Origin of the sequence: Streptomyces sp. NPDC060000, from assembly GCF_042737375.1 — a bacterium.
Lineage (GTDB): Bacteria > Actinomycetota > Actinomycetes > Streptomycetales > Streptomycetaceae > Streptomyces.
The window spans coordinates 1-55803 of record NZ_JBHWUU010000045.1; the positions used below are offsets into that span (position 1 = coordinate 1).

54 protein-coding genes and 3 pseudogenes (1 of these 57 only partly in view) are annotated in these 55803 nt (G+C 70.8%); 25 read left to right on the plus strand and 32 right to left on the minus strand.

Features of this window, described 5'->3' with window-relative positions; all coding sequences use genetic code 11:
- Window positions 1-126: 126 nt before the first annotated feature.
- The 24 genes from ACFWBB_RS23135 to ACFWBB_RS23250 form a co-directional block, all read right to left on the minus strand.
- The gene (locus tag ACFWBB_RS23135; RefSeq protein ID WP_385275763.1) at window positions 127-1200 is read right to left on the minus strand and encodes a beta-ketoacyl synthase N-terminal-like domain-containing protein; all 1074 of its coding nucleotides are present in this window, start codon (window positions 1198-1200) and stop codon (window positions 127-129) included.
- Window positions 1201-1205: 5 nt separating this feature from the next.
- On the minus strand, window positions 1206-2462 hold the full coding sequence (locus tag ACFWBB_RS23140) for a beta-ketoacyl-[acyl-carrier-protein] synthase family protein (protein WP_385275559.1): 1257 nt from the start codon (window positions 2460-2462) through the stop codon (window positions 1206-1208).
- A gap of 50 nt (window positions 2463-2512) precedes the next feature.
- On the minus strand, window positions 2513-2794 hold the full coding sequence (locus tag ACFWBB_RS23145; protein ID WP_385275562.1) for a phosphopantetheine-binding protein: 282 nt from the start codon (window positions 2792-2794) through the stop codon (window positions 2513-2515).
- Window positions 2795-2911: 117 nt separating this feature from the next.
- Window positions 2912-4456 carry an acyl-CoA carboxylase subunit beta gene (locus ACFWBB_RS23150; protein ID WP_385275766.1) on the minus strand — a complete coding sequence of 515 codons (1545 nt, stop codon included), beginning with the start codon at window positions 4454-4456 and terminating at the stop codon, window positions 2912-2914.
- Between the two features lie 77 nt (window positions 4457-4533).
- Complete coding sequence (locus ACFWBB_RS23155) at window positions 4534-5346, minus strand: hypothetical protein (protein ID WP_385275565.1); 813 nt, start codon at window positions 5344-5346, stop codon at window positions 4534-4536.
- 2 nt (window positions 5347-5348) lie between these two features.
- Complete coding sequence (locus tag ACFWBB_RS23160; RefSeq protein ID WP_385275568.1) at window positions 5349-6362, minus strand: 3-oxoacyl-[acyl-carrier-protein] synthase III C-terminal domain-containing protein; 1014 nt, start codon at window positions 6360-6362, stop codon at window positions 5349-5351.
- On the minus strand, window positions 6356-7762 hold the full coding sequence (locus ACFWBB_RS23165; protein ID WP_385275571.1) for an NDP-hexose 2,3-dehydratase family protein: 1407 nt from the start codon (window positions 7760-7762) through the stop codon (window positions 6356-6358). Before ACFWBB_RS23165 ends, ACFWBB_RS23160 begins: the two co-directional genes overlap by 7 nt.
- Window positions 7763-7768: 6 nt before the next feature.
- Window positions 7769-8557 (minus strand): NAD-dependent epimerase/dehydratase family protein, encoded by a 789-nt coding sequence (locus ACFWBB_RS23170; protein ID WP_385275574.1) that lies wholly within the window; start codon window positions 8555-8557, stop codon window positions 7769-7771.
- On the minus strand, window positions 8554-9537 hold the full coding sequence (gene rfbB / locus ACFWBB_RS23175) for a dTDP-glucose 4,6-dehydratase (protein ID WP_385275577.1): 984 nt from the start codon (window positions 9535-9537) through the stop codon (window positions 8554-8556). Before rfbB ends, ACFWBB_RS23170 begins: the two co-directional genes overlap by 4 nt.
- Entirely contained in the window at window positions 9534-10577 is a 1044-nt protein-coding gene (locus ACFWBB_RS23180) for a Gfo/Idh/MocA family protein (RefSeq protein WP_385275580.1), read from the minus strand. Before ACFWBB_RS23180 ends, rfbB begins: the two co-directional genes overlap by 4 nt.
- Window positions 10574-11641, minus strand: coding sequence for a glucose-1-phosphate thymidylyltransferase (locus ACFWBB_RS23185; protein ID WP_385275583.1), 1068 nt, complete (start codon window positions 11639-11641; stop codon window positions 10574-10576). Before ACFWBB_RS23185 ends, ACFWBB_RS23180 begins: the two co-directional genes overlap by 4 nt.
- 46 nt (window positions 11642-11687) lie before the next feature.
- Window positions 11688-12833 (minus strand): glycosyltransferase, encoded by a 1146-nt coding sequence (locus tag ACFWBB_RS23190; protein WP_385275586.1) that lies wholly within the window; start codon window positions 12831-12833, stop codon window positions 11688-11690.
- Window positions 12830-13294, minus strand: a complete 465-nt coding sequence (locus ACFWBB_RS23195) for an acyl-CoA carboxylase subunit epsilon (RefSeq protein WP_385275589.1) — start codon at window positions 13292-13294, stop codon at window positions 12830-12832. Before ACFWBB_RS23195 ends, ACFWBB_RS23190 begins: the two co-directional genes overlap by 4 nt.
- A gap of 42 nt (window positions 13295-13336) precedes the next feature.
- On the minus strand, window positions 13337-13912 hold the full coding sequence (locus ACFWBB_RS23200; protein WP_385275592.1) for an NADPH-dependent FMN reductase: 576 nt from the start codon (window positions 13910-13912) through the stop codon (window positions 13337-13339).
- Between the two features lie 118 nt (window positions 13913-14030).
- Window positions 14031-15485, minus strand: a complete 1455-nt coding sequence (locus ACFWBB_RS23205) for an MFS transporter (protein ID WP_385275595.1) — start codon at window positions 15483-15485, stop codon at window positions 14031-14033.
- A gap of 70 nt (window positions 15486-15555) precedes the next feature.
- Window positions 15556-16317: an SDR family oxidoreductase gene (locus ACFWBB_RS23210; protein ID WP_385275598.1), complete on the minus strand. Its 762-nt coding sequence runs from the start codon at window positions 16315-16317 to the stop codon at window positions 15556-15558.
- Window positions 16314-17825 carry an FAD-dependent monooxygenase gene (locus ACFWBB_RS23215; protein ID WP_385275601.1) on the minus strand — a complete coding sequence of 504 codons (1512 nt, stop codon included), beginning with the start codon at window positions 17823-17825 and terminating at the stop codon, window positions 16314-16316. Before ACFWBB_RS23215 ends, ACFWBB_RS23210 begins: the two co-directional genes overlap by 4 nt.
- Window positions 17826-17827: 2 nt before the next feature.
- The gene (locus ACFWBB_RS23220) at window positions 17828-18772 is read right to left on the minus strand and encodes an aromatase/cyclase (protein WP_385275604.1); all 945 of its coding nucleotides are present in this window, start codon (window positions 18770-18772) and stop codon (window positions 17828-17830) included.
- 80 nt (window positions 18773-18852) lie between these two features.
- Window positions 18853-19638 (minus strand): 3-oxoacyl-ACP reductase FabG, encoded by a 786-nt coding sequence (gene fabG / locus ACFWBB_RS23225; RefSeq protein ID WP_385275607.1) that lies wholly within the window; start codon window positions 19636-19638, stop codon window positions 18853-18855.
- Between the two features lie 71 nt (window positions 19639-19709).
- The gene (locus tag ACFWBB_RS23230) at window positions 19710-19979 is read right to left on the minus strand and encodes a phosphopantetheine-binding protein (protein WP_385275610.1); all 270 of its coding nucleotides are present in this window, start codon (window positions 19977-19979) and stop codon (window positions 19710-19712) included.
- 84 nt (window positions 19980-20063) lie between these two features.
- Window positions 20064-21278: a ketosynthase chain-length factor gene (locus ACFWBB_RS23235; protein WP_385275613.1), complete on the minus strand. Its 1215-nt coding sequence runs from the start codon at window positions 21276-21278 to the stop codon at window positions 20064-20066.
- 32 nt (window positions 21279-21310) lie between these two features.
- On the minus strand, window positions 21311-22612 hold the full coding sequence (locus ACFWBB_RS23240) for a beta-ketoacyl-[acyl-carrier-protein] synthase family protein (RefSeq protein WP_385275616.1): 1302 nt from the start codon (window positions 22610-22612) through the stop codon (window positions 21311-21313).
- Window positions 22609-22938 carry a TcmI family type II polyketide cyclase gene (locus tag ACFWBB_RS23245; RefSeq protein ID WP_385275619.1) on the minus strand — a complete coding sequence of 110 codons (330 nt, stop codon included), beginning with the start codon at window positions 22936-22938 and terminating at the stop codon, window positions 22609-22611. The genes ACFWBB_RS23240 and ACFWBB_RS23245 overlap by 4 nt, the downstream gene beginning before the upstream one ends.
- Before the next feature lie 80 nt (window positions 22939-23018).
- Window positions 23019-24473 carry an FAD-dependent monooxygenase gene (locus tag ACFWBB_RS23250; protein ID WP_385275622.1) on the minus strand — a complete coding sequence of 485 codons (1455 nt, stop codon included), beginning with the start codon at window positions 24471-24473 and terminating at the stop codon, window positions 23019-23021.
- 780 nt (window positions 24474-25253) lie between these two features.
- On the opposite strand from ACFWBB_RS23250, the gene ACFWBB_RS23255 reads away from it, so the two are divergent.
- The 14 genes from ACFWBB_RS23255 (at window position 25254) to ACFWBB_RS23320 (ending at window position 39485) form a co-directional block, all read left to right on the plus strand.
- Window positions 25254-25760: a hypothetical protein gene (locus tag ACFWBB_RS23255; protein WP_385275625.1), complete on the plus strand. Its 507-nt coding sequence runs from the start codon at window positions 25254-25256 to the stop codon at window positions 25758-25760.
- Between the two features lie 86 nt (window positions 25761-25846).
- Window positions 25847-27088, plus strand: a complete 1242-nt coding sequence (locus ACFWBB_RS23260; protein ID WP_385275628.1) for an MAB_1171c family putative transporter — start codon at window positions 25847-25849, stop codon at window positions 27086-27088.
- 261 nt (window positions 27089-27349) lie between these two features.
- Window positions 27350-27838 (plus strand): hypothetical protein, encoded by a 489-nt coding sequence (locus tag ACFWBB_RS23265; RefSeq protein ID WP_385275631.1) that lies wholly within the window; start codon window positions 27350-27352, stop codon window positions 27836-27838.
- 375 nt (window positions 27839-28213) lie between these two features.
- Window positions 28214-28993 (plus strand): enoyl-ACP reductase FabI, encoded by a 780-nt coding sequence (gene fabI, locus ACFWBB_RS23270; RefSeq protein WP_385275634.1) that lies wholly within the window; start codon window positions 28214-28216, stop codon window positions 28991-28993.
- Between the two features lie 125 nt (window positions 28994-29118).
- Entirely contained in the window at window positions 29119-30546 is a 1428-nt protein-coding gene (locus ACFWBB_RS23275; protein WP_385275637.1) for a DHA2 family efflux MFS transporter permease subunit, read from the plus strand.
- Window positions 30547-30681: 135 nt separating this feature from the next.
- Window positions 30682-31209, plus strand: a complete 528-nt coding sequence (locus ACFWBB_RS23280) for a YceI family protein (protein ID WP_385275640.1) — start codon at window positions 30682-30684, stop codon at window positions 31207-31209.
- Window positions 31210-31460: 251 nt separating this feature from the next.
- On the plus strand, window positions 31461-32330 hold the full coding sequence (locus tag ACFWBB_RS23285) for an NAD(P)H-binding protein (protein WP_385275643.1): 870 nt from the start codon (window positions 31461-31463) through the stop codon (window positions 32328-32330).
- Window positions 32317-32967: an antibiotic biosynthesis monooxygenase family protein gene (locus ACFWBB_RS23290; protein ID WP_385275646.1), complete on the plus strand. Its 651-nt coding sequence runs from the start codon at window positions 32317-32319 to the stop codon at window positions 32965-32967. Before ACFWBB_RS23285 ends, ACFWBB_RS23290 begins: the two co-directional genes overlap by 14 nt.
- A 93-nt stretch (window positions 32968-33060) precedes the next feature.
- A complete protein-coding gene (locus ACFWBB_RS23295) occupies window positions 33061-33861 on the plus strand; it encodes a class I SAM-dependent methyltransferase (RefSeq protein ID WP_385275649.1) in 801 nt (266 codons plus the stop codon).
- A gap of 442 nt (window positions 33862-34303) precedes the next feature.
- Window positions 34304-34882 (plus strand): hypothetical protein, encoded by a 579-nt coding sequence (locus ACFWBB_RS23300; protein WP_385275652.1) that lies wholly within the window; start codon window positions 34304-34306, stop codon window positions 34880-34882.
- The gene (locus tag ACFWBB_RS23305; protein ID WP_385275655.1) at window positions 34869-36581 is read left to right on the plus strand and encodes a GH3 auxin-responsive promoter family protein; all 1713 of its coding nucleotides are present in this window, start codon (window positions 34869-34871) and stop codon (window positions 36579-36581) included. The genes ACFWBB_RS23300 and ACFWBB_RS23305 overlap by 14 nt, the downstream gene beginning before the upstream one ends.
- A complete protein-coding gene (locus tag ACFWBB_RS23310) occupies window positions 36578-37474 on the plus strand; it encodes a class I SAM-dependent methyltransferase (RefSeq protein WP_385275658.1) in 897 nt (298 codons plus the stop codon). Before ACFWBB_RS23305 ends, ACFWBB_RS23310 begins: the two co-directional genes overlap by 4 nt.
- Window positions 37471-38700 carry a hypothetical protein gene (locus ACFWBB_RS23315; protein WP_385275661.1) on the plus strand — a complete coding sequence of 410 codons (1230 nt, stop codon included), beginning with the start codon at window positions 37471-37473 and terminating at the stop codon, window positions 38698-38700. Before ACFWBB_RS23310 ends, ACFWBB_RS23315 begins: the two co-directional genes overlap by 4 nt.
- Complete coding sequence (locus tag ACFWBB_RS23320; protein ID WP_385275664.1) at window positions 38700-39485, plus strand: DUF6182 family protein; 786 nt, start codon at window positions 38700-38702, stop codon at window positions 39483-39485. The genes ACFWBB_RS23315 and ACFWBB_RS23320 overlap by 1 nt, the downstream gene beginning before the upstream one ends.
- Before the next feature lie 73 nt (window positions 39486-39558).
- On the opposite strand, the gene ACFWBB_RS23325 is transcribed toward ACFWBB_RS23320, so the two are convergent.
- Both ACFWBB_RS23325 and ACFWBB_RS23330 read right to left on the minus strand, forming a co-directional pair.
- Window positions 39559-39714: a hypothetical protein gene (locus tag ACFWBB_RS23325; RefSeq protein WP_385275667.1), complete on the minus strand. Its 156-nt coding sequence runs from the start codon at window positions 39712-39714 to the stop codon at window positions 39559-39561.
- 2 nt (window positions 39715-39716) lie between these two features.
- On the minus strand, window positions 39717-40220 hold the full coding sequence (locus ACFWBB_RS23330) for a hypothetical protein (protein WP_385275670.1): 504 nt from the start codon (window positions 40218-40220) through the stop codon (window positions 39717-39719).
- A gap of 458 nt (window positions 40221-40678) precedes the next feature.
- Between ACFWBB_RS23330 and ACFWBB_RS23335 the strand changes: the two genes are divergently transcribed.
- Window positions 40679-41872 (plus strand): PP2C family protein-serine/threonine phosphatase, encoded by a 1194-nt coding sequence (locus ACFWBB_RS23335; protein ID WP_385275673.1) that lies wholly within the window; start codon window positions 40679-40681, stop codon window positions 41870-41872.
- A gap of 363 nt (window positions 41873-42235) precedes the next feature.
- Window positions 42236-42370: a hypothetical protein gene (locus ACFWBB_RS23340; protein ID WP_385275772.1), complete on the plus strand. Its 135-nt coding sequence runs from the start codon at window positions 42236-42238 to the stop codon at window positions 42368-42370.
- A gap of 278 nt (window positions 42371-42648) precedes the next feature.
- Here the strand turns inward: ACFWBB_RS23340 and ACFWBB_RS23345 are convergent, their stop codons facing one another.
- A complete protein-coding gene (locus tag ACFWBB_RS23345) occupies window positions 42649-43416 on the minus strand; it encodes an intradiol ring-cleavage dioxygenase (RefSeq protein WP_385275676.1) in 768 nt (255 codons plus the stop codon).
- Window positions 43417-43545: 129 nt separating this feature from the next.
- Between ACFWBB_RS23345 and ACFWBB_RS23350 the strand changes: the two are divergent.
- The 3 genes and pseudogenes from ACFWBB_RS23350 to ACFWBB_RS23360 all read left to right on the plus strand — a co-directional run.
- Window positions 43546-44670: pseudogene (locus ACFWBB_RS23350) on the plus strand (hypothetical protein).
- Between the two features lie 55 nt (window positions 44671-44725).
- The gene (locus tag ACFWBB_RS23355; RefSeq protein WP_385275679.1) at window positions 44726-45016 is read left to right on the plus strand and encodes a hypothetical protein; all 291 of its coding nucleotides are present in this window, start codon (window positions 44726-44728) and stop codon (window positions 45014-45016) included.
- Between the two features lie 234 nt (window positions 45017-45250).
- Window positions 45251-45766 (plus strand): annotated as a pseudogene (locus ACFWBB_RS23360) (helix-turn-helix domain-containing protein); the annotation flags it as partial.
- Between the two features lie 174 nt (window positions 45767-45940).
- On the opposite strand, the gene ACFWBB_RS23365 reads toward ACFWBB_RS23360, so the two are convergent.
- The 3 genes from ACFWBB_RS23365 to ACFWBB_RS23375 form a co-directional block, all read right to left on the minus strand.
- Complete coding sequence (locus ACFWBB_RS23365) at window positions 45941-46783, minus strand: phosphotransferase family protein (protein WP_385275682.1); 843 nt, start codon at window positions 46781-46783, stop codon at window positions 45941-45943.
- A gap of 212 nt (window positions 46784-46995) precedes the next feature.
- The gene (locus ACFWBB_RS23370; RefSeq protein WP_385275685.1) at window positions 46996-47685 is read right to left on the minus strand and encodes a hypothetical protein; all 690 of its coding nucleotides are present in this window, start codon (window positions 47683-47685) and stop codon (window positions 46996-46998) included.
- A 370-nt stretch (window positions 47686-48055) separates the two neighbouring features.
- Complete coding sequence (locus tag ACFWBB_RS23375) at window positions 48056-48412, minus strand: hypothetical protein (RefSeq protein WP_385275688.1); 357 nt, start codon at window positions 48410-48412, stop codon at window positions 48056-48058.
- 465 nt (window positions 48413-48877) lie between these two features.
- Between ACFWBB_RS23375 and ACFWBB_RS23380 the strand changes: the two genes are divergently transcribed.
- Entirely contained in the window at window positions 48878-49729 is an 852-nt protein-coding gene (locus ACFWBB_RS23380; protein ID WP_385275691.1) for a YihY/virulence factor BrkB family protein, read from the plus strand.
- A gap of 138 nt (window positions 49730-49867) precedes the next feature.
- On the opposite strand, the gene ACFWBB_RS23385 is transcribed toward ACFWBB_RS23380, so the two are convergent.
- A complete protein-coding gene (locus ACFWBB_RS23385; RefSeq protein WP_385275694.1) occupies window positions 49868-50383 on the minus strand; it encodes a MarR family winged helix-turn-helix transcriptional regulator in 516 nt (171 codons plus the stop codon).
- A 113-nt stretch (window positions 50384-50496) separates the two neighbouring features.
- Between ACFWBB_RS23385 and ACFWBB_RS23390 the strand changes: the two genes are divergently transcribed.
- On the plus strand, window positions 50497-51861 hold the full coding sequence (locus tag ACFWBB_RS23390; RefSeq protein WP_385275697.1) for a pyridoxal phosphate-dependent decarboxylase family protein: 1365 nt from the start codon (window positions 50497-50499) through the stop codon (window positions 51859-51861).
- A gap of 216 nt (window positions 51862-52077) precedes the next feature.
- Window positions 52078-52227: pseudogene (locus tag ACFWBB_RS23395) on the plus strand (AraC family transcriptional regulator); the annotation flags it as partial.
- A 57-nt stretch (window positions 52228-52284) separates the two neighbouring features.
- On the opposite strand, the gene ACFWBB_RS23400 reads toward ACFWBB_RS23395, so the two are convergent.
- Complete coding sequence (locus tag ACFWBB_RS23400) at window positions 52285-53631, minus strand: jacalin-like lectin (protein WP_385275700.1); 1347 nt, start codon at window positions 53629-53631, stop codon at window positions 52285-52287.
- Between the two features lie 471 nt (window positions 53632-54102).
- Between ACFWBB_RS23400 and ACFWBB_RS23405 the strand changes: the two genes are divergently transcribed.
- The 3 genes in view from ACFWBB_RS23405 to ACFWBB_RS23415 are tightly spaced (at most 37 nt apart) and all read left to right on the plus strand, a layout consistent with a single transcriptional unit that may run on beyond the window.
- Window positions 54103-54729 (plus strand): DsbA family protein, encoded by a 627-nt coding sequence (locus ACFWBB_RS23405; protein ID WP_385275703.1) that lies wholly within the window; start codon window positions 54103-54105, stop codon window positions 54727-54729.
- A 37-nt stretch (window positions 54730-54766) separates the two neighbouring features.
- Window positions 54767-55573, plus strand: a complete 807-nt coding sequence (locus ACFWBB_RS23410; protein WP_385275706.1) for an MBL fold metallo-hydrolase — start codon at window positions 54767-54769, stop codon at window positions 55571-55573.
- A 1-nt stretch (window position 55574) separates the two neighbouring features.
- Window positions 55575-55803, plus strand: partial view of a nuclear transport factor 2 family protein gene (locus ACFWBB_RS23415; RefSeq protein WP_385275709.1) — the 5' portion only. Its footprint extends 182 nt past the window's final position; 229 of the gene's 411 nt are visible here — the first part of the coding sequence; it begins with the start codon at window positions 55575-55577; its stop codon lies off the right edge, out of view.

Consider the following 55803-nt stretch of genomic DNA (forward strand, 5'->3'; position numbering starts at 1 on the left):
ACCCCGGGCCCGCCGCCCCCCGGGCGGGCCGGGGTCGCGGGGGGCCGGGGGCGGAACCCGCGGGCGGGGTCCCGCCCGCGTCCGTGGGCAGGGCGCATCGCCTCCCCGCCGGTGCGCGCTCCGGCGTCAGGGCCCGGCGACGCGCAGCAGGGCGGCGGCGGCCATGCCGCTCGGGTCGACCGAGGTGATCACCGCGGTCCGTCCCGCCGACGCCGGGTCGTGCTCGGCCAGGCTGAGGACCGAGGCGATCTGGAACGCCGAGGACGCCGAGTGCGTCTCGCCGATCAGGTCCGCCACCGGTGGGATCAGCGTGTCGTCGCCGAACACCTCGGTCAGCAGGGCCCGTTCGGCCCGGCCGGCCGCCTCGGCGGCACCGGAGGGCGACACCGCCCAGACCTGGTCCGGCTTCTCGTCCACCGAGGAGAGGACCCCCTCGACGCAGTGCCCCACGGCCGCGCCCCAGTCGCCGTCCACGGCCATCCGGGTCCGCACGGAGAGCACCGACGCGAGCGGCCGGGTGCCGGGCGCCGGCTCCATCCCCAGCAGGAAGATGGCGCAGCCCTCGCCGAGCACGGTGTCGCCCTCGTCCTCCAACCGTCCGTGGTGCTCCACGAAGGACCGGGCCGGGGAGAACTCCTCGGCGGCCCCGCAGAGCACCTGCCGGGCCCGTCCGGTCAGCAGCAGCCGACGGGCGTAGGTCAGCCCGACGATGCCCGTCGGCCGGCCGGCGCCGATCGTGCTGTTCGGGCCGCGCAGGCCGTACCAGATGGCACAGCGCCCGGCCGCGCCGTTCATCACCGCGTACGGGATCGTCGCGGGCTCCACGTGGTAGGGCCGAGCGCCGGTCAGGGAGCTGTGGGTGATCTCCATCGAGCTCTGCATGCTGCCCGCCGTGGTGCCCAGCACCAGCGCGACGTCGTCGGCGCCGCCCTCCGGATGGTCGACCTCGTCGAGAACGTGGCCGACCGTCGTGATCGTCAGGCCGGTCACCCGGTTCATCATCCGGGTGCCCTTGCGGCCCAGGCTCTCCCGCACGTCGAAGCCGGGGACCACACAGCCGTGCGTCTCGGGCACCTGCCACTCGTCGGGGTCCAGCGGCCCGCTCGTCGCCCGCCGTCCGGCGACCCCGGCGGAGAACGCCGGCCGCCCGACACCGAACGGCGAGGTCGCCGACCATGTGCTGATCACCGGATAGGGCATGCCGGTCACCGTGCCTCCCTGTCGTAACGGCCGAGTACGACCACGGAGTTGTTGCCGCCGAAGGCCAGACCGTTGTTCTGCACGATCCGCAGGTCGGCCGGGACCGACTCGTTGGGAACGCAGTCGATCTCGCACTCCGGGTCGGTCTCGACATGGTTGATCGTCGGCGGGATGAAGCCGTGGGTGATCGCCAGCGAGCAGGCGATGGTGGCCAGCGCGCTCGCCGCGCCCATGGCGTGGCCCAGCATCGACTTCAGCGAGATGGTGCGGGGCGGCAGATTGTCGTAGACCTCGCGGATCGCGCGCGACTCGGTCGTGTCGTTGGCCCTGGTGCCGGTGCCGTGCGCCGAGATCAGGTCGACCTCCTCGGGGGCCACTCCCGCGTTCTCCAGCGCCGAGGTCATGCACCGGGCGACGCTGGACTGGTCGGGGACGGCCGGGTGGTGCGCGTCGCAGCTCAGTCCGTACCCGAGGACCTCGGCGTAGACGCGGGCGTCACGGGCGAGCGCCGACTCCAGGCTCTCCAGCATCACCACCCCGGCACCCTCGCTGTTGAGGAGCCCCCGCCGGTTTTTGTCGAACGGCCGGCACACATCGGGGGCGACCGTGCCCAGCCGGTAGAACGAGACGAAGTTCTTCAGACAGATGGCGTCCGCCCCGCCGCACAGGGCGAAGTCGGCGTCGCCGACCCGGATCGCGTCGAAGCCGTTGCCCACCGAGTAGTTGCCGGCCGAGCAGGCGGTCCCCAGGGTGAGCGCCTCGACGTCCGTCAGGGAGAACTCCCGGGCCACCGCGGCGGACAGCCCCTGCACACCGAGCCGCCGCGCCAGCGCACCGTTCACCGCCGACGGATCGCCCGCGACCCGCTGGGCCACCAGGGTGTCGGCGTCGCGGGACTCCCCGTCGGTGGTGCCGATGGAGATCTGGCCGCGCAGCCCGCGCAGGTCCTCGTCGGTGAGGCCGGCGTCCTCCACCGCCATACGGGCGGCCGCCACGGAGAACTGGGTGGCCCGTCCCAGCTTCTCCACCGCAGTGTGGTGGATCCATTTCTCCGGCTCGAACGCGGCCACCTCGCAGCCGTTGGCGTATTCGAAACCGGTGGTGTCGAAGGCCGTTATCGGTGCGACGCGGCTGCGCCCGACACGCAGTCCCTCCGTGAACTCAGCGACACCCGTGCCGATGCTGGAGAAAACACCGAGCCCGGTGATGACGACGCGTTGGGACGCCGGCCTGCGGTCAGCTCGGGAAAGAGCTGAATTCATGAGTACCCCTCAAGGGTCGATTCCGGTTCCTCTGTATTCCCTGGCGGGCGCTATTTGGCCTTCGCCTTCGTCCCCTCGTTCGCCTTCTCCTTCGCCTCGGCAAGCACCTCGTAGATGCTCTCGAGGTTCACCATGCGCTTCATCTCGACCTGCTCGATGGAGACTTGGAGGGCGACCTCGATGGCGGCCAGGATCTCGATGGAGCGCAGGGAGTCGGCGTCGTGCTCCTCGGCCAGCAGGCTGGTCTCCGTGACCTCCTCGGGTTCCACCTCCAGGATGTCGCAGACGATGTTCTTCACGTACTTCCGGGTCGCTTCGTCGATGACGGTCACGATGCCTCCAGTGAGGAAAGGAAATGAATTCGCCGTACCAGCTTTCCGGGTCGGCGGCGGGCGGGCAAGGCACCCTTTTCTAAGATTGCGCGAAATCCGAAGGGCGGAGTGTCCTGTTCACTGCGGCGGATTTCCGTGCTTGCGGGACGGCAGTTCGGCGTGCTTGTCGGCCAGCATCGTCAGCGAGCGGATCAGCACCTCACGGGTGGCCGCCGGCTCGATGACGTCGTCCACCAGCCCGCGTTCGGCCGCGTAGTAGGGGTGCATCAGCTCGGCCCTGTACTCCTTGACCATCTCGGCCCGTACGGCGTCGGGGTCTTCCGCCTCCGCGATCTGCCGGCGGAAGATGACGTTGGCTGCGCCCTCCGCGCCCATCACGGCGATCTCGTTGCTCGGCCAGGCGAAGGTGAGGTCGGCGCCGATGGACCGGGAGTCCATGACGATGTACGCCCCGCCGTACGCCTTGCGCAGGATGAGGGAGATGCGCGGCACGGTGGCGTTGCAGTAGGCGTACAGGAGCTTGGCGCCGCGCCGGATGATGCCGTTGTGCTCCTGGTCCACGCCGGGCAGGAAACCCGGCACGTCCAGCAGCGTGACCAGCGGGATGTTGAACGCGTCGCACATCTGGACGAAACGGGCGCCCTTCTCCGACGTGTCGATGTCCAGCACCCCGGCCATGGACTGGGGCTGGTTGGCCACGATCCCCACCACCTGGCCGCCCATCCGGGCCAGCGCGCAGATGAGGTTGCCCGCCCAGCGCTCGTGCACCTCGAAGTACTCGCCGTCGTCGACGATCTCCTCGATGACCCGGCGCATGTCGTAGGGCGTGCCGCCGTCGAGCGGCACCAGGTCCGCCAGCGACTCGCAGCGCCGGTCCGGCGGGTCGTCGGCGGGGACGGACGCCGGGTGCTCGCGGTTGTTCTGCGGCAGCATCGACAGCAGATAGCGCACGTCCTCCAGGCAGGACTGCTCGTCCGCGTGCGCGAAGTGCGCCACGCCCGAGGTCGAGCTGTGCACGTCGGCACCGCCCAGCCCGTTCTGCGTGATCTCCTCGCCGGTCACCGCCTTCACCACGTCGGGCCCGGTGATGAACATCTGCGAGGTCTCACGGACCATGAACACGAAGTCCGTCAGCGCCGGACTGTAGGCCGCGCCGCCCGCGCAGGGGCCGAGCATCACGCTGATCTGCGGGATCACCCCGGAGGCCCGGGTGTTGCGCTGGAAGATCCCGCCGTAACCGGCGAGCGCACTGACCCCCTCCTGGATCCGCGCGCCGGCGCCGTCGTTGAGGGACACCAGGGGCGCGCCCGCCGCGAGGGCCATGTCCATGATCTTGTGGATCTTCGCGGCGTGCGCCTCGCCGAGCGCGCCGCCGAAGATGCGGAAGTCGTGGGCGTAGACGAAGACCGTCCGGCCGTTCACCGTGCCCCAGCCCGTCACCACCCCGTCGGTGTACGGCCTCTTGGTCTCCAGCCCGAACCCGGTCGAGCGGTGCCGGCGAAAGGCCTCCACCTCCGTGAAGGAGCCCTCGTCGAGCAGCAGGTCGATCCGCTCGCGCACGGTCAGCTTGCCCTTGGCCCGCTGGGCCGCCGTCGCCCGTTCCCCGGGCCCGTCCAGGACCGACTGCCTCAACGCGGTCAGCTCCGCGACCCGGTTGTGCATCGTGGCGGGTTCCGCCACGGTCTCCGCGATGCCCTCCGGTCCCTCGGTGACGACCTGCCGCTGCGTCGGCGGCGCGCTCATCGGCCCCGCTCCAGGACGGCCACGTGGGCGGTGCCCGACCGGGGGTCGGTGTCGCACAGCACCAGGGTGTCGTACTCCTCGCGCCAGAGCGTCCAGTGCTCGGCCAGCGCCGTCCAGACGCTGGTGCAGTAGCTGCCGGGAGGCACGCGGTGGCATGCGACGCCCGCGGGCATGGCGTCGGGGTCGGTCCAGGGGCCCGTCACCACCAACGGACGGGAAGCCGTTGCCGTCAGTTCGGCGAGCCGCGGTCCGAGCAGTGCGGCGTCGCGCAGCCGGGCGACCGAGGAGACCTCGCCGAAGCCGGTCCCGCTGTCGAACAGCAGCAGGACGCCCGAGTCGCGCAGCGGGACGCCGTCGTGCACCACGGGGTCGTGGGCCGGCAGCGTGGTCTGCTCCAGCACCGCCAGCAGGAACGTGGAGGAACCGCCCGTCTTCTCGTGCGCCGCCCCGATGCGCAGCGCGGTGAAGGCCGCGCCGAGACCCTGTTCGGTGACCGAGAAGCACTGGTCGGCCCGGCCTCCGGTCAGCAGCCCCAGGTAGGCCGAGACCGATCGGACCGGGTTGAGGTCGGGCAGCGCCGCGGCCAGCACGACCAGATCGGGTCGGGCGGTGCCGGCCGGGAGCCGCTCGACGAGCAGGTCCGCCATCCGGGTGTGGTCGGCCTGGGCGCCCGCCCGCAGCAGGTCCTCGTCCAGCTTGCCGCCGAAGAGTTCTACGAGGTCGCGGTTGTAGCGCAGGACGGTCTCGTTCACCTGGTAAGGGGCGCCGGGCGGGGTGACCACAGCGCCGGCGTGAAGTCGCAGAGGCACGGTTACCGGCCCTTCGTTTCTGTGGTGACGCCCGTGCCGACGACGGCCCGGGGTCGGCCCGGCGCGTCCTGGGCCGTGGCGGTGAAGACCATGGCGGTGAAGGTCGAGCCGATGCCCGTGGCCAGGAACATGTAGCTGCGGCCCGGCACGAGACGGCCCTCGTCCCGCAGCGTGACGTAGTTGACCATCAGGTCCGCCGTCAGGCAGTGGCTGTAGCGGGGGATGTTCTCCAGGTAGAGCTTGTCCGGCGGCCAGCCCAGGTCCTGGACTATCTGCCCCCAGAACGTCCGGTTGGGATGCGTGGGGATCACGACGTCGATGTCGTCGAACGAGCACCCGGCCGCCTCGACGGCCTCACGGATCAGGTCGGCCATGACGCCGGGGCGTTCCGCGCCCGCCACCCGGTGCTGCTCCGGCGTCATCTCGACGCCGGCGGCGTACTCGCCGAAGGTGCGCACCGCGAAGGAGCGGACCGGATCGCCGGGCCCGTTCCACGACAGCAGACAGGCGCCCGCCGCCTCGCCGATGACACAGGAGTTGAAGATGATCTGGAGGTCCCGGGTGAAGATCTTCTCGCCGGTCAGGACCAGCGCCCTCGCCTCCGGATCGCCGTCGGCCTGGAGCAGCCGCCCGGCGACGTCGATGGCCGAGACCGTGCCGGCGCAGTTCTGCTGGGTCAGCGCGAAGGCCGTGGCGTGCTCCAGGCCCAGCATTGCGAGCATCTCCTGCACCGGGTCCACCGTGGACGGACCCGTGTGCGGCACGGCGTGCGGATACACGACGTACCGCACCGAGCCGAGGTCGACGTCCGCGAGCACCTTCCGCGCGGGCGGCAGCACCAGGTCGTACAGGCTCAACTCGGGGTCGTAGCGCAGCTTGTCGAGGCCGTGGATGCCGCGGAACAGATGGATCTGGGCCGGACTCAGGCCGAAGGCCTCGCCCCGCTCCTCCACGGTGGTCGTGCGTTCCGGCAGGAAGATCTCGACGGCGTCCAGAGTGAGTGTGCCGCTCAGCATGACGGCTCCTTTCCGGTGTCCATGGCGTACAGGCAGGCCAGCAGCGTGCGTGCCTGGACGTTGATGTAGTGGGCGTGCCGGACCAGCCAGGTCAGCTGGCCCGCCGTCACCCAGCGGAAACCCTCCGGCTCCACCAGCGGGGCCTCGTCGTCCGTCGCCTCCACCACCAGGTAGCGGCTCTCGGCGTTGAGGAAACGGCCGCCCTCCTCCGAGTGCACGGCGGCGTAGCGGATCCGCTCAGGCCCCGCGCAGAGCACCGTGTCCAGGAAGCGCGGTCGTCGCTCGGGCGGCAGATGGGCGACGTTGCCCGGCCCGCACTGCACGGTCGGCCCCAGTTCCACGGTGTCCAGGAACCCGCCCTCCACCCGGGCGTGCACCAGGTAGTGCGGCATTCCGCCGATGCGCCGGGTCAGGAACGCGGTGACTCCCCGGCCGCGCGGCTCGAACAGCGGCTGCGTCCACGAGGTGACCTCGCGGCTGCCCGCCCGCACCGACACGGCCACCACGTCGAAGTACCGCTCGTGCTCGTGCCGGATGCGAGACTCCTCCCGCACCCAGCCCTCCACCCGCGCCAGCGGCATCAGCTCGGTCGTCACGTCGTGCCGCGACCGCTCCCCGGTGATCCAGGACAGCAGTTCGGTGTCGGAGTGCAGCGCCTCCGGCGCGGCGGCCGGGAGGGGCAGGCAGGACAGGACGGTCCGGGAGTCCATGTTGACCAGGTTGTCCCGGCGCAGCAGGGCGTGGATCTGCCCCAGCGTCAGCCAGCGGAAGTCGTCGTGCGGCTCCACCGCGCCGTCCGTCTCCACGATCAGGTTGCGGTTGGCCTTGCGGTAGAACCAGGAGCCGTGCTCCGACTGGAGCGTGTCCGCGACGACCCGCTCGGGCCGCAGGAAGTGCTCCAGGTACCGCACGGGCGCTCCCCGGTGCACCCGTGTGTAGTTGCTGCGGGTGGCCTGCACGGTGGGGGAGAGCTGGAGCAGGTTGGGATTGCCCGGCTCCATCTTGGCCTGCATGAGGAAGTGCAGGACCCCGTCGAACTCCTTGGCGAGGATGCCGAGGATGCCCACCTCGGGCTGCTCGATCACGGGCTGCTGCCAGTCGGTAGCGGGCTCGCCGCCGACGTGCGCGCTGAGCCCCCGGACCGTGAAGAACCGTCCGCTGCGGTGCCCGAGGTCGCCCGTGCCCGGATCGAACGACCAGGCGTCGAGCCGGGCGAAGGGGATGCGCTCCACCTCGAAGCGGTGCGCGCGGTCGCGGTCGGCCAGCCAGCCGGGGACGTCCTCCAGGCGGAGGTCCGCGCCCTCCGTGGTGGCGGCGGACCGGGCGAGCCGGCCGGGCAGCCGGGCGTTGTCTCTGGGGCGCGGTGAGACGAGCACGGGGCTCGCTGCGTGCCGGGTCATGGGTTGCTACCTCTCCGTTCGATGGGGCGCCTGGGCCACGGAAGTCGCGTAACCGTCCAGCACTCCGCGGTAGTAGTGCGGTCCGAACCTCAGGGCGGCCACCTCGGGGACGAGGGAGCGCAGCCGGTCGACGCCGACCGTGCACCCCGACCCGGTGTCCCGGAACTCCCGTCGGCAGACCAGCCCGAGCCGCTGTTCCAGGTGGTCGACGACCGCCGAGACCGGCACGGCCGTCCCCGAGGCGACGTTGACGACCGTGTTCCGCACGTCGAGCGCCAGCAGCCGGTCGACGACGGTCACCACGTCGGCCACGCCGATGAGGTCCCGGGTGGCGCGCAGCTGGACCTGCACCAGGCCCTCCCGCAGTTGCCGTACCAGCGTCGGCAGCAGCTGATGCGGCGGCTGCCCCGGCCCGACGACATGGCTCAGCCGCAGCACCAGGTGGTCGGCCCCGGACGCCCGCAGCCGCCGCTCCAGGGCGAGCTTGTGCCGTGCGTACGGGGTGCCCGGTACGACCGGCATGTCCTCCCGGCCCGGCCCCGCGGTGGTGCCGTACATGCCGGTGGAGGCCGTGGAGAAGAACACCAGGCGCCGGCCGAGGGTGCGGCACGCGTCGATCGTCTCGTCCAGGAGCTCCGCCTCCCGGGCGAACTCCTCCGGTGCCGTCGTGCTGGCCAGGGAGACCCCGGCGGCCAGGATCACCGTGTCGGCGTGCCGCTCGGCGACCGGGGCCAGGTGGCGGGCGAGGAAGCCCCGCCCCACCACGGTGCCGGCCGTCGCCCGGCCCGCGCTCATGAGGCCGACCTCGCCCGGTCCTTGACGGCCTTCCACCAGTCCGGGTTGTCGCGGTACCAGGCGGCGGTGGCGGCGAGGCCCACGTCGATGCCGATGCGCGGCACGAAGCCCAGCTCGTCGCGGATCTTCCCGGCGTCGAGCGAGTAGCGCAGGTCGTGGCCCTTGCGGTCGGCGACCCGCTGGATCATCGACCGGTCGCCGCCGCACAGTTCGAGCAGCCGCTCGGTGAGCGCCAGGTTCGTCAGCTCGGTGCCGCCGCCGATGTTGTAGACCTCCCCGGCTCCGCCGCCCGTGAGCACCGTGTGCAGCGCCCGGCAGTGGTCGTCCACGTGCAGCCACTCGCGCACGTTGGTGCCGTCCCCGTACAGCGGGACCGGGTGGCCCTCCATGAGGTTGGTGACGAACAGCGGGACGACCTTCTCCGGGTGCTGGCGCGGGCCGTAGTTGTTGGAGCAGCGGGTCACGGACACATGCAGTCCATGGGTGCGCCAGGCGGCGCGGGCCATCAGATCGGAGGCCGCTTTCGAAGCGGCGTAGGGCGAGTTGGGCAGCAGCGGGCTCTCCTCGGTCCAGGAGCCCTCGGCTATGGAGCCGTACACCTCGTCCGTGGACACGTGCACCATCCGCGGGACGTCCGTGGCGCGGCACGCGTCGAGCAGGCTCTGGGTGCCGGACACGTTCGTCCGGACGAACTCCGCTGCCGACAGCAGCGACCGGTCGACGTGCGACTCCGCGGCGAAGTGCACCACCGCGTCGTGACCGGGCAGCACCTCGAGCAGCAGCGGCAGGTCGCAGATGTCGCCCTCGACGAAGTCGAGGCGGTCGTGGGCGGCGGGCAGGCTGATGCGGTTGCCCGCGTACGTCAGCTTGTCGACCACCGTGACCCGGACGCCCGCGGTCCCTGGGTACACGCCCTCCAGCAGGCGGCGGACGTAGGCCGAGCCGATGAAGCCCGCCCCGCCCGTGACGAGGATCCTCATGAGTACTCCGTTCCGGAAAGCGATGGACGGGCGTGCGCGAGACCGAGATCCGCGCCGCGCCGCACGTCGGCCAGCAGGTCGGCCTGGAGCAGCGCGGCTTCCTCGGCCCGGCCGGCCGGCCGGGGCAGCGGGCCGGTGCCGGCCGCGCGCACGGCCCGGGCGAACTCCCGCACGGTGTTGGCCACTTGGTCGTCGGGTTCGAGCACGACCTCCCGGGTCCCGGTCGCGCCCGTGACACGCAGCACCGGGCGCCGGTCGGCCGGCGGGGTGAAGGCGTGGTCCACCGTGATGCGGCCCGCGCTGCCCCAGAGTTCGTACGACGAGCGGTAGGCGTGGTCCATCCCGAAGTCCAGGTGGGCGCCGACACCGTCCGGAGTGCGCAGCAGCGCGCTGCCGGCAGTGTCCACCTCCCGTCCGTGGCGGTCCCGGGTCAGTACCGCCCCCGCGACGCGCAGTCCGGCCCCGAGGAAGTGGACGGCGGCCCGTACCGGGTACACGCCGACGTCCCACAGCGCTCCGCCGCCCAGCTCCGGGACCAGCCGGATGTCGCCGTCGGGGCGGCGCGGCACTGCGAACGCCGCGTGGAAGGACCGCAGTTCACCGATCACGCCGTCGTCCACCAGACGGCGTACGGCCGCGTGCTGCGCGTGGTGGACGAACATCACGTTCTCCCGCAGCACCAGTCCGCGCCGACGCGCGAGGGCGAACAGGGCGCGGCTGCGCTCGGGGTCGGTGGTCAGCGGCTTCTCGGCGAGCACGTGCTTGCCCGCGCGCAGGGCCGCCTCCACCCACTCGGCGTGCAGCGCCACGGGCAGCGGGACGTACACCGCCTCGACGTCCGGCAGCGTGACCAGCTCCGCGTAGTCGGCCACCGCCCGGCACCCGTACGGCATCGCGGTCCGCGCCGCCGTGTCCTCGTCGCGGCTGGCGACGGCGGCGATCTCCGTGTCCCCGAGCGCCGCCATGGCGGGCAGCATCCGGCGGCGCGCGATGTCCGCGCAGCCCAGGACGCCGATGCGGACGGGACACCGCACGCTCACCCCGCCACCTGGACCCGGCTGTGGTCACCGATCACCAGCCGACGGCGGTTGTCGTCGTCCGTCACCGGACCGACCACCGCGAAGCGACCGATGACCGATCCGTGCAGCCGGCCGGCCCGGTGGATCTCCGCGCCGTCGAGCACGATCGAGTAGTCGAGGTGCGAGCCGGTCAGGGCGCAGCCCCGGCCCGCCGAGGTGTGCGGACCGATCACGCAGTCCTCCACCCGGGTGCCCGCCCCGATGACCGCAGGACCCTCGATTCTGGACCGCACCACCGTGGCGCCCGGCTCCACGACGACGGCCCCGCTCAGTTCGCTGGCCTCGTCCACCTCGCCGTCGATCCGCCGGACCAGGCCGTCGAGGAGCTTGCGGTTGCACTCCAGGACGTCGTCGATGCGGCCGGTGTCCTTCCAGTAGCCGTGGTACCGGCCGGCCCGCACCTCGGCGCCGTCGGTCACCAGCCACTGGATGGCGTCGGTGATCTCCAGCTCGCCACGCTCACTGGGTTCGATCGCGGCGATCGCCCGGTGGATGTCCGGGGTGAAGAAGTACACGCCGGTCAGGGCGAGGTCGCTGCGCGCCTCGCGGGGCTTCTCCACCAGCCGGCGCACCGTACCCTCCGGGTCCATCTCGACCACCCCGAAGGCGGACGGATCGGCCACCTTGTGCACGACCACGTGCGCGGCGGGACGGACGCGGGCGAACTCCTCGGCCGCCTCGGCCACGCCCTCGACGAGCATGCAGTCGCCCAGGTACATCACGAAGTCGTCCTCGCCCAGGAAGTCCCGGGCGACGGACACGCAGTGGGCGAGCCCGAGCGGCTTGTCCTGCCGCAGATAGGTCAGGCGGGCGCCCAGCCGCGAGCCGTCGCCGAGCACCGCGGTGATCTCGGGTTCCCAGTCGCCGACGACGATGCCGATGTCGGTGACGCCGATCGCGACGATGTTGTCCAGGACGTGTTCGAGGACCGGTTTGTTGGCGACCGGGATGAGCTGCTTGGGCATGGAGTGGCTGAACGGCCGCAGGCGGGTGCCCGCCCCGCCCGACAGCACCAGGGCTTTCATCGGAAAATGCCTCCTCGTACGGCCGCGGATCGGCCGTCCGTCGCGGTCACAACTTCTCAAGCACGCCGACGAGTTCGGCCGGCGGCGGCATCTCGGAGATCTCCCGGGCCAGGGCTTCGGCCCGCTCGGTGTAGGAAGGCCGGGTGAGCAGCGCGCGACAGGACTCCGCGACACGTGCCCGGTCGGCCTCGCCGGGGTGCAGGGCGATGCCCGCGCCGTAGGCGGCCAGCCGCCGTGTCGGTGGGCCGAGGATGCCCCACTGCGGCAGCATCAACTGCGGAACGCCCGCGTACATCGCGGTGAGGGTGGTGACCCCGCCGGCGTGCCCCACCAGCAGGTCGCAGGTGCGCAGTACGACGTCCAGCGGGACCCAGCCCGCGCGCACGCCCGGCATCTCGGCCCGCAGGTCGGCTGCCACGCTCTCCGGTGCGGCGATCACCACCTCCGCGTCCAGTGCCGTCACATCGAGCGCCAGGTCGCGCAGGAACTCGTAGGCCTCGCGCAGGTACGCGGTGCCGTCGTCGTTGGCGACCCGGCTGCCGGCCGTGACGCACACCCGGGGCCGCTCGCCCCGCGTGTACATCCACGGCTCCAGCGCGCGCTGCGTGTTGGCCGGCCGGCAGGCCATCGGATGGGCGGGCGTCGCGTCCGGGGGCCGCAGGCTGGGCGGGCAGACATCGATGAACAGATCCGGCGTGGGCAGCCCGGACAGACCCAGCCGCTTCAGCTCCGGCCGGAGTTCCTCCTCGCCGCCGGGATCGATACGGGTCGCCTCGACCGCGTCCCAGGCATGGCGCACGTACGGTACGCCCAACTGCCGGGCGAGCAGGCCGGCGGCGTACATCATGGTGCCGCCGACCACCAGGTCCGGGCGCCAGTCGTGCGCGAGATCGGTCAGGGGGCCCAGGGTGGCGGCCGCCATCCGTCCGAACCAGCGTCCGGTGAAGGCCGGCTGGTCCTCGGGGTCGGTCGGCGGGGTCACGGGCGCGCCGTCCCGGTCCCGGTAGATGAAGTCACGGATCGGAGAGGACGTCATGGAGACGGCGGGGAGGCCGACCCCGGCGACCACCGGCACGATGTCGCCGACGGCGGCCATGACGACCTCGTGCCCGGCCCCGCGGGCCGCGGTCGCGAGCGGGGCCAGCGCGAACACGGTGGCCGCGCTCCCTCCGGCGACGAAGAGGATCTTCACAGCGCGCCCCGTTCCGCGCGCCGGGGACGCCGGTTCGACTGCCAGCTGTGGGCGGTGCGGTAGCCGAGCCCGCGGTCGTGCCGGCGCCAGCGCGGGGCCGACCGCAGCGGGGCGTGCTCGAGGGGACCGGCGGCGTCGGCCCGTGCCAGCAGCACGGCGATCACGGCCGCCAGTTCCTCGGCGGTGGGCCGGCCCCGGTGCACGCGTACCAGTTCGGTGACGGGGTGCGGCCCCTGGTCGCGGGGCGCGGGGCCGGCCGGGGCCGGGCCCGCGGCCTCTGCCGGGTCCGGTGCCGCGGCCCCGGAGCCGGCTCGCGTCCCGGTGTGCTGGCCGTCGTCGGCGGGGCCCCCGAGGCCGGGCACGACGACCACGACGTCCACGACGTCACGGACGCGGACCGTCGCGTCGGCACTCTGTTCGGACGGGGCTGGGAAATGCTGGAGCAGGCCGGTTGCCGGCACGGTGTCCCCCTTGGCGTAGGCGTGGCGGTGGGGTGGCTGCGGTCAGATGCTGTAGGGGTGGGCCTGCCGGCCGGTGCGGAGGGTGCGTGCCCACCACACGAGCTGGTCGAGCATGGTTTTGGCGGCGGCGTCGCAGCCCGCGGGCTCCACCGGGAACTGGCCCTGCTCGCCCAGCTGCTCCCAGACGTTGTGGAAGCTGACGGTGTCGCGCACGCCGACCGTGTGCGTCTCGGCGAACACCTGACGCAGCTGCTCCACCGCCCGCAGGCCGCCGGCCATGCCGCCGTACGACACGAAGCCCACCGGCTTCGCCTGCCACTCGGTGCGGAAGCAGTCGATCGCGGTCTTCAGGGGAGCGGGGAAGCTGTGGTTGTACTCGGGCGTCACCACCACGAAGGCGTCCGCCCGGGCCAGTCGCGGCGCGACCGCGGTCACCTGCGGTGAGGAGGCGTCGAGGTCGCTCGGAAGACCGGCCTCGGCCAGGTCGATCAGGTCGACGTTCAGGTCGTCGTGGCCGCCGGCCCGGTCGGCCAGCCAGGCCGCCACGAGGGGCCCGATCCGCCCCGAACGGGTGCTTCCCACGATGACGGCCAGATTCAGCGCAACGATGTCCGACACGGTATTCCTCTCGAACGGTGGGGGTACTGGCTCGGCTGCGTACGTGCCGCGCGGCGGCGATGCGGTAACGGAACCCGATGCCACAAGTGGCTTACAGGGCACAGTTGGTGATGGACCGTCAGTCGTCCCGGCGCGCCGGGACGACTGTCCGGTTCGCCCCACGGCGGGGCGCTCTCGCGGCCACGGCGACCGCGAACCCGGCCACCGCGACCGAGGTCACGAGGACGAGCGCGGTGCGCCGTGCCCCGTCCGCCCCCGCGGCGAGCAGGGACGCGACCAGCGCGGTCGTCAGGGCGCCCGCCACCTGCACCGAGGTCTGGTACAGGGCGCCGGCCGAGCCGCGATCGGCGTGCCGCACGCCGGACATGGCCTGGGTGTTGAGCGCCGCGAACTGCAGGACGAAGCCCAGCCCCACCAGCAGCAGGGCCGGAAGCGTCGAGGACGCGTAGGAGGGGTGGTCACCGGCCGCCAGGCACCACAGATATCCGGCGGGCGGCGCCCAGGCGCCCAGCGCGATGAGCGGGGCCGGTCCGAACCGGCCCACCAGCCGCCCGGACATCCCCGTCGCCACCGCCGCCGCCAGCGGCAGACTCGCCGGCAGCAGCCCCAGACCGGTGGCGAGCGGTGACCAGCCCAGGCCGGACTGGAGGTCGAAGGTCACGACGAACAGGAAGCCCAGATAGGAACCGTTGAGCGCCGCGGCCCCCAGCGCCGACCACAGCAGCGGCCGGTCGGCGATGAGCGCGGTGCGCAGCAGCGGCCGTGGTGCGGTCCGCTCGATCCGCACGAACGCCGCGCCCAGCGCCAGGGCCGGCAGCAGCCCGGTCAGCGTCAGCGGATCCGCCCACCCCGCGCCGGGCCCCCGGGTCAGCGCCCAGGCCAGCGCGAGAAGGGCACCGACGAAGGTGACGGCACCCGGCACGTCGTAACGAAGCACGGCCGATCGCACTGGTGGTTGTGGCTCGGGTTCCTCGCCGGGGGCACGGCCGGGGATCAGCCGCAGCCCGAACAGGAACAGTACGAGGGCGACCGGCCCCGGGAACAGGAACGTCCAGCGCCAGCTCACCTCGGTCAGCAGCCCCGACAGAACCAGCCCGGCCGAGAACCCGCCCGCTCCGAACAGCGAGTAGACGGACACCGCCCGGTTGCGCGCAGGACCCGCGGGAAAGGCGTCCGCGATGATCGCCAGCCCGGTGGGCGCGGTGAGCGCGGCGCAGCAGCCCTTCACGAACCGTCCGGCGATCAGCAGCGGCCCGCTCGTCGCCAGCGCGCCCAGCACGGACGCGACGGCGAACACCAGCAGCGCCGCCAGATACACCCGGCGCCGGCCCAGCACGGCGACCAGCCGCCCCGACGGGAGCAGCAGGCCGCCGAAGCCGAGGGCGAAGCCGCTCACCACCCAGCCCAGGGCGGTGAGCGACAGGCCGAGGTCGGCGCCGATCGACGGCAGGGCGACAACGGCCACCGACACCTCCAGGGCGTCCAGGAGCATGTTGCCGGACAGCACGAACAGCAGGCCGCGTGGGAAGACGGTCCCGGTGGAGTCGGCCGTGGCGGCCCTGTCGGTGGTCATGCGCGTGCTCGCCCTCTCGTCGTCGCCGCGCCGGCCGGACCGAACCGGCCGGGCGCCCGGTGTACCGCCGTCAGCCGCCGAGCAGGGTGCCGCCGCTGGCGTCGAGGAAGGAGCCGGTGATCCAGCGGGCGTCGTCGGAGGCCAGGAACGCCACCACGTCGGCGACGTCCTGGGTCTCGCCGACCCGGTTGAACGCCGACAGCGCCGCCATCTGCTCGACCACCTCGGGGATGTCGAAGACCGGGGTGCCGTTGTTCGTGATGCCGGGAGCCACCGAGTTCACGGTGATGCCGCGGCCGGCCAGGTGCTTGGCGAAGTGCAGGCTGAGCTGCTCGATCGCGCCCTTGGTCATGGCGTAGGCGACTTCCTGCGGATTGGCGAAGCGGGTCAGCCCGGAGGAGATGTTGATGATGCGTCCGCCGTCCCGGAGGACTCCCAGCGCGCGCTGCACGATGAAGAACGGAGCCTTGGCGTTGACCGCGACCAGCCGGTCGAAGATCTCCGGGGTCACCTCCTCCGGCGGCACCCCGCCCATCACGCCCGCGTTGTTCACCAGGATGTCGAGCCCACTCGCGCCGTGCTCCCCGAAACCGGCCTCCAGGCCCGCGAAGAGCGCGTCGACGTCGCCGGGCACGCCGAGTTCGGCCTGGACGGAGAAGGCCCGCCCGCCCGCCTCGGCGATACCGGCGACGACCTTCCCGGCCGCTACGTCGTCGCTGTTGTAGTGCACGGCGACCAGCGCGCCGTCGCGCGCCAGGCGCTCTGCGGTCGCCCTGCCGATTCCTCGGCTCGAACCCGTGACGAGGGCGGTCTTGCCGGCGAGCCTGCTCATGAAAGTCCTCCAGAGATGGGGTGTTCGTTGTCGGGCAACCCGAGCCAGCGGTGCAGCGCGGTCTCGGGACTCGTTCCGTCGGAGTCGGTCCAGACGATGTGTCCGTCCGGCCGCACGAGCACGGCACCGGCGTCGGACAGGCCACCGTCGTCCGGTACGGCGGCGGCCACGGTGCGCACCCGGTCCCGCCAGGGCGCGGCCACGGCGGTCAGCCGGTCGGCCCGGGCGCGGTCGCCGGAGAGGTCCAGCAGCAACCCCCGGCCGGTGCGCAGCAGTTGGGTGGTGCTCACGGTCCCGCCCGCACCGCGGTCCAGGACAGTGGGAGGGAGCCGCCGGCCCAGCAGCGGATGTGCGCCGGGGCCGACGTCGTAGCGGATGTCCAGGCCGCTGATGGTGGCCGCCAGATGACGGCGGGCGTCGTCGCCGCGCACCAGTTCGCCGACGACCGCGCGCAGCGGTTCGACCTCTCGGCCGGACAGCAGCAACAGCGCCTGGGCCCGGATCCCGGACAGCACCCGGCGGCCCACCGTGTGGCGTTCGTCGTGGTAGCTGTCCAGCAGCCCCGGCGCCCCCTTGCGGGACACCTGGACGGCCAGTTTCCAGCCCAGATTGACGGCGTCCTGGAGCCCCAGGTTGAGGGCCTGGCCGCCGATCGGCATCTGCGCGTGGGCGGCGTCCCCGCTCAGCAGGACCCGCCCGTCGCGGTAGCGCGCGGCCTGCCGGGACACGTCACCGAAGGCGTTGATCCACAGTGGCGTGCCCCCGCTGACGTCCTCTCCGGTGACCCGCTTCCACACCGTCGCCAGCTCGGCGAATTCGGGGGCCGAGGCGCGGGGCGCGGCGACGCGCCCGAACTCGTGCACCATGATCCGCGTCACGCCGTCGCCACGCCGGGCCGCGATGGCCAGCCCGCCCTCCAGCCGCTCGAACCGGCGGTCGGGGACGTCGATGCCCGCCACGTCCGCCCGGATCAGCTCGCGGACGGCGTCGGTACCGGGGAAGTCCAGGCCCGCCAGAGCGCGCACCGTACTGTGCTCACCGTCGCAGCCGACCACGCACAGGGCGCGGATCCGCACCGGGCCCGCCGGCCCCACGGCCTCGACCTCGGCGAAGTCGTCGGTCACGGTCAGCGCGGTCACCTCGTGCCCCCGCCGGACGTCGGCGCCGAGCCGGTGCGCCCAGGAGCCGAGCAGGGCCTCCGTACGGTCCTGCGGCACCTTCCACTGGCCCGGGTGGCTGCCGGGCAGGGTGAGGTCCAGCGGGATCCCGCCGAAGTGGCCTCGGGTGTCGTTCGGCACCGGGCCCAGCTCGTCGAGCAGGCCTCGGCTGTCGAACAGTTCCATCGTGCGGGCGTGCAGGGTGGAGGCGCGCGACTCCGTGGTGGGCGCGGGCAGCTTCTCCAGGACGATCACGTCCGCGCCGCCCAGCCGCAGTTCCGCGGCGAGCATGAGCCCGACCGGGCCCGCACCGACCACGATCACCTGGGTGCGTTCGTACTCCTCGGTCATGGTCAGGCCCGCTGCTCGGCGTAGTCCTTGGCATGGTTCAGGGTCGCCCGGCTGTTGGTGCTCAGCGCGGAGCGCACGTACTCCCTGGCGTCCGCGACCGTCGCCCCGGCCCCGAGGATCCGCGCGATGTTGTCCGTGTTGAGGACGACCGTGTGCTGCGAGGTGGCGGCGACGCCCCCGTCCTGTTCGGTGAACGTCCACAGGCCGGTGTGCAGGGTCATCAGCGCGGGCAGCGTGACCTGCTTGTAGGCGATCCTCTGGTGCGGGAAGGTCACCCGGTACGACTTGGTGGTGTGCGTCGAACCGTCCTTGGCCCGGGTGTCCATCTCCAGGACCTGCAGACCCGGCGTGTCCTCGGTGAAGCGGACCGACGCCACGTGCGGCAGCCGCTCCACCCACAGGCCGGCCTCGTTGATGAAGTCGTAGGCGTCCTTGCCGGATCCGGCGATGAGCACGGTGTCCTCGAAGGAGAACGTCGACTCATCGGACGCGTGCGCGCGTTCGATGTTCGACTTCAGCGCCGCCAGTTCGGATCGGGAGTTGCGGTCGACGGCCTCGTCGATCCACCGCAGTCCCTCGGGGTCGTCGTTCACCGCCCGGTAGTCGTGCAGCAGCCGCACCCGCGAGGAGGTGCCCGACAGCGGCTCGATGATCCAGGCCCCGCCCATCGCCGCGACCGGCGGGGTGGAGACCTCCTGGCGGAAGGTGATGCGCGACCCGTCCGGGTCCAGGGTGCGGCGTGACGTCCAGTTCTTCGCCTCGCCGTTGGCCGTCGCCCAGATCTCGATGCGTTCCTCGCGCTCACCCCGCTCGACGTGGTCGACGTAGATGGTCGGCGGAAAGATCCGCGGCCAGTTCTCCACCTCGGCGATCAGTCGGTAGACGGCGTCCGCCGGGGCGTCGATCGTGATGTCGTGCTCGACCTCGCGCAGGCCCTTCTGCGACATGTGCTCACTCCTTGCTGGTCGATGCCGGTGGTGTCCCGTGCGATGCCGGGCGTCTCTCGTCCGCTGCCGGCCGGGGAGGATCAGAAGTTGCCGAGCCCGCCGCAGACGTTCAGGGCCTGCGCGGTGATGGAGGCGGCGGTGTCCGTGGCCAGATAGCCGACGAGTCCGGCGACCTCGTCCGGTGTGGAGTAGCGGCCGAGCGGGATCTTGGCCTGGAACTTCTCCAGAATCGCGTCCTCGCTGGTGTCGTAGGCCGCCGCGTATCCCTGCCGGACCCGCTGCGCCATGGGTGTCTCGACATAACCGGGGCAGACCGCGTTGACGGTGATGCCGGTCGGCGCCAGCTCGTTGCCCAGCGCCTTGGTGAAGCCGACCACGCCGTGCTTGGACGCCGAGTAGGGGGCGCCCAGGACCACGCCCTGCTTGCCCGCGGTGGAGGCGATGTTGATGATCCGGCCACGGGACTTCTCCCGCATGCCGCCGGTCGTCAGCACTTCCCGGGTGACCAGGAAGACACTGTTGAGGTTGGTGTCGATGACGTCGAACCACACGTCGTCCGCGATGTCCGCGGTCACTCCGCCGCCGCTGCGGCCGGCGTTGTTGACCAGGACGTCCACCGGGCCGAACCGTTCGACGACCGTGCGCACGAGCGCGCCGATCTCGTCCCGCGACCGCACGTCGCAGGCCGCGCCGTCCGCGGTCAGCCCCTCCTCCCGCAGCTGCTTGACCGTCGAGTCGACCTTCTGCGCGTCCCGCGCGCAGATGAACACCCGGTGCCCGGCCCGGCCCAGGGTCCGCGCGGCCGCCAGACCGATGCCGCTGGTGCCGCCCGTGATCAGAGCGACCCGCTCGCCTTGCTGTGACATGTGCTCCCCTTGTCGTGAATCGGTGGTGATGCGGTCCGGGCCCGGCGGGTCCGTGGCGGTGGCGCCCGCGCTCAGCGCGTGCTGGGGGTCACGAGCTGGTCGTTGACGAGTCGCAGCAGGGTGCGCGGGGTGTCCGTGATGGTCAGCGCGTCGTCGTCGATGCTGACCTCGAACTCGCGCTCGATGCTGCCGCAGGTCTCCAGCAGCGCCAGCGACTCGTAGCCGAGGCTGTCGAAGGCGATGTCGAGGATGTCTCCGTCGAAGTCGACGCCTTCGGGCACGCCCGCGGACGTGTGCAGGATCCGTTTGAGGTCGTCGATGGTGAATGCGTGGGTGCTCATTGGCTGGTCACTCCCTGTCGTGTGGGGTCGTGAGGGGTCGTGAGGGGCGCGCCCGGGCCGGCCGGGGGCGCGCGGTGTCCGCGGTCAGTCGGCCCGCCGGACGACGACCGCCGAGTTGAATCCGCCCTGCCCGCGTGCCACCACGAGCGCGGTGTGCACGTCCGAGGACCGGGGCCGGTCGGTCACCAGGTCCAGTTCGTAACCCTGGTCCGGCGACACGTTCACCGTCGGCGGGATCGTGCGGTCCCGGATGGACAGCAGCGCCGCGACGACGTCGAGGGGCGCCGCTCCGGAGTGCAGCCGGCCGGTCATCGTCTTCGGGGCCGTCACCGGCACCCCACGCGGCCCGAACACCGCGTTCAGGGCCTCCGCCTCCGCCCGGTCGAGTTCCGGTACGGCCGCCGCGTCCGCGAACACCACGTCGATCTCCTCCGGAGCCAACCGGGCGTCGTCCAGGGCGAGTTCGATCGCCCGGCGCAGCCCCGGCGGACGCCCGCTCCCCGGCGCGGGGTCGAACGTCGCCGCATAGCCGGCGAGTTCGCCGTAGACCCGGGCCCCGCGCCGACGGGCCGCCTCGGCGTCCTCCAGGACGAGGATCGCGCCGCCCTCGCCCGGCACGTGACCGCCGGCCGCCGCGTCGAACGGCAGGTAGGCGCGAGCCGGGTCGTCGCAGGTGCTCAGCCGACCGCCCGCCAGCTGGGCGACCCAGCCCCACGAGCAGATCGAGGCGTCCACCCCGCCGGAGACGATGACGCTGGAGCCCTTGCGGATCTGACGCCGCGCCTGGGCGAGGGCGTCCAGACCGCCCGCCTGGTCGCTGACGACGACCCCGCTGGGACCGCGCATGCCGTTCCGGATGGAGATCTGGCCGGTGTTGACCGCGTAGAACCAGGCGAACGACTGGTAGGCGCTGACGTGCGCGCCGCCCTTGCTCCACAGGTTACGGAGCTCGCGTTCGCCGAACTCGAATCCGCCGGACGAGCTCGCGGTGATGACACCCGCGTCGAACTCCGGCAGTTTCTCCGGCTCGATTCCGGCGTCCGCCAGTGCCCAGTCCGCCGCCAGCAGCGCCAGCCGGGTCATACGGTCGGTCTGCGCGATCAGCCGGCTCGGCAGGTGTTCCTCCGCCACGAAGCCCGGCACCTCACCCGCGATCCGGGACGGGTAGCCGTCCGCGGTGAAGCGGGTGACCGGTCCGATGCCGCTGCGGCCCGCGCGGGTCGCGTCCCAGTACTCCTTCGCACCCAGCCCGTTGGGGGCCGTGACGCCCACCCCGGTGATCACCGCTGCCTGTGTCACGCCGTGTTCCTCTCTGCCCTTGCAGTGGGCTGTCAGCCGCGATCGGCCGTGGTCAGGACCATGGCGCTCTGAAATCCGCCGAATCCGCTGCCGACGGTCAGCACCGTGTCGGTGCGCCATTCGCGGGCGGTCAGCGGCACGTAGTCCAGGTCGCACTCGGGGTCCGGGGTGTGCAGATTGGCGGTCGGCGGCACCAGGTCGTTCTCGATGGCGAGCGCCGAGGCCGCGATCTCGATCGAGCCGATCGCGCCCAGCGAGTGGCCGACCATCGACTTGATGGAGCTGACCGGCACACGCCGGGCGTGCTCGCCGAGGCTCCGCTTGAACGCGGCGGTCTCGTGCCGGTCGTTCTGCTTGGTCCCCGAGCCGTGCGCGTTGATGTAGTCGATGTCCTCGGGCCCGAGCCGGGACTCGTGCAGGGCCATCCGGATCGCCTCGGCCATCTCGCGGCCGTCCGGACGCAGCCCGGTCATGTGGAAGGCGTTGCACCGCGAGGCGTATCCCGCGATCTCGGCGTACACCCGCGCGCCGCGCCGGAGGGCGGCCTCCCGTTCCTCCAGGACGAAGACGGCGGAGCCCTCGCCGAGGACGAAACCGTTGCGGGTGCCGTCGAAGGGCCGGGACGCGTGCTCGGGGTCGTCGTTGCGCGACGTGGTCGCCTTGATGGCGTCGAAGCACGCCACGGTGATCGGCGAGATCGGGGCGTCCGTGGCGCCCGCGATCATCACGTCGGCCGAGCCCTCCCGGATCAGGTCCACCGCGTGGCCGACCGCGTCCAGACCGGAGGTGCAGCCGGTGGAGACCACCGTGGTCGGGCCCTCGGCCCCCACCGCCCACGCCACCTCGGTGGCGAAGGAGCTGGGCACGAAGTGGTTGTACAGATGCGGTACGGCGTAGGTGTGGTCCACGGGGTCGAGGCGACCGCCGTCGCTGACCACGTTGTACTCCTGGTCCAGGCTCATGGTGGCGCCGACCGCGCTGCCGATGGTGACGCCGGTGCGGCACGGGTCGAGGTCGGCGGTCTCCAGTCCGCTGTCGGCCAGCGCCTCCCGGGTGGTGACGGTGACGAACTGGGCGGCCCGGTCCATCCGCCTGATCTCCTGAGGAGTCAGTCCGTGCGCCTCGGGGGAGAAGTCGATCTCGGCGGCGACCCGGGAGCGGAACTGCGAGGGGTCGAAGAAGGTGATGCCCCGGGTCGCGGTGCGGCCCTCGCTCAGCAGGCTCCAGAAGTCCTTGACGCCGACTCCTCCCGGTGCCAGAACTCCTATTCCGGTGATGACCACGCGACGCCCCACGGGACCTGACCTCCGTTTCCCACCCCGGCGGGTGCTCATATGGACGCGTTCCAGTGGTAGAACCGGGTGGCCGTCGCGTCGGCCGGCGACCGCCAGGTGGCCGGGTCGTAGGCACCGATGAAGGGCTTGAGGTCGTCGCTGATCCGCACGAAGGCCGGGTGGTCCTTGGCCTCCTGGATGGCGGCGCCGCCGTCGTCGGTGTCGAAGTCCTGGAGATGGAAGTACAGGCCGCGGTAGGAGAAGAGCTGCCGCCGCCGGGTGCCCATCAGGTGGGGCATCTCGGTGGTGTCGAACTCACCGAACAACCGGGCCACGTCGCCGCTCGAGTGGGGTTCCATGCGGGCGACGATCAGGGTGCTGTGCATGACGTGCGTCTCCTTTGCCTGCGCTTCGACTGGGGCGGACAGGTTCCGCCGCGGGGTCGGACGGGTGCCTCGTGCGGGTGTCAGGCGGGACCGAACCAGCGCTCCAGGGCCGCGCCGAGGTCCTGCGGGCCGGAGGCCGTCCAGGCCACGTGGCCGTCCGGGCGCACCAGCACGCCGGTGGTGTCCGCCAGCGGACCGCTCTCGTGCGGAGTGGCCGTGACGACATCGACCCGGTCCGCCCAGGGCCCGGCCGTCTCGCGCAGCGCAGCGTTGTCCGCCAGGTCGAGCAGCACGCCCCGCGCCGGGTGCAGCAGTTGAGTGGTGCTCGTCTTGGTGTCGCCGCCGACAAGTTCCACGTGCGGCAGCCGGCGGCCGAGCAGCGGGTGGTCGCCCTCGCCGACGTCGTAGCGGATCTCCAGGCCGCTCACCATGCGGGCCAGGTGCAGGGTGACGTCCGGGTAGGCGGTCAGCTCACGCAGCACGTCGCGCAGCGGCTGCATCTCCGAGCCGCTCAGGAACAGCAGTCCCTGGGCCCGGGTGTTCATCATCAGCCGCGCTCCGACCGGGTGGCGCTCGCTGTGGTAGGTGTCGAGCAGCGACTGCGGCGCGGTGCCGCGCACCACGGCCGCGAGCTTCCAGCCGAGGTTCACCGAGTCCTGGAGACTGGTGTTCATCCCCTGGCCGCCGGCGGGCAGATGGATGTGGGCGGAGTCGCCGGCCAGCAGCACCCGGCCCTTGCGGTACTCGGTGACCTGCCGGGTGGCGTCCCCGAAGGAGCTGATCCACACCGGCTCCCCGTGGGAGATGTCCTCGCCGGTCAGCCGCTGCCAGGCCGCCGCCACGTCGGCGTACGGGACGGGCGCGGTGCGCTTCTTCGGCGGGGTGCCGCCCTCGCACACGATGAGCCGGGTGATGCCGCCGTCGAGGTGACCGACCATCACCATGCCGCCGGGCAGCGTCTCCCCGATCATGCGCTGACGCAGATCGAGACCACGCACGTCGGCCAGATACATCTCGAGCGTGGCGGCCGTGCCCGGGAAGTCGAAGCCCGCCCGGTTGCGGATGGTGCTCCGCCCGCCGTCGCAGCCGACCAGGTAGGCGCCGCGCAGCCGCTGCGTTCCGGCCGGACCCCGGACCTCCACCTCGACGTGGTCGGGACCCTGGGACAGCGAGAGCACCTCGTGCCCGCGCCGGATGTCCGCGCCCAGCTGGGCGGCCCACTCCTCCAGGACGCCCTCGGTGCGCGACTGGGGGATCGTCTTGTTGGGCAGGTGCGCGCCGTCGAGGACGGACAGGTCCAGCGGGATGCCGCCGAAGTGGCCCTGTGCGCTCGTCTCCAACCCGCCGAAACGGGGCAGCAGCCCCCGCTGGTCGAACACTTCCATCGTGCGGGTGGTGAAGCCCAGTCCGCGGGACTCGCCGGTGGATTCGGGAAGCCGTTCCAGAACCGTCACCTCGACGCCGGCCAGGCGTAACTCGCCCGCCAGCATGAGCCCTGCGGGACCGGCTCCCACAACTATCACCGCGGTGTCCATGAACCCTCCTAGACCGAACCGTTCGGTGTTGCCTTCGGCATCGTGAAACCGTGGATCGTTCAATCTTCGAACCAGGGAGAGACCGGCCCGGACACACCGATTCCGCGGACGAACCCGCATCGAGAAAGCGGTTGTGAATTCCGGGCCGTTTTCGGGGATCGCCGCGATATGCAGGGCGGCGCCGTTAACGATCGGATGTCTTCCCCCGGCCACCTGCGGCAGTCCGTCAGGCGGTGACCCTTAGCTTTGTTGTTCGGTCGACGGAGGGTCAAGGACCTTCCTCTAAGCCAGGATGAAGTTTTCGCTAGCAATAGCCGAGTTCCCCTTACGGTCCCGCATGCCAGACCCGTCCTGTTTTGAGTCATATCTGATGTTTTGCCCGGAAGTGACTCTTCAGCCTCGCGCTGGTCAGGGCTGTCGGCCTGGGCGGCGGACCGTGTCACGTGATCGAGGAAGGCCGGCGCCGCCGAAGCAAGTAGGCGCGCCTGGCGAATTTCAGATGGCCGGTTTCTGGAATTATCTATTGGATCGCATCGAGGATGTTTGGCGGACGCCGGGAGGGTGAATGCCACGCGTATCGTGTTCACCCAGTTGTCGATCAGGCCGTCGTGGTGGATGAAGGCCTGATGCGGGGCATGTGCCCGACTTGGCCCGGTCCGGAAGCGGGTCGACGCATGTTACGGCCATGTAAATGTTTCTGTGCAACTCGGCCTCGCTGGGTTAGAGTTGGCCGAGACCGCCAGATATACCAGCACAGTGGCACCCTGTCTTAGGGGGAACATGAGGAAGCGCAGGTTGCGGCGGCGATGCCGCAATCTCTTACGAGACCTCGAAGTTGGGTATCCGCTCGATGTGCACGACTTATGCAAGCGTTTGGGTGATCGCCGGGACCGCGAAATTCGGTTGATCCCGTACCCGCTCGAGTCGCCCGGGCCATTGGGGGTCTGCGTCGCCACCGAGACCGCCGACGTGATTTTCTATCAGCAGGACACCACGCGTCCGCATCAGGACCACATCATCCTTCACGAGGTCGGCCATATCCTGGTCGGTCATCTTTCGGTACCCGCGGCGGACCCCATGCGCCACGACTCCGACGCCGGTCGCGTGCGTATGCGTACGGTCTACGACTCGGAAGAGGAGCTGGAAGCGGAACTGATCGCCACGATCATTCTGGAACGGTCCGCCATGCGCGGCGTCTGCCAGGGCTTCGACGGCACTGCCGACCCGGAGGACCCCGTGCTCGAACGCATGGGGCAGGCCCTCGGGAACCGGACGTCCTGGCTGTGACCCGCGTGACGCCGGCCGGGCGGATCGACCCGGCCGGCGCGGCGTCGGCCGTGGGCCGTGTCCGCCCTCCCGGTACGGGGTGAGCCGTGCACATCAAGATCTTCATCTGCACCTACATCGACCTCATGGTGGCTCTGTGCGCGGCGAGCAGGGTCCTCCACGCCCGGCGGGTGCCCGACGACCGGCCGCTCAAGGCCATCGCCAGGTGCACCGTCTGTATCGCGTCGGCTCTGGTGCTCTTCCACCCCAGCGTCTACTCCTGGCTGCTGACCACGACCAGAGGCGTCAACGTGCTGGTCACCTGCGTGGTGTGCATGACGGCCGCCTTCTGGCTGCTGCAGTTCTTCCACATGTCGGCCGCGGGGCCGGAAGAGGACCGGTCCCAGACGCTCGCCGTCTCCTGCCTGCTGGTGTTCGTCGCCGCGGCCACCGCGGTGTGGGCAGCCTCGCCCGAAGCCCTGCGCGCCTCTCCCGGCGAGTGGCTGAACCGCAGCCACGGCAGCGCGGCCGTCTTCGTCATGATCGTGTCCGGCTATATCGGCGGTGTCGCCGCCATGGCGATGCGCTGGTCGCTGGTGTACTCCGTCGTCACGATCCGCAGGAACCTGCGCAACGCGCTGCGCATCCTGTCGGTCGCGCTGGTCGCCGAGCTCTTCGCCTGCGTCTTCAAGGTCTGCTCGGTACTGACCCAGCTGATGTTCACCGTGGACCCGGATGTGCAGGGCGTGCTGAACACGATCTGGTACATCACCGCCCTGTTCGGCGTGTGGATGCTGGTCGGCGGGGTCACCCACCCCGTCACCGTCGAACTGGTCGGCCGGGTCTCGGCCGTGATCGCGCGGCGCGCCGTCTTCCGCGAACTTGGCCCGCTGTGGGGGGCGTTGCACGACGCCTATCCCGAACTGGCTCTGCCGCGCACCTCCGAGCCGTGGTGGACCCGGAGTTCGTATGTCTGGCCCTGGCGCGCCCGCGCCTACTACCGGCGGGTGATCGAGATACGGGACGGCCTGGTCCGTCTCACGCCGTACTGCGCCCTCGGTGTCGAGCGGGACGCGCGGGCCGAGGGGGCGGCGCGCGGACTCGCGGGCAGGGAGCTGGACATCCACACGGGTGCCGCGGTGGTGGCCGCGGCGCTGGAGCGCAGGGCCCGTGACATCCCCGCCGGCGAGCGGTGCGCCGTCCCGGACGGCGGCGGCCACGACCTGGATTCGGACGCGCGATGGCTGGTCGATCTGTCCAGGGCGTTGACAATCGTCCAGGCTTCGGACAAGGTCCCTGCGAGCCCGGCCGGTTCGCACACCCGGACTGCCGGGTCCGTACGCGACTGACGCCACCCGCGGACCGACGCGGTCGAACTCACCGCTCCGCAGGGGTGTCGCCGACCGCGTCCCTCCACCGTCCCGCGCTCTTCGGGGCCTGTCCTCGGCGTGCGTCACTGCAACTCGGCCCGGCCCAGTGCCGTCCCTGGAGCCCGTACGGCATCGCCTCCTCGGCCCGGCGGTCAAGCGGGACACGCTGTCTGCCCAGGGTTTTCTCCTGTAAAGTCGGGGGGTGCATTTACATTGGCCGGGTGCGGAGAGGAGCACGCTGTGGCGGGTGGCGACAGTGGGGCCACGAGCTGGCCTCGGCCCGCCGGTGACTTCACCCAGAGCCTGAACGATCTCTTCGCGTCGGTGACGTACGAGGACGGCAACGGCCGCACCCAGGCGTACTCCACCCCGTACGTGGCCCGGAAGATCACCGAGGATCCGTCCCACGACACCACGGTCTCCCGCGTCTACCTCGCGGCGCTGCGCTCCGGGCGCAACGTCAACCCGACGATCGCGGTCGTCAAGGCCATCGCCAAGTTCTTCGACGAGCGCCGGGCGCCGGGCATGCCGCCCATCACGGCCGCCTATCTGCTCGGCGTCGAAGAGGTCGAGGAGCAGGAAGAGCTGGAGCGCAAGCTCACCGACCGTCAGGTGCGCACCATCGCGATGCGGGCGGGGGAGATGACTCCCGCGATGCGCCGTCAGCTCCTCCAGATGCTCGACGCCCTCGACGAGCGGTCCGGCCCCTCCACGACCGGCCGCGGCTGACGTCTGCCGGAACCTCACCCGCGCTCCGGCGCGCGGGCGCTCGAGCGCCCCCGTTCCGCCTTTGCCCCGTGGCGCGTCGCCCCCTGGTGACGGAGTGGTCCTCGTACGAAAAGTCCACGGGGTGTCGGCGAGGTGTCGACGGAGCTTCCTCTGTGCGGAGTTCGGATGCCCTCCCGGTGCACGCGGCCGATCCCTTGCGTTTTCTGGCGCGGGAGCGCGTGGTGTGGCCTTCGCCAGCGAAGGTAAAGTATAGTTTACGTGTGGGCGGGGCGGTGAACGCCGTGCGCCCTCATGAGCAGCAGCCTCACACACCACTACCAGCTGAGCCGTCCTGTCCTGTCGGGACGGCGGATTGGGCATGGGTCACTGAGCACCATGAGTGGAATCCTCGCAGGCAAGCGCATCCTGGTCACCGGCGTCCTGACCGACTTCTCCATCGCCTTCCACGTGGCACGCCTCGCACAGGAGGAGGGGGCCGAGGTGGTCCTGACCGGCTTCGGCCGGCTCGCGGTCGTGGAACGGGCGGCACGGCGACTCCCGAAGCCGGCCCCGATCATCGAACTCGACGTCCAGAACCAGCAGCACCTGGACGACCTCGCCGCCCAGGTCGGCGAACACCTCGGCGAAGGCGTCGGCCTCGACGGAGTCGTGCACTCCATCGGTTTCAGTCCGCAGGACGCCCTCGGCGGCAACTTCCTCAACACCCCCTGGTCCTCGGTGGCGACGGCCGTCGAGATCTCGGCGTTCTCCCTGAAGTCCCTCACGACGGCACTGCTGCCGCTGCTGGAACGGCGCGGTGGTTCCGTGGTCGGTCTGAGCCTGGACTCGCGGGTCACGTGGCCGATGTACGACTGGATGGGCGTGGCCAAGGCCGCTCTCGAATCGACGTCACGCTACCTCGCGCGCGATCTGGCCGATCGGAACATACGCGTGAACCTGGTCTCCGCGGGTCCGATCAAGACGGTCGCCGCACGTTCCATTCCGGGCTTCGCGCACCTGGTCAGGGTGTGGGACGAACGCTCCCCGATGGAGTGGGACATCAACGATCCCGAACCCGCCGCGCGGGGCGTGACCGCCCTGTTGTCCGACTGGTTCCCGAAGACGACCGGCGAGGTCGTCCACGTCGACGGCGGTCTGCACGCGGTCGGCGGTTAGGTCCTGTCCGCGAAGCAGCCCCGTCCGCCCCGCAGGGCAGCGGTACTTCGCGGACACGACCCAGATCCTGCCCGCAGCGTCGGCCGGGCCGTGACCAGCCATCACCGAACCCCCCAAGGAGTGTCATGGAAGACCGACCGCCAGCCCGTCGAGACACCGCGTTATGGACGCTGATCATCGCCAGCGCGGCCGGCTTCATGGCCGCCCTCGACAACCTCGTCGTCACCACCGCGCTGCCCTCCATCCGCGAGGACCTGGGAGGCGGACTGGGCGATCTGGAGTGGACGGTGAGCGCTTACACCCTCACCTTCGCCGTGCTCCTGATGGTGGGTGCCGCCCTCGGCGACCGGTTCGGCCGCCGGCTGCTGTTCACGGTCGGCCTCGGCATCTTCACCGCCGCCTCCGCGGGCGCCGCCCTCGCGCCCGGCATGGAGGCCCTCATCGCGGCGCGGGCCGTCCAGGGACTCGGCGCCGCGATCATGATGCCGCTCACCCTCACCCTGCTGTCCGCCGCCGTACCACCCGAGCGGCGAGGAGCCGCCTTCGGTATCTGGGGTGCCGTCAACGGCCTCGCGGTGGCCGCCGGTCCGCTGATCGGCGGCACGCTCACCGAGCACATCTCCTGGCAGTGGATCTTCTGGATCAACGTGCCGCTGGGAATCGTACTCGTCCCCCTGGGCCTGCTGCGCCTGGAGGAGAGCCGCGGCCCCACCCCACGGCTCGACCTGCCCGGCACCGCACTGGTCAGCGCCGGCCTCTTCGGCATCGTCTACGCGCTGATCCGCGGCAACGGCGACGGCTGGTCCAGCGCGCGCATCCTCACCGGCCTGATCGGCGGCACCGTCCTGCTCGTGGCGTTCGTCCTCTACGAGACACGCGCGGCGAACCCGATGCTGCCCATGCGCCTCTTCCGCAACCGTGCCTTCGCCTCCGTCAACGCCGCCAGCCTCTTCATGTTCGTCGGCATGTTCGGGTCCATCTTCCTGCTCAGCCAGTTCCTGCAGGACGTCGGTGGCTACTCGCCGATGGAGGCCGGTGTGCGCATGCTGCCGTGGACCGCCATGCCGATGATCGCCGCGCCGATCGCCGGCGGGCTCTCCGACCGCTTCGGCGGACAACCGGTCGTGGTCACGGGACTGGTGTTCCAGGCCACCGGGCTCGGGCTCCTCGCCCTGGTCGTCTCTCCCGGCGTGTCCTACCCCGAACTGGTCCCGGCCCTCGTGATCAGCGGCCTGGGTATGGGCTTCTTCTTCGCCCCGACGGCCAACCTGGTCATGAGCAGCGTGCGCGCCGAGGAACAGGGCATCGCCTCCGGCTCCAACAACGCGCTGCGCGAGGTGGGCGGAGCGCTGGGCGTCGCGACCGTGTCGGCGGTCTTCTCCGCGCAGGGCGGCTACGCGTCGGCCCGCCAGTTCGTCGACGGACTCACGCCGGCGTTGTGGGCCGGGACCGCGGCCGTCGTCCTCGCCGCCGTGGCCGCCGCGCTGGTACCGCGGCAGACGGGACGCGCCTCCGAGCGGAGCGCCGAACGTCCGGACCCCGTCACGGCCTGACGGGCACTCGAATCCCTCCGCCCTCCGGACCCGCTCAAGGGGCCCAGGCCCCGGCGTCCGGCGGGCGGTGTACGGGAGCCGGTCGCGCACGCAGCTGCCGGTCCCCCTTCTTCCGACAGCGCAGAGGAGTGCAACATGGCCGTTTTCGGCAACGCGGTGGAGTTCAAGCCCCAGGCAGGCACGTACACCATCGATCCCGCACAATCCACCGTCCGGTTCCGGATGCGCAACTTCTTCGGACTGGCCGTCGTGCACGGCACCTTCGCCGTGACCGGGGGCGAGGTGGTGGTGGACAACCCCGTGGAGTCCTCGACAGTCGAGGTGGTCGTCTCCGCCGCCAGTATCGACACCGGCAACGAGAAGCGTGACGCGCACGTCCGTCAGGCCGGGTTCCTGGACGTCGCCACGCACGGCGAGATGCACTTCCGGGGTGAGCGCGTCGAGGCCGGTGACGGGGCCTACCTGCTCCACGGGCGCCTGACCGTGCGGGGGATCAGCAAGCCGGCCGCACTCACCCTCGACGGAGTCTCCGGGGACGAACGGCGACTGGTGTGCCACGCGGTCACCACCGTCGACCGGTACGCCTTCGGTGTGACGAAGGGCAAGGGGTCCATGGGCCGTCATCTCACGCTGGATCTGGACGTGGTCGCCGAGCGCCGTTGACCGGCCCCGCACCGTCGGCCGGAAACTTCGCGGAATCTTAGAGAAATCTCCTTGCCCGTCGGATTCCCGGACTGTGAAGCTGTAGCCCGAATTCCCGGGAAATAGCGTCGGGGCGGAATCAGCGGCCAGGTCGCACATCTCCTGCGATCAGGCGAGCAATTCATCCGTTCCGGAGAACAGCCGGGAAACCGAGGAGCCCGCAGGAGATCCACCGCGGGAATCCAACGAAGTCAACGGAAAGGGAGAGGGTCATGGGCGCGGACATTACGGCTCTGGTCATCGGAGCCACCGGAAACGTCGGCCCCAACGTGGTCCGTCAGCTGATCGGCGAGGGCGTCACCACCCGCGCCCTGCTCCTGGCGGACGACCCCAGGGCGGGACGCATACCCGACGAGGGAGTCGAGGTCTTCCACGGCGACCTGGCCGACCCCGACAGTCTGCTGCCCGCCCTCGACGGCGTGGAGTCCGTCCTGCTGATGTGGCCGTTCTTCACCCTGAACGTCGACACGGCCCCGGCGGTCCTGGAGCGCATCCAGCGGCATGCCAGGCGTGTCGTCTTCGTCTCCTCGATCGGGGTGCACATCGGCTACGAGCACGCCGACAACAACTGCCATGCCTACCTCGAAGGGCTGATCGAGAAGACCGGCCTGGAGTGGACGTTCCTGCAGACCACCGGGTTCACGGCGAACGCCCGGCTCTCATACGCCCAGCAGATCAAGGCGAGCGGCGTGGTGCGTTCCCCCTACGGCGCCGCAGCCCGCTCGTCCATCCACGAGGAGGACGTCGCCGCCGTCGCGGTCCGTGCCCTGACCAGCAGTGGGCTCGCGGGCCGGCGGCTGGTCATCACCGGTCCCGAGGTCCTCACCCAGATCGAGCAGGTGGAGATCATCGGTGAGTTGATCGGGCGCGAGCTGAGCTGGGAGGACGTACCGGCCGAGGCCGCGCTGCAGGCCATGGTCGGCGCGGGCTGGCCGCCTGCCTACGCCAGCGGTGCCCTCGACTACTTCGCCATGCTCACCCAGGAGCCCGAGCTGATCACCACGACGGTGGAAGAGGTCATCGGCCGTCCGCCGCGCACCTTCCGCGAGTGGGCCGCGGAGTTCGCCGATGACTTCCGCTGAGGGGGCGGGGGAGGGGTTCCGTACCTTCCTCACCCTGCGCACGGACGGACCGCACACCTCGCGGAAGACGGTCACGGCGGTGGAGGAGGAGGTCGTCGGCTGGATCCGCCGCCTGGACGGATTCGTCTCCTCCCGCACCCACCTGGGCCTCGACGGGGACGTCGTCGTGCACACCGTGGCCTGGCGGGACGAGGCGAGCGCCCGGGACCACTACCCGGCCCGTCTCGGCGAGGCACTCCTGAACCGCCTCGGCCCAACCGTCACCCTCCGCACGGACCTGGTCGGCGGCACCCCGTCGCCCGGTGTGCTGGGCCCGGCGGCCGGCAGTCCACCCGGGCTGGTCTGTGTCGCGACCCGGTACGTCGCCGACCGGGCAGCCGCCGAGGCCATGGCGGACCTGCTGCGCCGCAGCGGCGGCTGGAAGAAGGACTTCCCCGGGTTCGTCTCGGCGACGCCGTACATCAGCCCCGACGGCAGGACGTACGTCAACTACCCGCAGTGGGCCGACCGCGACGCCTTCGAGGCGTACATGGCCGATCGGCGCAACGCGGCCGGGCAGCAGGACATCAGCGACCTGGAGGTCGCACCGCCGGACCTCCTGCTGTGCACCCTGGTCGCCGAGACCCTCGCGGCCTGAGACCGGCTGCCCGCCGTCCGCTCGCCCACCGCGCCATCGGCCGTCCGCCATCGGCCGTCCGCCACCCGCACTCGCCCGGAGGAAGAGACAGGCATGACCACGGACGCAGAGGCCGCCCGGAGCACCGGATCGCTGACCAAGGGGCAGCTCTCCCCAATCGACCAGCTACGGCTGTTCGAGAAGAAGTACGACGTGGTGACCACCGGCATCGTCGGCCGGCTGCCCCTCGCACCCACCTGGCGGTGCCTGGACCTCGGGGCCGGCGCCGGGTCCATGTCGTACTGGCTGGCGGAACGGGTCAGTGAGGGATCGGTGCTCGCGCTGGACACCGACACCGGGTATCTCGATCCCGCCCGTGCCGCCAACCTGAGTGTGCGTCAGGCGGACCTGACCACGGCCGAGTTGCCCGAGGGGGCGTTCGACCTGATCCTCGTGCGTGCCGTTCTGGAGCACCTGCCGGAACCCGAGGAGGCGCTCGGCCGTATCACGCGGTGGCTGGCGCCGGGCGGCTGGCTGGTGGCGGAGGACTTCTACTACCTCCCCGCGGAGCACGCCCCCACCCCTGTCGGCAGAGCCCTCGTCGGGGCCTATGTGCAGCGGATGGAGGCCCAGGGCGCCGACATGCGGTGGGCCCGTGCCCTGCCCGCCACCCTGAGCCGGGCGGGGCTGGCGAACGTCGACTCGAAGGTCACCCCCGCGGGCCCAGGCCAGTCGTCGGCCGACGACGAGCTGATCGGCACCCGGCTGCGCCAGGAGGGACACACCCTGGTGGACAGCGGCCTGGTCACGGCCCAGCAGCTCACCGACTTCCTCGACGCCCTCGGTACCCCCCGGGGCCAGGACATGACGACCCTGCTGATCTCCGCGTGGGGACAGCGGCCCACGACAGGCTGACGAGCCCGCCCCACCGGCGAGCGCGCCGGCGACGCAGTCATCGCCGTGTCCCGAAGCCTTCGCTGACGGGCGAAGACGGCACCGCGGCGGGAAATGCGGCGGGACCGGCAGCGGAGAGGAAAAGGAGAGGGAAAGCACTATGCCTTTCAGCCGCGACAATGCGGCCTCGCACCCGAAAGTCCCGGACCTGAAAGTCCCGGACCTGAAAGTCCCGGACCTGAAAGTCCCGGACCTGAAAGTCCCGGACCTGAAAGTCCCGGACCTGAAAGTCCCGGACCCGAAAGTCCCGGACCCGAAAGTCCCGGACCTGAAAGTCCCGGACCCAACAGCCCAGGGCCCGTCGGACCCGGTGAGCGGCGGGCCTGGAAAGGGACAGTCCCGGGGCGGCTCCGTCCCGCAGTTCTTCGTTCTTCTCGGGCCGGACTACGCGGGAAAGTCGTCGGTGCTCGCCGAATTCAGGCGCACGGCCACGCCCTGGCGTCTGGTCTCGGTCGACGACACCTTTCTCGCGCCCGAGCACGCCCTGATCGGACGGCTGCGCCGGGACGTGGTGAAGGACGTGGCACCCAACGAGACCCGGTGGTCCCCGGATTTCCTTGCCGCGATGATGCACACGGCGGTCGTGCATCTGCGGGACCAGCTCATGAACGGCGATCCGCTGACCCCGGCCGTCGTCGACTCCTACTACTACAAGTTCCTCGCGAAGTGCAGGCTGGCCGGTGTTCCCGACGACCCCCTGCTGACCTGGTGGCGGTCTTTTCCCCGGCCGGGCCGGGTCATCTACCTCCATGTCAGCCCGAAGAGCGCCTGGCACCGTTCGCGTGACGGCGCGGACCTCAACTGCCTGGAGTACTACGGTCCGCAGCCGGAGCCGTACGGCTTCAGGCGCTACCAGACCGACCTCGACCGGCTCGTGCGCGAGGAGATACGGGACCTGCCCGTCACCGTCCTCGCGGAGCAGACCGACGCCGCGCGCACCGCGGCCACCGTACGGGAGCTGATCACCCATGAACTCGGCTGACCCGCAGACAGAAACGGACCGCGCGGGTCGCTACACCGCGCGGGTCTACGCGGAACGGGCCCGGCTGCTGGCCGCCCTCGCCGACCCGGCCGGACACCAGCGCCGCGTCCTCGACGACCTGCTGGAGTTCAACGCCGGAACCGACTACGGCACCGCCCACGGCTTCGGCCGCATACGCAACCTCGACGAGTACCGCCGGGCGGTGCCCATCCAGACGTACGCCGACCTCGAACCCTGGATCGAGCGGAGCGCGGCCGGTGAGGCGAACGTCCTGACCGCCGACCGGCCCGCCGTCTTCTTCACCAGCAGCGGAAGCACGGGTGCCCACAAGAAGATCCCGGTGACCCGGCGCTTCATGCGCACCTCGTTCTTCCCCTTCTACTACGCGGCCTGGGCACCGCTCGTCGCCCACTTCCCCGAGGTTCTCGACCGTCCCGGCGCGGTGCTCAACCTCAAGCACGACCCGATCGCCGTCCCGCCCACCACGAGCTCCGGCAAGCCCCATGTCGGCGCCAGCCAGGTGAACTTCGGCGAGACCTTCGGCGAGCCCCTCTCCGCCGAGCCCGGCACCGACGCCCCCTGGGCGGAACTGCCGGTGCCGGTCGCCGCGCACGACCACCTGGAGAAGACGTATCTGCGGCTGCGTCTCGCGGTGGCCGGTGACGTCCGCTGCGTCATCGGGATCAACCCGGCCATGGTCGCGGCCCTGCCCCACCAACTGCGGCTGTGGTGGCCGCGGATCGTCAAGGAGATCCGCGACGGCACGCTCGGCGGCCGTCCCCACGGGAGCCCCGATCCGGACCGCGCGGCCGAACTGGAGCGGCTCGCCGACCGGTTCGGCACCGTACGGCCCGCCCATGTGTGGCCCAGGATGCGCGCGCTGTTCTGCTGGACCACCGGCCTCGCCACCCTCTATCTGCCGCGGCTGAAAGAGGAGTTCGGCGCCGATGTGACCGTACTGCCCGCCCCGGTGGCCGCCTCCGAGGGGCCGGTGGCTGTCGCCCTGGACCGGCACGGCAGCGCGGGAAGCCTCGTCGTCACCGCCTCCGTGTACGAGTTCGTCGACGCCGACGAGGACCTCACGCCCGACACGCAGACCCTGCTGCCGGAGGATCTCGAACCGGGGCGCGACTACCACGTCGTCTTCAGCCACGTCGGCGGTCTCTACCGCTACGCCGTCGGGGACGTCGTCCGGGTCGTCGACCGGGCGCACGGCGTGCCCCGTCTCGCCTACGCGGGGCGCGCCACCCGCAGCGACCACGCGGGGGAGCGGCTGCGCGAGGCCCAGGTCACCCGGGCCCTGTCGGGCGCCCTCGACGCCACCGGGCTCGAACTGCGCAACGCAGCCACCCGGGTGGACAGCGAGGGCGGCACCGGCCGGTACGTCTTCGCCGTGGCGCCCGCCGGCCCGTGGCACGAGGAAGAGGCCGACGCGTTCACCGCACGGCTCGACGACGAACTGGCCCGCGAGTCGATGGGCTACCGCAAGGCACGGGCCGCCGGCCGGCTCGCCGCACCCGCCACGCTCCGGCTGCCCGCCGACGCCTTCCTGCGCGACTGGCACGACACAGTCGCCGGCGGTGTACGGCCCACCCAGGTCAAGGACCGGCTCTTCCGTCAGGACTCCGGCCAGTGGGAGCGGCTCGTCGGTCCCGCCGGGACGGCACCCGGCCCGCTGCCCAGGGAGGAGCGCGCATGACCACGCACCAGAACCCCGCCACCGGTGACCCGGCGGCGCTGACCGCGCTGGAACGCACCGCGCTGCTCACCGCGGCGCTGCGTGCCGCCGAGACGAGCCGAGCGGACCGGCTCTACACGGACCCGTACGCCGCCGGACTTGCCGGGTCAACCGGCAGGGCACTGCTCGCGGAGGTCGCCGCGGTCACCGGCCGTCGCACCGACGGCCAGGACGTGCCGAGCACCCCCGACTTCAATGCGATCCGCACCCGTTTCCTCGACGACCATCTGCGCCACCTCACCCATGAACGAGGCGTGCGCCAGGTCGTGCTGGCGCCCGCGGGTCTCGACACCCGGGCCTGGCGTCTGCCCTGGCCGGACGGAACCCGGCTGTTCGAGATCGACCGGCCCGCTCTCCTCGGCCACAAGAGAGAGCGGCTGGCCGAGGCCACGCCTCGCGCGGACCTCCGCAGTGTCGCGGCCGACCTGACCGGACCCGACTGGGAGGAGACCCTGCGGGCGAGCGGGTACGACCCGGCCCGCCCCTCGGTGTGGGTGCTCGAAGGCCTGCTGTACTACCTTCCGCGGGACGAGGTGCACCGGCTGCTGAACAGGATCGCCGCCTGCTCCACGCCCGGCAGCGGGATCGCCGCCGACCTGGTGAACAGCGCTGCCCTGACACTCCCTCAGATGAGGCCCCTGCTCTCCGTGTTCGAGGGCTGGGGGACCCCATGGGTGTCCGGCTTCGACGAGCCCGAGATCCTCTTCGACGCCTGCGGGTACACGGTGACGGCTCTCCAACCCGGCGACGAGGGAGCCGACTTCGGCCGCTGGCCCGATCCGGTACCGCCCCGTGACGTACCGGGAGAGCGTCGCGTGTTCTTCGTCCACGGCTCACTGCGAGCACCTCGGTGAACGGGAACGGCACCGGAACGGAAGGCGCGGCTACGGCGTTCACCACCGCGGTCGCCACGCGCCGACGGCCCGAGCCCGGGCACGCCGAGCTGCGGCCCGCCGAGCCCCGGCCCGCCCGGCACCGGGTGTTGCTGGCCCCGGTCACCGTCACGCCGTCCAAGCCGCTCACTCCCAGTCACCTCAAGGGACTCCTGTGGTCGGACGTGATGTACCGGGCCACCCGGCATGTCGCCGACGTCACCCTCCGCTACAGCCACACCACCTACCACCCCACCGAACAGACCCTGGGTTTCTGGGAGTTCCTCGACCGCCGGTACGGCGACATGGGGTACTCCTCCCTCGACGAGCGCGACATCGGGGAGCTGTACGTCGCTTTCCGCGCGGCCGACGAGAAGGTGCCGGCAGCTGCCCTGCGCCCCTACGCACAGGCCGTCGAAGACGGCTGGACGCACCCCGTCGCCGTCGCGGTCCTGCGTATCTGGGCCGGGCAGTACACCGAACTCGGCCTGACCGACCCCGGACTGCTCGCCCACCAACCGCCCGGACTCGGCCTGACCGAGGTGGTCGCCCGGCTCGACGCCCTCGGAATGTGCCTGGACCAGCGGGCTCTCGGCGGCCCCGTCTACCTCGACCTCACCCGCCACGGACTACCGTTGCGGACCCTGGTGAGCGCGGACGGCCGGCCCAACTACCTGGCCTGCGCCCTTCGTGAACTCCTGCCCCTGGCACCGGAGTACGACGAGGTCGTCCTGCTCTACGACAGCCAGCTGGATCCCGACTACCAACGCCTCGCCCGCGTCCTCACCGCGCTCGGGCCCACGGTGGTCCGGATACCCGTCGGACGGGTGCCGATCGACGGTACGATCCGCTCCGCGCGGGAGGGCGGCTGGCGCGACCACGACGCCCGTGCTCTGCTCGCCGCCGCGCGATCCGGGCACAGTCCGGAGGCCGTGCGCCTCGGCATGCGGCTGTACTTCGTCGCCGTCCTCGGACCGGGGCAGGCCGAGAGCTACCGGCCCGACCTGCTGCACCAGTGTCTCGGCCGCGCCGAGCGTCTCCTGGCGGCGGCAGACGCGGACCCGGAGCCGTCCGCTCCGCCGCTCGCCGAGCGGGTGGCCCGCCACCGCGGATCCCACCTCCACATCGACCCCTACCGGCTGACGTCGTCCCTCCTCGGCAGACGCCGCCGCCCGTCGGGCGATCTGTTGACGGGGGTGTACCTCTGATGTCGGACGCGAGCGCTCACGCCGCCACCGACACGGCACAGCGGGCCCTGCGGGCCGCCGCGGGGGAGCGCATGCGCCGCGCACGGCCCGAACTGGCCTCGCGCCACGACCTCTCGACGACGGCGGGCCTGACGGCGGCCGGCGCGGCGGTCACCGCCGACGAGGCCGACGACACCGTCGTGGCCGTGGTGGTGCGGGACCTGGACCTGGCGGCCTGGGCCCGGCAGACCTGCGCCTACACCCTGGGACTGGGCGCCCAGGAGGCGGCCGCCTGGCGGCGGGCCTTCACCCGGACCGTGTTCCTCGCGGGCAACCCGGAGCAGCTCCGAGCCCGATTCCCCCTGACCCGTCTCGCTCCCGACCGGTCGGCCGCCTGGACCGCCCCCGGCCCGCCTGAGGCCACCGCCGCATTGCGCCGCCTGCTGAAACTCCTGCAGGCCCCGGTGGAGGTCCCGGTCGGCGAGGATCCGGCGTTCGAGATACCCCGCCCCCCGTCGCACGACGGTCCGCCGACGGGCCGTCCACCCGTCCGCCGGGACCTCTGCCTGGCCACCGTCGACTGCACTGTGTCGGAGGCCCTGATCCACCTGAACCACCTGCTCGCCGAGGCTGTCCTGGACGGTCTGATCGCGCCGGGAGACCGGCTGACCCTGCGCAGGACCCCCCGCCTTGGCGGTCGGCTGGACGACTTCGCGGCCGTACGCGTGGTCCCGGAGAAACACCGTCCCGACCGCCTGCGACTGGTGGCAGCACTGACGGCACCAGCGCCCTGCGGACCGGGGTGACGTCGCCAGGCGGTACGCCGCCCTCCGCCGAGCGGGGTGGATGACCCGCCCGCTCGACCGCTCCTGCCGCTGTTCAGCAGGTCGGAACGCCGGACAGCCAGGCCGGGCCGAGGCGCCCGGCGCGGTCCACCGTGACGCCGACGGAGTCCCGGACGAGCGAGCGAGCGGGCAGGACCGGGGTCGTGGTCGATCCGGCCAGTCCGTCGGGGGCGCGGTTGTCGTCGAGCACGGTCAGAGGACGGTACGCAGACCGAGCGCGGTGTGCAGGGTCAGCCGGGGCAGCGCCTCGCCCGAGCGGTCCGACTGGTCGAGAACGGTCTGCAGCCGGTACTGCAGGTCCTCATCGGCCTCGCCCAGCAGAATGCCGCTGATCATCCATTCCAGCATCACGCCGTTCTCCTCGTCGATCGCGTACGCGTCACCAGGACTGCGGCTCCGCCGGTCATCGGCCCCGGTCACCGCCGAGGCGATCCACCAGCCGCCGTCGACGGGTTCGAACGTCGCCTCGTAGAAGATGTGTCCCGTCCAGCTCCTGCGCACGACGGCGATCCGCCCGTCGATCAGAATGTCCCATTTATCCTCCATGTCCCGCCCCATGAAACCCTGTTGGATGCGCGTCCACTGCTCATGCGTCCACGTGCGGGCGGGCAGCAGCGTCATGGGAACGGGCTTGGCGATGGGGATGACGCGGGGAACCGAATCCTCGGGCGGCGGCGGTCCCACGGGCGCTGACATGCGCATCAGCGTACGAGTACACGCCCCCGCCCGACCAGTGTCGCTCTCCGTGCCCTGTCTGGCTCACGCCGACGCGCAGGTGACCGGCCGGCCTGGTCGACTGGTCGGAGGACTCTGTACATCTTCATGTGGCACCGGTACGCCGCACGGTGCCTTGAGAGCGAGGGACGACCCGGATCACCGGTATCGGGACCCTGGCCGGTCGCCGTCACGGGTTCGGCTCACCGCTGCCGAAGTCACCGCGGGGAGCTGAGCGGAACCCCGGCGTGGTCAACGCGCCCAGGTCGCCGCTTCGGCCGGCGTACCGCTCGGCGGGCCCCGGTTCCGGATAGCGGGTTTACGGGTCGGACAGCCTCTTGCGCGGGTCGGGACCGCCGCCCTGACCAGCCAGGATGGGTATGCCAGGTGATGTTGGGTGGGGTTGGGGAAGGAGTTGTGGCAGCCGTTAGGAGGTTGTCGTGGTGGATAGAGATTTGGAGCTGGGCGAGTTGCTGGCCGCTGCAGAAGCGGCCCCGCCCGGAGAGTCCGTCGACGTGGTGGCACACGATCTGCAGAAGCGGTTCGGTGCGGAGCGGGTGTCTTTCCTGTTCGTCGACCTCATCGGTCAGCGGTTGGTGCGGTTGGCCGCGGCAGGCGGTGAGGACGGAGATGACACCGGGCCGGTCGACTTGCGGGGCAGTGTCTATGACAGCGTTCTGCGGAGCCAGCGTCAGCATGTGGAACCGGACGGCCAGGGCGGACGGCGCGTCATCACGCCGGTCACCAACCGCGGTGACTGTATCGGTGTGTTGGAGGTGAGTCTGCAGTGCGTGGATGACTCGGTGCTGCGGCAGGTGTCCGCCGCGGCGCACGCGTTGGCCTACATCATCGTCACGGATCGCCGTTTCACCGATCTGTATCACCTGTCCCGGCGTACGACCCAGACGAGTTTGGCGGCGGAGATCCAGCACCAGTTGCTTCCCTCGGCGTCGTGCTGTGAGGCGGCCGAGTTCACGTTGGCCGCCGGACTGGTTCCGGCCGATGACATCGGTGGCGACACCTACGACTACACGCTGGACCGGGACACGCTGCACCTGTCGATCACCGATGCGATGGGGCACGACACGAATTCGGCGTTGCTGGCCACGCTGCTCGTGGGTGCGTTGCGGCAGGCGCGCCGCAGTGGCTGTGATGCGCTGAAGCAGGCGCGTCATGCTCATCAGGCGCTGCTGAGTCACAGTCGTGGGCTGGCTACGGGGCAGTTGCTGTGTGTCGATCTCCGATCCGGGCTGTGTGAACTGGTCAACGCCGGTCATCCGTGGCCGCTGCGGCTGCGTGAGGGCAGGGTCGAGGAGGTCAGGCTTGCCGTCAATCTGCCGTTCGGGGTGGCGGCGCCTACTTCCTATCGTCTCCAGGAGTTGCACTTGCGTCCTGGAGACCGTCTGGTCCTGCTGACCGACGGTATGCAGGAGCGCGGTGCCGGGGCAGTCGACCTGGCCTCCCTCATTGAGAGCACCAGTGCGCTGCATCCTCGAGAGGCCGTCCGGGTCCTGACCGCGGCGGTGCTCGGGGCATGCCATGGCAGCCTCAGGGACGATGCCACGGTCTTGATACTGGACTGGCATGGTGATCGCGGCCGGCCGACCGCAGCCGAAGCGGGCCCGCGGCTGTGAGCCCTTGCCGCTCAGCCGATGTAGCCGGTGCGGGGCATGGTGGCTTCCTTCGGACGCTGCCGGTGGTCCCGGTGGTCCCGGTGGTCCCGGTGGTCCCGGTGGTCCGGGCGGTCCCGGTGGTCCGGGCGGTCCGGGCGCTCTCGTTGAGCGACGGGGTTCACGGAGCCGCCGCCGGCAGCCCCCTGGCCGCCGCCGCAGCGCGGGGGGCACCGCCGAACGGGCGCGCCGCCCGTGACGGGGCGGGTCCGGCAGGGCGACGGCCGCTGCGTGGTGGCGCTCGCATGCCGGAGCGGTTCCGTCGGTCGTCACTCCGCCGCGTCTAGCGACGGCACCGGCGTTCAGACCCCCGGGTTACGCGCCCGGATGCAGCCCGAGTCGGCCGGCTGTCGGGTCGCCCTTGACCTCGCCGACGGTGTCACCACGGTCTGGGAGCGATGGAACTCCTCCTCCGAAGAGACCGGATTCGGGCCCGTCGGCATGAACTCCTTCAACCACTAGGCCTACGGCATCTGCCGCTACGCGTCGTTCGGCGCCCGCACCGCCACCTGTGCCTGGCTGCGGGGCCTGAAATGACAACCATGTGCCTACCGGCGAGGCCGTGACCACCGCGATTCTCCTGGTTCTGGAAACCCTGACCCCTGCCCAGCGGGTTCCTGCGGCTGGTGCCGCCCGGGGCGACCCTTGGGGGCAGCCCCCCGGCAGGCCGGCCGGGCGGCACCGCAGACCCGGTGACGCCCAGCCGGAACGAGGAAGGTCAGGTGATTGAGGTCAGATGGTCAGCGCTCTACCCCGAGGGTCAGCGTCCCCGCGTACCCGGAGGATGTCGAGCTGCCCAGGGCCGTCAGGGTCAGGAGGCCGGAAGCGGCGCCTCCGCCGTCGTAGACGGAGTCCTGGGCGAGGGTGGTGCGGGTGACCCTGTTGGCCGAGTACGGGGACAGCCTGCCGACGCGGGTCGTGATCGTCTCACTGAAGTAGAGCTGGCCGGTGTGGAGTTCCTGGCCGCCGGTGAAGGAGCCGTCCGAGGTCAGGGTGACGTTGACGTGGACCTTGACGTGGATGTGGATGCAGCGGCCCACGTACCAGCCGGGATAGATCGTGGTGATGTTGGCGACGCCGCTTGAGTTGGTGAGAACCCCGCCGCGCAGGAAGGTGCCGTCGTCCGGTTCGCTGTGACCGTTTGCGCCCACGAAGCCGGAGTACTCGCCGAGGTGGTCGGCGTGCCATACCTCCACGAGGGCGTTGGAGAGGGGGGCGCAGGTGTCGTCGTCGACGACGGTGAGAGCCAGCTTGAGCGGGATACCCGGCTTGCTCTCGGTGATGTCGGCGCGAACGTACTGTCCGTCGAGGTAGTAGGGGCCTTCGGTCATCTCCCTGGTGAGGGTGCAGACGGCCGCGGCGGCGACGGGGGCGGTGTCGTCCGTCTCGACTGTGGGGGCCTCGTTCGTGGCCGCGACGCCCACGGCCAGGGCCGCGGCGGTGGCGCCGGTGGCCGCGAGCACGGCGCGGCGCGCGAGGGGGGTGCGTGCGTCTGAGGTGTCTGTCATGAACACAACACCATAGAGGAAGTTCCCCTTGTGTATCTGACAGGTCAGGAAACCAGTTGTGCGTCAAGTGACTTGCAGGACAAGGGAGTCGGGCATGCCGACCGGTGGCGAAAACACGTTGGCCGGCCGCTGCCGAGCTGCGACGATGGCCTCTGTTTCGCAAGCGGAGGATATTTCTTCGTCTTCGTCTTCGTCTGTGCGGGGTGCGGCGCCGGACTGACCGCCCCGCTGTCCCAGGTCGCCCTGCCGGCCATGCCCATCAGAAGTACGGGAACGGGCTTCAGCTCCCGGTGCTCATGGAGTCGGGCACGTTCGCTGCGGACCCGGAGCCCTGGGGGCCGCCGTGGCGGAAGTGGGAGGACATCGACCCGGACGAGGCGGCGGCCCGTGGCAACGCGCCGGTCTACGCACCGTCCGACGGCGCGCCCGGCGCGATCGTCATCGCACCTGGAGACACGCGCGGGACCGTGCTGATCCCGGAGACACTGGGTGGTTGTCGACAACGACAACGACAACGACGCCGTACCGCACTCCTGGGCGGAGCTGATGGCGGAGGGGAAGGGCACGCCCCCGTTCGAACCGATCACCACGTGGGGATCGCGGGTGGGGCTGAACCACTGGTGGTCCTGGAGCCCGCGGTGGGAGGCTGCGGGCGGCCGGGCGCTCGCCCACCTGCTGGCGGCCTCGGAGGGCAGGCCGATGACGGTTCCGGACGGACTGGTCGCGGAAGTGTTCCGACGCTCCCTCGGCGCCCTGCTGCCCGCTGGTCCTCCGAGGCGGCACGCCGTCCTGGCCGGACCGGGTCGGCCCACCCCGGACGCGGACGCCGAGATCCTCCTCGTGCCGGCCCATCCGCAGACGGGGGAGGCCTGGACCGCGGCCGGCCCGGCCGCCTCGGCGTACCCGGTACCGCTGCCGTTCGGGATCTGGCTGTGGCTTGCCTTCCCCGAGCCGTCCCTGCCGGTCCCCGCGTCGGGCGGCATGCCCGACGGCGTCCTCCGCGACGAGCTGCCCGCGCCGCGCCCCCGTCACCTGTTCCGGGCCGACCCGGGAGCGTTCCAGCACACCCTGGTCCGGTTACCAGCCGTCCGCAGTCCGTGGCTGCGCGAGATCCTCGACAACCTCACGCAGCAGGTGAGCGCCCGCCTCTTCCAGCCGGCCGGCACAGGACGCCAACACCCGATGTCCGACCCGTCCGGCCACCGTGTGTCCCTCGCCCGCGACGCCGATTCTTCGAGCCGTGAACCCCTGTGACGCTGGTGAGTTGCCGATTTCATGGGTGCGCATGCGACTGATTATGATCTTGGTCATGTCTGTGCAGAGCTTTGACAAGACCCTCTCCCGTAAGCAGAGACTTCAGGAGAAGCAGCGCCGCCAGTTGGCGGTGGTGGACACCGTGGACAAGGCCGAGGCCAAGGCCCGCAAGGCAGAGGTCGAACTGGCCGTGGCGGTCACCGAGGCAGTGCAGGTGTTCGGCGACGAGCAGTCCGCTTCTGAGGGACTCGACATGCCGGTAGAAGCGATCCGGCGCTTTCTCGGCATGGCGCAGGACGAAGCGGCCGGTGCCGACAACGTCGCCGAGGTCTCTGACAAGCCCTGAGCTCGGCGTTCATGGCAGCCCTGGTGTGCGAGCGGTGTCGATGACCCGATGCCGGCGAACCAGCGGGGGAGTTCCGGGCCGCCGTGGTCGGCCCGGAGTCGGATCACCGTTGAGGAAGGCTGCCTCGTGACGGCCGGTCGCATGACGACAGCGATCCGCGGAAGTCCCGGCAAGGCAGGCAGGCAGGCCGGCAGGCCGGCCCTTGGTGTTGAAGAGACTGATGTCGGGCGAAGTCTTCGGATTCGCGAGCGGCTGGCCGAGATCCCCTCGTGGGAGGACCGCTTCGCCTGCATGAACACGTTGCTCGCCCGCCGACTTGAGGCGCGGTCGCCGATGGACCCGGCGGTGGCCTGGGCCTGGAACCGGATCGTCGCCGGCCGGGGCCTCGTACGGATCGACCACCTGGCGGCCGAACTCGGATGGAGCCGCAAGCGTCTGTGGTCCCGGTTCCACTCGTACATCGGTATTCCGCCGAAAGCCGCCGCGAAGCTGGTCCGCTTCGACCGCGCCGTGCACCGTCTGCTCACGGGTGAAGGCGCAGCCCGAGTCGCGGCGGACGGCGGCTACTGCGACCAGTCCCATCTGCATCGGGACGTCATGGCGTTCACCGGCTCAACCCCGGCGACCGTGCTGGGCGAGCCGTTCCTGACGGTCGACGACCGCGCTTGGCCGTCCACGGAACAGCCACCCAGGACGCAGAACCCAGGACATGGTGGCCGCCGGTCCCGCCCTATACCTGCTGCTCGTTGAAGGTGAAGGGCGCCATGCCGCACGCCATGCCGCAGAACCTGCGCCGTGAAGCCCTCGACCTGAGCTGTCCCCGATCCGGTTCGCGAAGTCCTTGCGCAGCCGAGACCGCAGCCCCGCCCACCTGATGACGCTCTATCCGCACGCCGATCCGGACCCAGCCCCTCTGTCTCGAGTTCAGCTCGGTCCGCAGCGGTCGAGCGCGGCACGAACCTCGTTCAGCCCTGCCACTCTCCAGTGGTTCCGGTCAGGCATTTGGTCGTCTCGGCGCCAGCGCCAGGCCGAGAACATCGCCCAGTTCAGGGCGCGGCACCGGTGAAGGAGGGCGTGGTCGGCCCCCGCATAGTGCTTTGCCACTTCTTCGGGCGCATGGGCGAGGTCGAACTCGACCGGCCCCCGGCAGCACGTGGCGAGGTCTACGAAAAGCGGCCCTCTCCTCGTGTTGAGGAGGTTGCCCGGATGAGGCTCGCCGTGCAACAGCTCGTCGTCGGCCTTCTCGATGGTGATCGCGGCGCTCAGTTCACTGAGTGTGTCGCTGAGGAGCTCCCGGTCAGGATCGGGCAGCTCGGGGGACCGCTCCCGGTCGTTCACCTCACTGAGGGCTGCGGCGACTCGACCGGTGAAATGCGGTGCATCCAGATCGATCTGACGCAGCGCGGCATGGTGCCGCAGGAGCGCGTCTGCGTAGTCGGTCGGCGCGATCTCTGATTCCGCACCTTCGTAGTAGGTCCAGAGCGAGATGGCGAAGGCATCACGCAAATAGACTCGAGGGGCGACCCGAGGCTCGAGCTCGGCCACCGGAGCGTCGACGGCGGCGAGACGGCGGGCAACCTCTACTTCGAACTCGGAATCGGCCAGCTGCCCCGCCGGTGCGACCCGAGCCAGGACATCGCAGGGGACCAGGTGCAGCGCGACGCGATCCGAGTTGTGGATGACGACCACGTCGTCGACCTGAAGGCCCAGCTCCGAAGCGGTCGCCCGTCCTGCCTCGACTGCGCGGCGGAGTTCCAATGGCTCCATACCGTCCTCCTTCATTGTGGAGTACACATACGCATCTGGGGACGAAAGCGATGCCTTCGATGTCTTCGCGGACATCATTCGGCGCCCGGACCCGGACCCGGCGACAAGCATCGCAAGGAAGGACCTGCGCAGGCACAGTCCCGGGCAGTGGCCCCCCGCTGCGGCAGGCGCGGCTACGTCCACAACGCCCGGGACGGACGTGGCGGAGCCCGTTAGGGGGTGAAGACCTCGTCGAGGTGGTCGATGGCACCGTCGCTGCCGAGGTGGTAGGTGAACACCAGCCCGGAGTTCGGGTGCGCCTCGAGCCAGTCGAGGAACTCCTGGACGCCGATGTGCTGATTCTCGGTGCTTTCCACGATGGGGTTGGTCACCGTGACGTATGCGGCCTGGTCCATGGGGATGTAGGTCTCTTTGCCGACGGTCTCGAACGGTGCGCCGTCCGAGTCGGGTGAGCCGCACCCCCAGTTGCCATGCTTGACGATCAAGCTCAGAGATCCCCCTTCCGGCGTGTACCGGTAGACCGCGATCTCGTCGGGGGAGATGGGCATCTTGTGGTCACAGTCGTCGGGCGCGTCGTCAGCGCTCACCGAGTTCGTCGCCGTAGGGGTAGGGGTAGGGGGCTTGGAAGCGACCGGAACGACCGTGGAGGACTCGGCGCCACTGCCTGCGTCCGGCGAAGCCGCCGTGGCGGGCTTCTTTCCCGTCGTGACGGCGGTCGCCCCCGTCTTGGCGGCGGTACCGCTCGCCGCCGTCACGCTCGGTTTCGCGTCACCGCCGGTACCCTCCGTGCCGCCGTCACCGGAGCAGCCTGTGAGGGCCAGCGCCCCCGCGGCGCATACGCCCAGTACGACCGCTCGGACAGCGCCCGGTCTGCGACGGCTCTTGCGCGGTGCCAGGTTCATGGATCGTCCCCCATCGTGCTTGTTCGAGATCTCCGTAAGCCTCGTCGGCTCGAGAGGAAGGGACGAGTTTCGGCCGCCGGCGGTTGCGTTCCAGCCAGAATTGCGCAGCGCGGCCTCCGGCTGCCGGACTCCTGGGCCATGAGCCGTCGACGTCCCCGGCGACGAGCGCACGCCCTTGCTGCCCTTCCCTTGGGCGCACCCGAACTCATTCCCCAGGTCGCTTCAGCAAGGCTCCGTGATGCTCGCCTCCCGGTATCCGTCCGACCGAGGGAACAGGCGCCGGCCGACACCTGGACGGCGGTGTGGTCCCGGCCGGCACACGCCGGTCGGGACCACACCGCGTGCAGCGGGTTGTCGGCGCAGGGATTCCTCAGCGGTCGGAATAGCTGAAGTCGCCCACGGTCCAGGCGCTGACCTCCTCGATCGCAACGCGGTACATTCCGCCTGTCTCCGGGATCCCCACCGTGCCCTGCAGGATCCGGGCGACGTGGAAGTGCAGATGCGTGGGCGGCCCCTTCGTCGCGGCGGTTTTGAAGACGGCGGAGAACTCGCCCAACCGGTCGGAATCCGTCAGCACCTCCGACACCCTCTGCCTCCACACTGCTTCGGGAGCCAGCCGACCGGTGATTACAGCACCACCGGTGACCACGGTCAGGGACATTTGATTGCTCTGCTCGGACTCCACCAGGGCGGCGACGTCAATCAGCAGTTCGTCAGGCTTCGACACGAGACAGATTATATTCGTCAGCCATCCAGCTGCTTGAGCGGTGGTACCACCGGGCACGACAAACGCTCACGGTCTTGCCGCCGAAGGCCCGGCGGATGACCGCGGTGGCCCGCCCTCCTGGTTCCGTGGATGTCCTCTCCTCCGTCGTCGACGTGGGGGCCCGCCGCGCGAGCACCGCCTGATCGCCCCCCTCACCCGCCACCGTCGCGACGCCCGCAGTCCGTAGCCGTCGCCCGGCCGGCCACCGGCCGCCCCCCAAGTTCCCGTGGACGTGGGCGTGGATGCGGGAGCATGACGACGGCTCGGTTCACCGCGCCATGGCTGGGCGTGGCAACGGGCCGGGACCTCCCTGGTGACCGCTGGTCTACGCAGCCGCGTGGGGGGTAAGCGGGACACACGCGCCGGGTGCTGTCGCACCATGGTGCCGAAGGTGGTCCGAGGACGGAGAGTGAGAGCATCCGCGTCATGGATGATGCAGACGGTCAGACGGCTCGCTGGTGGGCGGCGCTGCGCCGGACGCCGGTGGCCGTCTGGAACGACGACGTCACGGACTGGGCCGCTGCGCTGACCTACTACGCGGTCCTGGCCCTGTTCCCGTTGCTGCTGGTGATCCTCTCGATCCTGGGTCTGACCATGCCCACGGCCAAGCCGGAGGTCATCGACCGCATGGCGCAGGCCGCCCCGGCCGCGTCCCGCGCTCTGCTGCGCAGCACCCTTCGGCAGATGTCCGCACAGTCGTCAGCGGCATGGACACTGATCTTCGTCGGGGGGACGGGCGCCCTGTGGTCGGGGTGCAGCTATCTGAGCGTCTTCCGCCGGGCGTTGTACGCCATGCACCGGATCAGCGCGGACCGGCCGGTCTGGCGTACGGCTCCGCGCATCATCGCCACCGCTCTCGTCCTGATCTCGCTGCTTCTCACGTCGACCCTCGCGTTGTTGGTCAGCGGCAGTCTGGCCCGGCGTCTGGGGCAGGCCCTGGATCTTGGTACCGGGCCGCAGGACACCTGGGACACACTGCGGTGGCCGGTCGTGGCCGCGGTCGCCGTCGCCCTGGTGCTCGTCCTGTACCGGTCGGGGCCGGCGTCCTCCCGTCCCGTGGGAAGGATGGCGGCCGGCGGCGCACTGGCGGTGGTGCTGCTGCTGATCGTCTCGCTCGGATTCGCCGCCTACACCTCCCATGTCAGCACCTATGACCGTCTGTACGGGTCACTGGCAGGCGTCGTGGTCTTCCTGGTGTGGCTGTGGCTGTCCAACCTGTCCCTTCTGGTCGGCGCACAGTTCAATGCGGAGTTGTCGAAGCCTGTGCCCGGGGAATGACTCGGGCCGCGTCGACCTGAGGGCGGTGCGCAACGGGCAGGTGGCGACGAGCTCGATTCCGCAGGTGACGCGGCGGACGCAACGTCGAAACCGGCAATGAGTCGCCGAGTCGCCGGCAGAGTGCCGCGCCCTGTCAGCTCAGCCAGTGGCTTCGCGCAGCGTCTTGTCGATCTCGCTCAGGGCGTGAGTCAGTCGAACGTAGTCGTCGGCGGCCAACGGTCCGACGAAGAACTGCTCCACCAGGCGGGCATGGACGGCCGCGGCGCGCAGGAATGTCCCACGGCCCTCGGTGGTCGGTTCCACCAGGGCCACCCGCCGGTCCTCGGGAGAGGGCACGCGGCGGACCAGGCCGGCCTCTTCCATCCGGTCGATCAACCGGGTCGTGCCGCTGCTGGTCAGGGTGAGGTCGTCGGCCAGCTGGCGCTGTGAGATCTCCTCTCCGGGTCCGCGGCAGAGCCGGATGAGCACTTCCAGCATGGTGTGGCTGATCCCGCAGTCCCGCCGGAGGGCGGTGTCGATCCGCTGTTCCAGACGGGTCGCGGACTTGATCAGCAGGCCGAAGTCCCGGACGAGTCGACTGTTCGCGGCACGAGCGGCGGCCTCGGCGGCGGGCTCGGCGTCGGCGTCGGCGTCGGGCTCGGGGGTCTCGTTCATCGCCGTGAGTTTACTGCCCGCGCACCTGCTGCCGTCTCAATCGCTGATCAGTCAATTGCTGACTGCTCAATGAAATCCTAGAGTGTGCGCACCCACCAGCGAGAGGGAGATCAGTGGATCTGCAGCACTGGCTCGGTCGAGCCACTCATGCGGTACAGGACTGGGCCGGCACCTTCGGCCCCTACCGGCCCCATCCGTCTCTTCGCGTGGACGACGATCGCTTCGCCGACACCTTCGAGCTGTTCGCAGGGCGACTGAAGGACAACTATCCGTTCTTCCACCCCCACTACGCGGGTCAGATGCTCAAGCCCCCGCACCCCGCGGCCGTGGTCGGTTACCTCACGGCGATGCTGATCAACCCGAACAACCACGCCCTGGACGGCGGACCCGCCACCGCGGCGATGGAACGTGAGGCCGTCGGGCAGCTGGCCGCGATGTTCGGCTATGACACGCACCTGGGCCACCTCACGACCAGTGGCACGATCGCGAACCTCGAAGCCCTGTTCGTGGCCCGCGAACTCCATCCCGGTCGGGGGATCGCCTACAGCGAGGATGCCCACTACACGCACGGCCGCATGTGTCACGTCCTCGGCGTGAAGGGCCACCCCGTGTCCACCGACAACCGGGGCCGCATGGACCTCGACGCCCTGGAGGACCTCTTGCGCACCGGGGAGGTCGGCACCGTCGTCCTCACCACCGGCACCACCGGACTGGGCGCCGTCGACCCTGTCCACCTGGCCCTGCCGATCGCCGAGCGCCACGGTGTCCGCGTCCACGTCGACGCCGCGTACGGCGGGTTCTTCACCCTCCTGGCAGGGGCCGACGGTCCTGAAGGGCTCTCGGCCGAGCCGTGGCGGGCCGTCGCACGGTGCGACTCGATCGTGGTCGACCCGCACAAACACGGACTCCAGCCCTACGGCTGCGGCGCCGTCCTCTTCCGCGACCCCGAGGTCGGCCGCTTCTACCTCCACGACTCGCCCTACACCTACTTCACCTCCGCCGAACTCCACCTGGGCGAGATCAGCCTGGAATGCTCTCGAGCCGGCGCCTCCGCCGCCGCCCTGTGGCTCACCTTCCAGCTCCTCCCGCCGACCCCCGACGGCCTCGGTCATGTTCTGGCGGCCGGTCGGCGGGCAGCGCTGAGATGGGCACAACTCATCGACGGATCAGAGCACCTGGAGCTCTACCAACAGCCCGAGCTGGACATCGTCGGTTACTTTCCCGCCGTCGGACCGGCCACCCTGACCGGCATCGACACGGCATCCGCCCGCATCCTCGCCGACGGCATGACAGGCCCCGACCCAGTCTTCCTGAGCACGCTCAAAGCCGGCCGGGAGGCGTTCACCGCACGGCACCCCGGGGTCACCGCAGACGCCGACGGCGCCCGCATCCTGCGGAGCGTGCTGATGAAGCCGGAGTCCGAGCACCACGTCGAGTACCTGCACGACCGGGTCGAGCAGCTCGCCCGGGCCCGCTGACCGCAGCACAACGGCAACTGGAGTTCCGCCCTGTCCAGCCCGGCCTGGTGGCGCAGTTCCTGTCCGAGCCCGCCTTCGACAGACCGCCTACCAGGGCGTTGGCCTCTGGGCCCTTCCTGCTGGTCATGGAGCGGATCGTGCCCCGTTGGCCCACCGTCGCGCGAGCCTGTCGAGCTGGCCGCCCGGCGTTCGCATGGATGGTGAGGCGCGGGCACCCGACGACTGCTCGCCCACATCGACGAACCGGTGGCGACCGTCGCCCGTCGCCTCGGCTGCCCCGAACCCACCGACTTCGGCAAGTTCCTCACCCGCCACACCGGCGTCACCCCCGGTGTCTTCCGTCAGGCGCACCAGAGCCGGCGGTGATGCGCCGAGCGGCGGCGGCCCGGAGACCGCCGCCGCTTGTCCCGTGCGGGGAGCGGGTCAGCGCTTCGTGTAGATGAAGCCGACCTTGTCGATCTCGTCGGCGGCGCGTCCGTGGAACCCGGCGAGCTGCCAGCCCGACGGCGCGGTGCGCGTCACGCAGTCGGACGTGGTGGTTCCGCCGGACAGGCTCCTGCCGAGGTTCGTGGTGAACTTGGCGTAGAAGATCCGGGTGTGGCCGTCCTTCGCGCCTTGGCACAGCTGGGCGGAGGTGACGTACTCCCCGCTGCCCAGTGTCAGGGAGGACGCCGTGCCGCCGGTGCCGCCGTGGGTGAGGACCTTGCCGTCGCCGAGGGTCAGGCCGACGCTGTCGACGCGGGAGCCGCTGCGCAGCGAGAGGCTGACCGGGCGGGCGCCCGCCGGTACGGCGTCGATGTCGGTGTAGTAGTCACCGTGCGGTCCGCCGTACTGGTCGCTGAGCTGGAAGTCCGCATTGCGCGTCCAGGAGAAGCCGACCGCGATCGGGTCGTGGTCGGACAGCATGAGACCGGCATCGGTGAGGAACTTGGCGTGCTCGTTGCTGTAGGACGTGGCGTTGAGCGACACGAGTTTGCTGCCGCGGTAGAGGACCTTGTCGACGACCTCGCAGGTGTTGGGCACGGTGGGGCCGGTCTGGTCGCAGACGAGGGCGTCGCTGCCCTTGACGGGCGGGGTGCCGCCGCGGATGAGCTTCACCCAGGCGTCGGTCAGGCCGTTGGCGGCGGCGAACTCGGCGATGGTGTCACCGGTGCGGGTGTAGCGGGTGTTGGTGTCACCCATGACGACGACGGCGTTGCCGGCCGAGTGGGCGCTGATGAAGGCCGTCAGCTGACTGAGGTTGTCGGCGCGTGAGGCCAGGTCGCCGTCGTTGGTGCCCGCGTTGGTGTGCAGGTTGTAGAAGTCGACGTAGACGCCTTCCGCCAGCCGCTCACGCATGAAGGAGAAGCCTTTGGGGGTCAGGCAGTCGCCGGAGTCGATCTGGCAGGAGTTCCAGTGCACCCGCTCGAAGTCGTCGGTGTCGTACGGGAGTTTCGCGAGCGTGTTGAGCCCGCTGCCGATGCCGGCGCCGCCGCTGGTGGGGGTGCGGTAGGCGTGCGCGGTGTCAGCGGCGTAGAGGTAGGAGTGGTAGTTGAAGTCCTCCTCGACGTGCACGATGTCGTACGGCGCGATGCGCTGGCCGATGGCCGTGGTGCTGGTGTCGCGGGGCGTGGACGCGCTGGAGAGGCTCTCCGGCAGGCCCGCGACGTTGTAGGTGAGGGTGCTGAAGGACCCGGAGGCCGGGTCCGCGGCAGCGGCGGGGGACGCGGTAGCGACGAACCCGCCGCAGGTGATGGCCGCGGCCGTGAGGCAGGTGAGAAGACGGCGCATGAAGCGGAACTCCTGTGAAGTGGGGTGGGGCAGCGGGAACTTACCGCTGGTAACCCTCTCCTGTCGCCGGCTCGGTCAGGAGAGATCGAAATTTGACCGCGCGGTCCGGGCCGGGGAGTCGGGGGTGGCTGGCCGTCCGGTGTCGACGAGGTGAACCTCTCGACGTGCGTCCGGACGGTTGCGGGTTTGGTGACCATTTGACCCAAGGCTCCTGGCGGAGTTCATGAGCCGCGGCGCAGGATCGTGACGAAGGTCCCGGCGGTCGTCCCGCATCCCCGAAGCCACCACGGCGGCGAGGCGGGGACGGCGCGGCCGTCCTCGATCCGGCCGCGGCGGATGCCCGAAGGTGGCCGGAGGCGCGCACGCGACGGTCGGTGTCTCCGGTCAGGGGAATATCTGACGAGTCAGGTACTGTTGGTCCGGTGAACCGCTCGCACCAGCGGGCACCACACCTCTCTGCCGAGGTCCCCGATGAAGCTGATCTACGTCTTCGACGCCTACTGCGGTTGGTCGCACGGCTTCTCCCCGACGATCCGCGAGGTGATCTCGCTGCATCCGGAGGTCGACGTGGAAGTGGTCTCCGGAGGCCTGTTCACCGGATCGCGCCGGGTGCCGATCCGCGAGTTCGGATATGTCCAGGGCGCCAACGCCAAGATCGCCGAGCTGACCGGAGCCGAGTTCGGTGAGGCGTACGACCGGCTCATCGCCGACGGTTCGTTCGTGATGGACTCGCAAGCCGCTGCACGGGGGCTCGCCGCCCTGCGCCAGGCCGCCCCCGCGAGGGCGGCGGAACTGGCTACGGCGCTGCAGCACGCCTTCTACGTCGACGGCCTCAGCCTCTCCGATCCCGCGATCTACCGGAAGGTCGCCGAGCGGACCGCTCTGGACGCGGACGACGTCGCCGCCGCTCTCGAAGCCCCCGAGACGCGGGCCGCAGCCGAGGCCGACTTCGCGCGCGCCGTCGAGCTCGGTGTCAACGCCTTCCCCACCCTCCTCGCCGCCGCGGGCAGGGACATCACCGTGCTGGCGCGCGGCCAGGCCACCACCGACGACGTGGAGCGGCGTCTCGCGGCGTTCGCCGCCACCCGCTCCTCCTGATTCCCGACCGTCCCCGACCAACCCCCGAGGAACCATCATGAGCACGCTCGACTTCAAGGTCATCGACCTCGACTTCCCGGCCGGCAGCAAGAACAAGACCGCCACCCTCGTCACCGGGGAGAACGAGGCCCTGCTGGTCGACGCCGCCTTCACCCGCGCCGACGGCCACCGCCTCGCCGCCGAGGTCCTCGACTCCGGCAAGAAGCTCACCACCGTCTTCGTCAGCCACGCCGACCCCGACTTCTACTTCGGCGCCGAAGTAATCGCCGACGCCTTCCCCGACGCGACATTCGTCGCGACCCCGATCGTCATCGAGCACATCCAGCACTCCTACGAGGGCAAGCTCAAGGCGTGGGCGGCCCTCGGCCCGAACCTGCCCACCCGCCTGGTCGACCTCACCCCCCTGGCCGGCGGCATCGCCCTGGAAGGCCACACCTTCGAGCTCAGGGGCGGCCCGGCAGCCCTGCCCGACCGCCACTACCTGTGGCAGGCCGAGCACCGCGCCCTGCTCGGCGGCGTCCTGCTCTTCCAGCAGGAGCACGTCTGGGTCGCCGACACCCCCACCCCCGCCGACCGCGCCGCCTGGATCGACCTCCTGGACGAAATGGCCGCGCTGCAGCCTGAGTTGGCCGTCCCCGGCCACCGCCTGCCCGGCACGGCGGCCGACACCTCCGCCATCACCGCCACCCGCGACTACCTCCTCGCCTTCGAGGAGGAGCTCGGCACCGCCGCCGACGGCGCGACGCTGACCGAGGCGCTGGTCAAGCGCTACCCCGACAACGGCATGCTGATCGCCGCGCAGATCGGCGCGAAGGTCGCCAAGGGCGAAATGAAGTGGGGCTGACATGAGCGAGCTGGCGACCTCCACCGCTCCCGCCGACGTCGTACGCCGCCAGTACCTGGCCTCCGCGGCAGGTGACCTCGAAGCCATCCGGGCCACCCTCGCCCCCGACGTGGAGTGGACCGAGATGGCCGGCTTCCCCCTCGCCGGCACCTACCGCACCCCCGACGGCGTCACGAGCAGCGTGATGGAGCAGCTCGGCAAGGACTGGGACGACTGGACCGCCCACGACG

What these genes read in the sequence shown, in the direction of transcription:
- ACFWBB_RS23370 (WP_385275685.1), bottom strand. Translation starts at nt 47,685, where the DNA reads ATGAACCTGGCACCGCGCAAGAGCCGTCGCAGACCGGGCGCTGTCCGA.
- ACFWBB_RS23400 (WP_385275700.1), bottom strand. Translation starts at nt 53,631, where the DNA reads ATGCGCCGTCTTCTCACCTGCCTCACGGCCGCGGCCATCACCTGCGGC.
- ACFWBB_RS23210 (WP_385275598.1), bottom strand. Translation starts at nt 16,317, where the DNA reads ATGAGCAGGCTCGCCGGCAAGACCGCCCTCGTCACGGGTTCGAGCCGA.
- ACFWBB_RS23305 (WP_385275655.1), top strand. Translation starts at nt 34,869, where the DNA reads ATGAACTCGGCTGACCCGCAGACAGAAACGGACCGCGCGGGTCGCTAC.
- ACFWBB_RS23240 (WP_385275616.1), bottom strand. Translation starts at nt 22,612, where the DNA reads ATGAGCACCCGCCGGGGTGGGAAACGGAGGTCAGGTCCCGTGGGGCGT.
- ACFWBB_RS23320 (WP_385275664.1), top strand. Translation starts at nt 38,700, where the DNA reads ATGTCGGACGCGAGCGCTCACGCCGCCACCGACACGGCACAGCGGGCC.
- ACFWBB_RS23340 (WP_385275772.1), top strand. Translation starts at nt 42,236, where the DNA reads ATGCAGCCCGAGTCGGCCGGCTGTCGGGTCGCCCTTGACCTCGCCGAC.
- ACFWBB_RS23205 (WP_385275595.1), bottom strand. Translation starts at nt 15,485, where the DNA reads ATGACCACCGACAGGGCCGCCACGGCCGACTCCACCGGGACCGTCTTC.
- ACFWBB_RS23135 (WP_385275763.1), bottom strand. Translation starts at nt 1,200, where the DNA reads ATGCCCTATCCGGTGATCAGCACATGGTCGGCGACCTCGCCGTTCGGT.
- fabG (WP_385275607.1), bottom strand. Translation starts at nt 19,638, where the DNA reads ATGTCACAGCAAGGCGAGCGGGTCGCTCTGATCACGGGCGGCACCAGC.
- ACFWBB_RS23280 (WP_385275640.1), top strand. Translation starts at nt 30,682, where the DNA reads ATGGCCGTTTTCGGCAACGCGGTGGAGTTCAAGCCCCAGGCAGGCACG.
- ACFWBB_RS23365 (WP_385275682.1), bottom strand. Translation starts at nt 46,783, where the DNA reads ATGGAGCCATTGGAACTCCGCCGCGCAGTCGAGGCAGGACGGGCGACC.
- rfbB (WP_385275577.1), bottom strand. Translation starts at nt 9,537, where the DNA reads ATGAGGATCCTCGTCACGGGCGGGGCGGGCTTCATCGGCTCGGCCTAC.
- ACFWBB_RS23160 (WP_385275568.1), bottom strand. Translation starts at nt 6,362, where the DNA reads ATGCTGAGCGGCACACTCACTCTGGACGCCGTCGAGATCTTCCTGCCG.
- ACFWBB_RS23230 (WP_385275610.1), bottom strand. Translation starts at nt 19,979, where the DNA reads ATGAGCACCCACGCATTCACCATCGACGACCTCAAACGGATCCTGCAC.
- ACFWBB_RS23310 (WP_385275658.1), top strand. Translation starts at nt 36,578, where the DNA reads ATGACCACGCACCAGAACCCCGCCACCGGTGACCCGGCGGCGCTGACC.
- ACFWBB_RS23255 (WP_385275625.1), top strand. Translation starts at nt 25,254, where the DNA reads ATGAGGAAGCGCAGGTTGCGGCGGCGATGCCGCAATCTCTTACGAGAC.
- ACFWBB_RS23330 (WP_385275670.1), bottom strand. Translation starts at nt 40,220, where the DNA reads ATGTCAGCGCCCGTGGGACCGCCGCCGCCCGAGGATTCGGTTCCCCGC.
- ACFWBB_RS23250 (WP_385275622.1), bottom strand. Translation starts at nt 24,473, where the DNA reads ATGGACACCGCGGTGATAGTTGTGGGAGCCGGTCCCGCAGGGCTCATG.
- ACFWBB_RS23140 (WP_385275559.1), bottom strand. Translation starts at nt 2,462, where the DNA reads ATGAATTCAGCTCTTTCCCGAGCTGACCGCAGGCCGGCGTCCCAACGC.
- ACFWBB_RS23245 (WP_385275619.1), bottom strand. Translation starts at nt 22,938, where the DNA reads ATGCACAGCACCCTGATCGTCGCCCGCATGGAACCCCACTCGAGCGGC.
- ACFWBB_RS23385 (WP_385275694.1), bottom strand. Translation starts at nt 50,383, where the DNA reads ATGAACGAGACCCCCGAGCCCGACGCCGACGCCGACGCCGAGCCCGCC.
- ACFWBB_RS23380 (WP_385275691.1), top strand. Translation starts at nt 48,878, where the DNA reads ATGGATGATGCAGACGGTCAGACGGCTCGCTGGTGGGCGGCGCTGCGC.
- ACFWBB_RS23170 (WP_385275574.1), bottom strand. Translation starts at nt 8,557, where the DNA reads ATGAGCGCGGGCCGGGCGACGGCCGGCACCGTGGTGGGGCGGGGCTTC.
- ACFWBB_RS23295 (WP_385275649.1), top strand. Translation starts at nt 33,061, where the DNA reads ATGACCACGGACGCAGAGGCCGCCCGGAGCACCGGATCGCTGACCAAG.
- ACFWBB_RS23185 (WP_385275583.1), bottom strand. Translation starts at nt 11,641, where the DNA reads ATGAAAGCCCTGGTGCTGTCGGGCGGGGCGGGCACCCGCCTGCGGCCG.
- ACFWBB_RS23220 (WP_385275604.1), bottom strand. Translation starts at nt 18,772, where the DNA reads ATGTCGCAGAAGGGCCTGCGCGAGGTCGAGCACGACATCACGATCGAC.
- ACFWBB_RS23345 (WP_385275676.1), bottom strand. Translation starts at nt 43,416, where the DNA reads ATGACAGACACCTCAGACGCACGCACCCCCCTCGCGCGCCGCGCCGTG.
- fabI (WP_385275634.1), top strand. Translation starts at nt 28,214, where the DNA reads ATGAGTGGAATCCTCGCAGGCAAGCGCATCCTGGTCACCGGCGTCCTG.
- ACFWBB_RS23355 (WP_385275679.1), top strand. Translation starts at nt 44,726, where the DNA reads ATGTCTGTGCAGAGCTTTGACAAGACCCTCTCCCGTAAGCAGAGACTT.
- ACFWBB_RS23290 (WP_385275646.1), top strand. Translation starts at nt 32,317, where the DNA reads ATGACTTCCGCTGAGGGGGCGGGGGAGGGGTTCCGTACCTTCCTCACC.
- ACFWBB_RS23405 (WP_385275703.1), top strand. Translation starts at nt 54,103, where the DNA reads ATGAAGCTGATCTACGTCTTCGACGCCTACTGCGGTTGGTCGCACGGC.
- ACFWBB_RS23165 (WP_385275571.1), bottom strand. Translation starts at nt 7,762, where the DNA reads ATGACCCGGCACGCAGCGAGCCCCGTGCTCGTCTCACCGCGCCCCAGA.
- ACFWBB_RS23410 (WP_385275706.1), top strand. Translation starts at nt 54,767, where the DNA reads ATGAGCACGCTCGACTTCAAGGTCATCGACCTCGACTTCCCGGCCGGC.
- ACFWBB_RS23150 (WP_385275766.1), bottom strand. Translation starts at nt 4,456, where the DNA reads ATGCACAACCGGGTCGCGGAGCTGACCGCGTTGAGGCAGTCGGTCCTG.
- ACFWBB_RS23285 (WP_385275643.1), top strand. Translation starts at nt 31,461, where the DNA reads ATGGGCGCGGACATTACGGCTCTGGTCATCGGAGCCACCGGAAACGTC.
- ACFWBB_RS23275 (WP_385275637.1), top strand. Translation starts at nt 29,119, where the DNA reads ATGGAAGACCGACCGCCAGCCCGTCGAGACACCGCGTTATGGACGCTG.
- ACFWBB_RS23215 (WP_385275601.1), bottom strand. Translation starts at nt 17,825, where the DNA reads ATGACCGAGGAGTACGAACGCACCCAGGTGATCGTGGTCGGTGCGGGC.